Genomic DNA, 57,671 nt, shown 5'->3' with positions numbered 1-57,671 from the left:
CCACTCGGCGATGAACGCCTCGGTGCGCTCGCCGGTCACCGCGGGACCCGTCAGGGTCGCCTCGCAGAGCTTCCTCGCGGTCGGGCTCGCCAACACCCGTGCGAGGAAGTCGAGTTCGGGCACGGGATCGTCCTTCAGGCGGCGTACGACGTCCTGCCGCCACTCGTCCCAGTCCTGGACGCGGACGTTCATGCCGGCGAACTTCATGTCGCGCACCACGTCCGACAGGTCGCTCGGCACGCCCGTCAGGTTGTAGTTGTAGCCCCAGGCGCTCGGCTCGCACACCACGGCCACCGCGATCCGGCTCACCCAGTCCACCGGGGCCGCGTTGATGTAGCGGAAGCCCGGCACCGTACGGAAGCGGCTGAACGCCGACATCATGCCGCTGCTGAGGTCCTGCGGGTTGTTGGCGCCGGTCCTGGTGTGCCCGCCGATGCCGCCGGGGCGCAGCAGGGTGACCACGAGTCCGTGTTCGCGGGCCCTGCGCAGCGCGGCCTCGGCGGCCCACTTCGACTTGTCGTACCCGGCGGCAAGGGCGTCGATGTGCGCGACGGGGTCGTCCTCGCCCATCGACTCGATGCCGACCTCGTTGAAGACCGCGATCGAGGAGATGTGGTGCAGGGGCTTGGGCCGTCCCGTCGCGGCCAGTTCGGCGAGGGTGAGCGGTCCCGCCACATTGCTCTGCCGCAGCGACGCGTAGCCGCGCAGGAAGTCCACGGCGGCGCCCACCCCGACGACGGAGTCCACCTCGTCGGCCAGCGCGCCCCACTGATCGTCCGTCAGCCCGAGCCGCGGCTTGCGCAGATCGCCCGGCAGGACGGTCACGCGCCTGCGGATCTCCGCGGACCACGGCAGCGCGAACCCGGTCAGCGCGGCGCCGAGCCGCTTCAGCCCCGCCTCCTCGTCGGCCGCGCGCACCAGGCACACCACGTGCGCGTCGCTGTGCCGCAGCAGGTCGAGCAGCATGTGCCCGCCGAGGAAACCGGTCGCTCCGGTCAGCAGGATCCGGCGCGGCGCGGCGGGCTCGGGGCGGCGTGCCCAGGGCAGGGCGTCGGCGCGGGCGAGGTCGGCGAGGACGAGGTCGAGGTCTTCGTCGGGAGCGCCGGATCGCGCGGGATCCGCTGCCCGGGTGGCGAGCACCGGCAGGAAGCCGGAGCCCGCTTCCGGAGCGTACGGGAGGGTCCGCTCGGCGAGCCTGCGCGGCCTGGCGTCGGCGAACACGTCGTCCAGGGTGACGTCCAGATCCACCTCGCGGGCGAGCGCGGCGACGAGCTCCACCGCGTCGACGGACGTGCCGCCCGCGTCGAAGAAGTCCGTGTCGGGCCCCATGGGTACGCCCGGCAGGAAGCGGGCGGCGATGGAGGCGATGGCGTGGGCGAGGGCTTCCGCGTCGCGGGGAGGGGCGGGTGGGGAGCCCGGTGCGGTGGCGGCGGAATCCACCGGATCGGTGGCCGCCGTGCCCTCTGTCACCCGGCCCTCGGTCGCCGGGCCCTCGGTCACCCGGTCCCCGGTCACCGGGCCCCTGGTCGCCGCGCCGACCTTGGCCAACAGGTCGGCCACGCCCAGACGCCCGCCGCCCCGCTCGATGGACTCGCCGGTCGTACGCCGCCCGATCGCACGCGGCCCGGGCTCGGCCGGTCGGTGCGCTGCCGGATCCTCGTTGCTCACGTCCCCCATGGGGTGCCTCTCCTCGAAGTGCCTGTGCCTGTGCCTGCGCCTCTCATGGCGTGCGCCTCCAGGACCGGAAGGCGCGCAGAAGCTCCGGGGTCGTCTCGACCTCAAGGTGCGGGGCGTCCGGGTCGTCCGGCGCGTCCGGGGAGCCGCCGAGCGCGGCGACAAGGCGTCGCACCGGTGCGTTGCGCGGGGTGCGCTCCGCCGTCAGCCGTACCGTCGCGCAGCCCAGTTCCTCGGCCCGGCCCGCCAGCCACTGGAGCAGCCGCTCCTCCACTCCTCGGCCGAGGGCCCGGCAACTGAGCGTCCAGGCCAGTACGTCGAGTCGGCCGCCCTCCGCGCGGACCGCGAGCAGACCGATCTGGCCGTAGTCGCCGAAGCGGTCGCGGGCCGACGCCGTCCACACCTCACCCCGCTGCCGCCACCGCTCCAGGTCACCGCCGTCGGCGGATCGCGCGCGCAGCGTGAACTGGTTGGTGCGGCGTACGAGTTGGGCGGCGCGCTCGGAGTCCTCGTCGGTCAGCGGCCGCACCGTGACGTCGAGTTCGAGGCCGTCGAGGAACTCCTCGAACCCTGCCGCTTCGCGGGCCGCGTCACGGTCCTTCTCCTGCCGGTAGAAGTCCGCCCGCAGGGAGTCCTCCGCGGTGGCCGCCACCGGGACCAGCGGCCACAACCGGCGCAGGAACGCGTCGAGTTCGTCGACGGGCGGGCAGGTCACGGAGAGGACATCGGGCAGCGCGGAGCGCACGGCGGCGATCTCGACGGGGTTGTCGTCGAGGAAGAGGAAACTGTCGAGCCCGAGCCCCAACGCCCCTGCCGCCGCCGCGATCCGGTCGGCCTTGCGGCCCCACTCGGCGGAGATCACGCTGAAGTGCTCCGCGCGCAGCACGCTGTCGGGGCGCGCGAGGACCGCGCGTACGGTCTCCTCGTCGTTGTTGCTGACGAGAACGAGCAGAGTGCCCGCCGCCCGCCACTGGAGCAGCCGCCGGGCCAGCAGCTCCCTCGCCCCGCCCACGTCCACGCGGTCCGGGCCGTGTTCACCCGCGATGCCGCCCCACAGCGTCTCGTCGCCGTCGACCGCGATCACCTTCGGCGGTGTGCGTCCCGCCGCGCGCACGACCTCGGCCAGGGTGAGGGCCACGGCCGCCTGGAACTCCGGGGTGAAGGGCAGGTGCGCCAGCTCCTCGGTCCTCTCGTCGAACCACTCACCGACCTCGTGGTGCCGGGTCCAGTCGTCGGCGCGCAGCACGGCGATGCCCGGCACGCCGGTCAGCCGCTCGGCCACGTCCCGCTCCCAGCGCTCGTGCCGTACGTCGTGGCGCGCGGCGGGCAGGAATCCGACGATGACCGGACGACCGGCCCGACCGGGCAACTGGCTGAGGGTTGCGGCGAGTTCCGCGCCGAGTTCGGTGCGCAGCTCGTCCGTCACAGGGCCGAACCGCTCCAGATCGGCCGCCCGGAGCAGGACGACGCCGGGCGCCGTCGAAGGCCGGCCGAAGACACCGGAGGGGTCCTTCAGGGCGGCCAGTACGTGGTGGTAGGGCGCCTCGGCGACGGTCACGCTCGCGGCCGGGCCGTCCGCCACCTCCTCCGCGAGGGCCGCCTCGCACAGCAGCGGGAGGTTGCCGAGCGCGAAGGTGGCGGCGAGTGCGAGCGTGCCGGGTGCGGTGACCGGCGACGGGCCCGGCCGGGCGGGGGCGGTCGGATCGTCCGCTGCCGTCGCGAGCAACTGCAGGAATCCGGCGGCCAGTTCGGCGCAAGCCGTCCCGTCCATGATGTCGGCGTTGTGGTCGAAGCGCACCAGACCGGCGTCCGGCATCATGATGATCATGAGGTCGAGATCGGAGTACCCGGTCCCCGCGGGGAGGACTTCCAGCCGCTCGAACTTCGCGGCGGAGCGTACGTAGTTGAAGTAGACCTCGACCAGTGGCGCGTTCTCCCGGTGCAGCCCCTGGGCGGCGAGCGCCGCGAGGGAGTCGGAGAACATGGCGCCCTTCGCCAGGATCCGCGCGAGCCTCCCGTCGGTGCGGCGCAGCACCTCGTCGACGCGCTCGCCCGGTGCCGCCTGCGCGGGGAACGGCACCGGCACCCCGAAGAAGCCGACCGCGTCGAACGCGTCGACGTGGATACGGGTGTCCACCGGGACCGCAAGCACGAAGCGGTCCCGCTGCCGCAGTCTGGCGAGGTGCACCGTGAGCACACCGAGGCAGAAGGCGGCCGGGGTGATCGCGAGCTGCCGCGCCCGCTCCGCGACGCGCTCCATGAGCCCGTCGGGCAGCTCAAGGGTCAGGCTTCCTGCCCGAAACGACCGTGCGGCAGGCCGTTCTTGAGTCAGTGTCAGATCGAGGCGCCGACTGCCGTCGAACTCCGCGCGCCGGGCGGCAGAGTCGTCACCCGGGCCCTGGCCGCCCGACGGCTTCGCGGGCTGGGCCAGGCCGAGCAGGTCGATGTCTCGGTCGGACACCTCGTCGCCGAGCCACGTGCCGACGAGTTCGGCATCGATCTCGGCCGCCACCAGGAGCAGCGACTGCAGGTCGCTCACGCTGTGGTGGGCGCCGAAGAGCAGGGTCTGCCCCGCGTCTCCCCGGTCGAGCAGCTCGAACCGCCAGAGCGGTGCGGTCGCCAGGTCGAAGGGCGGTTCCAGGAGCGCGGCGAGTCGCGGGCCGGGGGCGTCCTCGCCCTCACCCTCGTGGGCGTCGCCGCCGTCGCGGGTGTCGTCGAGGTCGGACCACCGCAGCAGCGGTGCCTCCGGAGCCCGTTCCGTACTCAACCGGCGCTCGTTGTCGGGGCCGTTGACGACGCCGGTGCGCAACGCGGCATGCCGTCCCGCGAGCCGCGTGAGGATGTCCGTCAGCCGTTCCCGGGTGGTCGGCTCGGTGAGCCGGAGCGCCAGGCCGAGGGAGTGCGCCGCGCTGGGTGTGCCGTGCTGCGCCGCGCGGAGCAGGCGCAGCACGTCGCGGGTGGCGGGGCGCAGTTCGACATCAACATCGGCATCGGCATCGGCATCGGCATCGGCATCGGGCACCACGGTGTCGCCGGAGCCAGTACCCGTACCCGTACCTATACGGGCCGAGACTGGCACCCCTCCCCCGCCCCCACTCTCCAACGTGGTGCGCAGCTCCCGCGCAAGCGCCCCGACGTCGTCCGCCGCGAAGACCGCAGACGCCGACAGTTCGACGCCCAGGTCGCGGCCGAGGAGGTTGCGCAGCCTGACCGTCATCAGGGAGTCGAGCCCGAGTTCCTTCAGCCCGGTCGTCGGCGTGAGGCCGCCCGCCTCACCGCCGGTGACATCGGCGATCCGCCGTCGTACGTGCGCTTCGAGCAGGGCGGTCCGCTCCTCCTCCGTCGCGGCGGCGAGCACCCGGGCGGCGAGGCCGTCGGCGCCGGGCGCGTCCGTCGGGACCGGGACGAGGCCGTGCAGGAGCGGCCGTGACCGCGCCTGGTCCGGGTCGCGCGCGAACGCCTCCCAATCGAGGGCGAGCGGCACGAGCTGACGATGGCCCGCGGCCAGCGCCCGTTCGAAGAGGTCGCCGCCCTCCTCGGGCGAGAGGGCGAGAAGGCCCGAACGGCCGGTCGCGGCGGTCCGCGCCGCGGAGCCCGCGACCAGGCCGACGTCCGCCCACACGCCCCAGTCGAGACTGAGCGCGCGCCGCCCCGTGCGGGCGAGGTGGTGCGCCCACGCGTCCATGAACGCGTTCGCCGCGCCGTACGGACTCTGACCCGCAGAGCCGAGCAGGCCCGCGGCCGAGGAGAAGAGCACCAGCGACTCCGCCTCGGGCACCAACTCGGTGAGCAGGACCGTGCCGAGCACCTTGGGCGCGAGGACCCGCGCGACGCGTTCGGGCGTCAGGTTCGGCAGCGTCGCGTCGTCGAGGACGCCCGCGGCGTGCACGATTCCCGTGATCGGGGGCAGCTCGCCGCGCAGGGCGTCGAGCGCGGCGCGCAGCGCTTCGCGGTCGGTGACGTCGGCCTGTACGACGTGCACGGCGACGCCGCCGTCGCGCAGCCCGGCGATCCAGCGGGCCGCGTCCGCGTCGGGCGCGCGGCGGGCCAGGAGGGCGAGGTGGCGGGCGCCGTTGCGTACGAGGCGTTCGGCGACGACCCTGCCGAGGCCGCCGAGTCCCCCGGTGATCAGGTAGCCGCCGTCGGGACGGACGCGTCCGGGCACCTCCGCACCAGGTCCGCCCCCACCCGTGACTCCCCCTCCGGGAGCGTCGGCCCGCACGAGACGCGGGACGAACCGGCCGGTGGGGCGCAGCGCGACCATTCGTTCGTCGTCCGCCCCGCACAGCTCGGCCCACAGCGCCTCCGCTTCCCCGGCGGGCGGCAGGTCGATGAGGGTGAGGGCGAGTTCCGGGTGTTCCTGGGCCACCGAGGCGCCGAAGCCCCAGGCGAGCGCCTGCTGCGGGTGGGTGACGTCCGTGCTGTCGACGACGGCCTGGCTGCCACGGCCGACCAGGTAGAGCCGGGGCGCGCCGCCGCCAGTCCTGCCGGAGAGTGCCCGCACGAGGTTCAGCGAGCTGACGCAGCACAGCGCGGCGGCCTCCGCGACCGTCTCGGCCCGCGCCGGGGACACGAGCACGGGAGCGTCCAGGCCGAACAGCTGCACCACCCGGTCCGGCGGGCCCGCGGCGAACGCCGACGCCTCGTCGAGCAGGCGTTCCAGGTGAGCCGGATCCCCGTGGTCGATCGTGAAGCGTCCAGGGCCCTCGGCGGCGTACTTCTCGCCCTTGCGTACGACCACGTGGGGTGTCGACCCCAGCCGTCGGGCGATCTCGTCCCCGACACCGGAGTCGTCGGCGAGGATCAGCCAGCTGCCGCCGGTCCCTGCCGCCCGCCGCTCCTCGGCGGGCGGTCGCGGCTGCCAGCACACCTCGAAGAGGGTGCCGCCCTGGGGGGACAGCGCGGCCAGTTCGAGCCCTTCGACGGCGAGGACGAGGCGTTCCTGGTCGTCCAGCAACCGCAGGTCGAGCGAGTATCCGTCCCGGTGCCGGTCCCGGTCCCCGGCAGTGCCGCGCAGTACGCACGTGACGCGGGCCGGGTCGGTGCGCAGGCCCGTGAACCGCAGGCGCCCGATCCCCGCCGGTACGAACGCCCGTCCCGAGGGCGCGTCCTTCGGGAGCGCGGCGGTGTGGAAGGCGGCGTCGAGCAGGGCCGGGTGCAGCAGGTGCCCCGCGCGCGGGGTCTTCCGCAGGCGCCCTGACGACCGCGACGCACCGCGCGACGCCTGCTCCAGGCCGCGGAACGCGGGACCGTAGTCGATGCCGAGTGCGGCGAGGGCGGCGTAGAGCTCGGGGAGGTCGACGGGTTCGGTGCCCTCGGCGTCCGCCGCGTACTCGGCCTCCGTGGTCTCTCCCGTGTGGACTCGCCCCGTGACGTGACGCTGCCACGGCGTGCGCGTCGTCCTCGCGGAGATGCCGAACTCGCGTGTGCCGTCCGCGTCGGGGGGCCGCAGGACCATCTGAAGCCGTACGGAAGCGTCCGCCGCGAGCGGGAGCGGCCGCTCGAACCGGACGTCGGCGAGCTCGATGGGCCCACCATCGTGCCCACCGCGCTGGCCCGCGACCGAAGCGTCACCGGACGCCGCCGCCCGCGCCTCGGCCACCGCTTCGAGCGCCATCTCCACGAAAGCGGCCGCGGGCAGCCACGCCTCCCCCGTGATCCGGTGGTCGGCGAGATAGGAGTACCTGCTGTCGCCGAGGTCGAGGCGCGCCTCGAAGAGGTGCTGGTCCGGTTCGTCGCTGGATTCGATGTGCGTGGCCACGAACGGCGTTCCGCCCCGGCCCGCCGCGTCGGCCGCGTCGGTCCAGTGGCGCCGCGCGTCCCACGCGTAGGTCGGCAGCTCCGCCGCGTCGCCGTCGGGCACGAGGCGTCGCCAGGTGATCTGCCGTCCCACGGTGTGCAGTTCGGCCGCGGCCCGGTCCAGGCAGGTGGGTCCGTCCTCGTCGCGCCGCAGGGAGCCAACGGCCACCAGGTCGTACCCCGCCTCCTCGCCGACAGCGCGGGTCGCCGTCAACAGGGCGGGGTGCGGGCCGAGTTCGACGAAGTACCGGTAGCCGTCGGCCGCCATCCGCTCGACGGTGTCGGCGTAGCGTACGGGCTCGCGCAGGTTCCGGAACCAGTACTCGGACTCCAGCTCCTCGGCGACCGGTTCCCCGGTCACCGTCGAGTACCAGGCGACCGAGGAGGGGTACGCCGTGATCCCCGCCAGATCCGTCAGCATGGTCTCCCGCACCGGCTCGACCTGAGCGCTGTGCGAGGCGTAGTCGATGCCCATCCTGCGTACGAAGACGCGCTCGCGTTCCAGGTCCGCCAGGAGCGCGTCGAGCGGCTCGGGATCGCCCGACACCACGGTGGCCGTACGGCTGTTGAGAGCGGCGACGGAGAGCCGTCCGCCGTGCGCGGCGAGCCGTTCCTCGACCTCTTCGCGCCCCAGCGCCACCATCGCCATCGCACCGCTCCCCGCGACGGCGCGCAGGGCGCGGGCCCGGAACGCGACCACGGCGGCGGCGTCGTTGAGTCCGAGCGCGCCGGAGACGCAGGCGGCCGCGACCTCGCCCTGGCTGTGCCCGACCACGCCCTCCGGACGCACGCCGCGCGAGCGCCACACGGCGGCGAGCGCCACCATGACGGCGAACAGCGCCGGTTGGACGACGTCGACCCGCTCCAGCGGGGGCGCACCGCCTTCACCGCGCAGCACGGCGCCGACGGACCAGCCGGTGTGCGGGCGCAGGGCCGCGTCACAGCGGTCGATCTCGTCCCCGAACAGCGGGGAACGATCCAGCAGGTCCCGCGCCATCCCGGCCCACTGGGTCCCCTGCCCGGGGAACACGAAGGCCAACTTGCCCTGCGGCCGCACCTGTTCGGGCCCGATAACGATCTCGGGGGCGGACCGCCCCGTGGCCAGGGCGTCCAGCCCGTGCAGCAGCTCCGCACGGTCCCTGGCCACGACGACGGCCCGCCGCTCGAAGGGGGTACGCCGATGCGCGAGCGTCCGGGCGACGGCGGCGAGCGACACCCGGGGCTCGGCCTCCAGGGCGCGGCTCAGCCGCCGGGCCTGACCGCGCAGGGCTTCGGGGGTGCGGGCGGAGAGGGGGAAGAGGGTGGAGACACCCGGAACGGCCGAATCACCCGACCCCTCAGAGGACACCTCGGGCCCCTCAGGGAACACCTCCGGCACCTCAGGCGACACCCCCGGCACCTCGGGCGACGCCCCCGCCACCTCAAGGCACACCCCCGCACCCTCAGGCGACACCCCCGCCCCCTCAAGGCACACCTCCGGACCCTCAAGGCACACCTCCGGCGCCTCGGGCGACACCCCCGCCACCTCAAGGCACACCTCCGGCCCCTCAGGCAACGCCCCCGGCGCCTCCTCCACCACCACATGCGCATTCGTCCCGCTGACCCCGAACGCGCTCACCCCCGCGCGGCGCGTGCGCGGGCCGCGTGGCCAGGGGCGGGGCTCGTCGCACAGTTGCAGGCCGCCGCCCGCCCAGTCGATCCGGTCGGTCGGGTGCTCGGCGTGCAGGGACGCGGGCAGGAGTTCGTGGCGCAGGGCGAGGACCGTCTTGATGACGCCGCCGATGCCCGCGGCGGCCTGCGTGTGGCCGATGTTCGACTTCAGCGAGCCCACCGCGAGGGGCCGGTCGACCGGCCGGTCGGGGCCGAACACCCGGGCAAGCGCCCCGCCTTCGACGGGGTCGCCCAGCGTCGTGCCGGTGCCGTGCGCCTCCACGTAGTCGAGGTCGCCGGGGCGCAGGCCCGCCGCGTCGAGGGCCGCCCGCACCACGCGCTCCTGCGCCGGGCCGCTCGGCGCGCTCAGCCCTTGGCTGCGGCCGTCCTGGTTGACGGCGGAACCCTTGACGACCGCGAGCACCCGGTCACCGTCGCGCCGCGCGTCGCTCAGCCGCTTGAGCAGGACGAGACCGCAGCCCTCGCCCCACACCGCGCCGTCCGCCCCCGCGGAGAACGGGCCGCACCGCCCCGACCTCGACATGCCGCGCAGCCTGCTGAACTCCACATGTGTGCGCGGGCTCAGGAGCAGCGTCGCGCCGCCCGCGAGCGCGAGGTCACACGTGCCCTCGCGCACCGCCTGGGCCGCCAGGTGCAGGGCGACCAGCGAGGAGGAACACGCCGTGTCGACGGTCACGGCGGGTCCCCGCAGGTCCAGGGAGTACGCGATCCGCCCGGAGGCCACACTCGCCGACGTGCCCGTGGCGACGTACCCGTCCAACTGGTCCAGCGCGGCGGCGCCCAGGTAGCCGCTGTCGAAGAGGCCGACGTACACCCCGGTGGCACTGCCCCGGAGCGCGTCGGGAAGCATTCCCGCCCGCTCGATCGCCTCCCACGCGGTCTGCAGGAGCAGCCGCTGCTGGGGGTCCATCGCGGCGGCCTCCTGCGGCGAGATCCCGAAGAACGCGGCGTCGAAGCGGTCGATGCCGTCGAGGAATCCACCGCGCAGCGAGTACGCCCTGCCCCTGGCCTCCGGGTCCGCGTCGTACAGCGCCGCCGCGTCCCAGCGGCCCGCGGGGACGTCGGACACCGCGTCCACGCCGTCGGCGAGCAGCCGCCACAGCTCCCCGGGGTCGTCGGCGCCGGGGAAGCGGCAGGCCATCGAGACGATCGCCACGTCGTCGGCGGCGACGGCCGCCCTGACGGCCTCCGGAGCGGGCGCGGGCGCCGTGGCACCGCCCGAGGTCACCGCGTCCGCCAACTCCCCGATCGTCGGGTGGTCGTACGCCAGCGTCGGCGCGAGCGGCCTGCCCAGCAGGTCGGACAGGCGCCCGCCCAGTGCCACCAAGTCACGCGATCCCAGACCGAGTTCGGCGAGCGGGCGGTCGGTCGTGACCTGCTCGGGGTCGATTCCGGCGGTACGGGCGACGGCGTCCACCAGCCACTCCCGGATCGCGGCGGCCGAGGAGTCGCCGGGCTTCTTCAGGTGCTTGCCAGTCATCGGGGCAACGTCTCCGCGGGCTCGGTCACGGGTGTCTGCTGTCTTCCTCGCGCCCTGCCGGGCCTCGTTCCCTACGGGCCGACGGCCGCGAGCGTCCCTCCCAGGTACGCCGCACGCGCGGCCGCCCGCTGGATCTTGCCGCTGGACGTCTTGGGGACGGTGCCCGGCTCGATCAGGACGACCGCCGCGAGCGCCAGGCCGTGGGCGCGGCCGATCGCGCCGCGGATCGCCGCCTCGGCCTCGCCGTGCCACCCCGCCCCGACGGCCGAGGCGTCCGCCGCGGCCACCTCGGCGACGACCACCGGCCGCTCCCCCGCCGTGGCGTCTCCCTCGTCCGCCACCGAGAACGCCGCCACACACCCCGCCCGCACCGCCGGATGCGCACTCTCCACGGTCAGTTCGATGTCCTGCGGGTAGTGGTTCCTTCCGTCGATCACCAGGAGGTCCTTCTGCCGCCCGGTGACATACAGCTCGCCGTCCCGCATGAACCCCAGGTCGCCCGTGCGCAGGAAGCCGCCTCTGCCGTCCGCGAGCGACGCGCCGAAGACCTCGCGGGTCGCCCGCGCGTTGCGCCAGTAGCCCTGGGTGACGCTCGCGCCGGCCACCCAGACCTCGCCCACCTCGCCCTCGGGGCACTCCGCGCGCCGCGCGGCGTCGGCGATCACGACGGTGAGTCCGGCGCCGGGCGGGCCGCAGCTCACCCACTCCCCGTCCGCCGCCGCCCCGTCGCCCGCGGGGGCCGTCCTCGGCTCCTGCCCCACGGGGCCTCCGCTCACCATGAGCGTGGCCTCGGCGAGCCCGTAGCCCGGGTGCAGGGCGCCGGGCCTGAACCCGGCGGGGGCGAAGGTCTCGGCGAACCGGCGCAGCGTGCCCGCCCGCAGTGGCTCGGCCGCGTTGAGCGCCACCCGCCAGCGGCTCAGGTCGAGTCGGCCGAGCAGTTCGGGGGTGGCGTCGCGCAGACAGAGTTCGTACGCGAAGTTGGGTCCTCCGCTGGTGTGCGGCCGGTACCGGGAGAGCGCGGTCAGCCAGCGCTCGGGCTTCTGCAGGAAGTGCAGCGGCGAGAAGAGGGTCGACGTGCCGCCCAGGTAGAGGTTGTTGAGGACCGGGGCGATGAGTCCGAGGTCGTGGTAGAGGGGCAGCCAGCTGACGTAGAGCTCTCCGCCGTACTCCTCGACGATCTCGGGCGTGTGGCCCATCCCCCGGGACAGGACCACCTGATTGTCCATCAGGTTGCCGTGGGTGACCATCACTCCGCGCGGCGCCGAGGTGGACCCCGAGGTGTACTGGAGGAAGGCGATCGAGTCGGCGGTGAGGTCGCTCGCGCGCCAGGATCCCCCGGCCTCGTCGGGGATGTCCTCGGTGGCGACGCAGGTGATCTCGTCCAGTTCGGGGAGGTGCTCGGAGATCGCGTCGAGCGCGGCGATGACCGGCTTGGTCGCGAGGATCACCCGGGCGTCCGCGTCGGCGATCATGCGCCGGATCCGGGAGACCGCGCGGGCCTTGAGGACGCGCCCCTGCGGCGGGAGTCCCGGCACCGCGACGGTCGCGGCCGCGAGGCAGCCCAGATAGGCGGCGATGAATTCGAGCCCCGGCGGATGGAGCAGGATCGCGCGGGCCCCGGCGAGACCGCGCTCGTGCAGCGCCGCACCGATGGCCCGTGACCGGCGGTCGAGAGCCGCGTACGACACGTCCGCCACGCCCGCTCCGGCGTCGTCCACGTCCCCGGTGGCCAGGAACCGGAACGCGGTCCTGGCCGGGTGCGCCGCCGCCTGGGACGCGAGGACATCGACCATCGAGCGGAACATGGGGCCCCCGTCACTGAGATGGACTCACCGTGACCCGCGACAACTCACTGCACGCACGGTCGTTCAGTTACTGCATCCTCACACACTGACCGCACGATCGTCCACATAATCGGTACACTGGTCGTCTATCGGGCACCGCGAGCACCTGGCCCAGGAGATAGGTAGGCACCACCATGGCAGCGACACACATCGACGGACGGGTCGCCCGCGGGAACCAGACACGTCAGCTGGTCCTCAAACGCGCCATGCAGGTCGCATCGGTCGAAGGTCTGGAGGGCCTCTCCCTCGGCCGCCTCGCGGGCGAACTCAAGCTCAGCAAGAGCGGCGTGTTCGCCCTGTTCGGCTCCAAGGAGGACCTCCAGCTCGCCACGGTGCGCGCGGCGATCAAGGTCTATCTGCAGCACGTGGTCCAGCCCGCCCGCGAACTCCCGCCGGGCATCAACCGGTTGTGGTGCGTGTGCACCAGCTGGCTCACCTACTCGCGCGAGCGCGTCTTCCCCGGCGGCTGCTTCTTCTACTCCACGTCGGCCGAGTACGACGCCCGCACCGGCCAGGTGCACGACACCCTCGCCGCGGCCCGCACCAACTGGACCACGCATCTGGAGCAGACCGTCTGGGAGGCGCAGCAGACGGAGGAGATCGTCGCGGACGTCGACATCCCGCAGCTCGTCTTCGAGCTGATCGCGTTCATGGAGATGGCGAACGCCGAGTCCGTCCTGCACTCCGAGTTCACCAGCTACGACAAGGCGGCCACGGCCATCCTGACCCGGCTGCGCGGCGTGGCCACCGACCCGTCGCTGCTGCCCGCGTCCGTCGAGGGACCGGCGGGCGCGTAGGCGCCGTGCGAGGGTCCGCCCGGGGGTGACGGGCCCTCGCACGGCGCGTTCATGGGCGGGGCCGGGGGCCCCGCGGCGCGGGGTCAGGCCCCGATGGCGTGCACACCGCCGTCGACGTGCACGATCTCGCCCGTGGTGCGGGGGAACCAGTCCGAGAGCAGCGCGACCACCGCGCGGGCCGCGGGCTCGGGGTCGGACAGGTCCCAGCCGATGGGGGCGCGGGTGCGCCACACCTCGCGGAACGTCTCGAAGCCGGGGATGGACTTGGCGGCCATCGTCTTGATCGGACCCGCCGCGACGAGGTTGCAGCGGATGCCGCGCGGCCCGAGGTCCCGTGCGACATAGCGCGAGGTGGACTCCAGGGCGGCCTTGGCCACGCCCATCCAGTCGTACGCAGGCCAGGCAGTGCTCGCGTCGAAGTCCAGGCCCACCACGGCGCCGCCCCGCTCCTCCATGAGCGGCAGACAGGCCATGGCCAGGGACTTGAGGGAGTACGCGGAGACCTCGACGGCGGTCGCCACCGAATCCCAGCCGGTCTCCAGGAAGTTGCCGCCGAGCGCGTCCTGCGGCGCGAAGGCGATGGAGTGCACGACGCCGTCCAGGCGCGCGTCGCCGCCGACGCTCTCCCTGACCCGGTCCGCGAGGCTGTCGAGATGCCCCTTGTCCCGCACGTCGAGCTCGATCAGGGGCGCGGGGCGCGGCAGCCGCTTGGCGATGCGTTCGACCAGGCTGAGCCTGCCGTAGCCGGTGAGGACCACTTCGGCGCCCTGCTCCTGGGCGAGCCGTGCCGCGTGGAAGGCGATCGAGGACTCCATGAGCACCCCGGTCACCAGCACGCGCTTGCCCGCGAGTATCCCGCTCATCCCGCCACCACCTCGGTCTTCCTGCCGGGCTCGGTGGCGCCGGCCGTGACGAACTCCGTTATTTCCTCGACGACCTGGGGGGCGCCCAGAATGCGCAGGTGCCCGAATCGCCGCGTGGTGACCAGGCGCGCCCCGAAGAACTCGGCCAGACGCACCCCCTGGCCGGGGTCGACCGAACCGTCGTTCTCGTCGTGGATGACCAGGAGCGGTATGTGCGCTCCCGCGGTGCCGTGGAAGACGGAGAAGCGCGTCCACATGTCCGCCTCGCCCGGGTACACCTCCCGCTCGATGCGCCCGCGCAGCTCCTCGTTGACCTCCGCGGAGAGCCGCGCCGCCGTGCAGAAGCTGTCGACGAGGTAGGCGAAGTCGGGGACCGGGCTGATCGCCACGATGCGGCCCGTGCGCACCCCGTGCTGGAGGGCGAAGTAGGTCGCGGTCACCCCGAAGGAGTGGCCCACGACGGCCTCGAAGTCCCCGTGTGCGCGGTGGAGTTCGACGATGATGTCGCGGTACTCGATCATGGTCGTGCTGTCGCCGGTGGCCTCGCCGTGCCCCGGCGCGTCGAACGCGACCGGGCTGTAGCCGAGTTCGGTGAGCCGGGCGATGGTCTTGGCGTAGCGCGAGGCGCGCGATTCCCAGCCGTGCACCAGGAGCACCGGCCGTTCGCCGTCGCCCCAGCGGTAGACGACGGCCGACTTGCCGTTGACCGTCAGCTCCGAGGTCCGCGCGCTGTCGATGACCGCCCGCTCGTCGGGCCTGGCCCTGCTGCGGCCCTGAGGGCGGCGGAAGAGGTCGAACATCTCCTCGCCCTGGTCGCTCGGGGCAGCGTGTGCGGCTGCTGTAGCGGGATTCATCCCACGCCCTCCATCCAGATGATCAGGAATGCCGAGATGTTAGCACGACCGTTCGCTCATATTGATTCCCCGCATCGACCAGAAAAGTGAACGGACGGTCGTGCTAACGTTCCCGACGTCAGCTCTCCCCTGCTTGGAGGACGCCATGACGCACCCGCACTTCGCGACGCAGCACTCCGCGACCCAGCGCTCCGCCGACGCGGATCCGGGCGCGACGGCAGACCGTCCCCCGGGCCCGAACCAGTCGTTCAAGGACGACCTGGACGGCCTGATCGACGCCACTCTCCTGTCCGGCCGCACCGAGCAGTTCGCCGACACCACCGACCAGCCAGGGAAGGGACGCAATGACTGACGCAGGCGCCACGGAGCGCATAGGCATCGCCGTCGCGTCGGGGATGCTCAAAGGGGTCTACGGGCACGGCGTCCTGTCCGCGTTCGAGGAACGCGGGCTGCGCGCCGACGTCTACGGCACCGCCTCGTCCTCCGTCCTGTCCGGCGGCCTCGCCGCGGTCGGCAGGGCCCGGCGCACCGGCGTGGACTACTGGCTGAAGGCCACCGCGGCCGCCGCGGAGAAGGGCATGAGCACCGTCGTCCTGGACAGCATCCAGGAGTACGGACCCGTCCTGCGCGAGGGGCTCTTCACGGCGGACGCCCCCGAGTTCCTGCTGGCCACCGGCAAGGTCACCAATCCGGCCGCCGCCGAGATCACCCAGGGCTCCGGCGCGAAGGCGCTGGGCAGGGACCTGCTGCGCAACGTCTTCACCGGGGACCGGAGTTGGGTCGAGGAGAACCTCGCCACCGTCGTTTTCTCCTCGCGCGCCGAGCCCGGGAGCGCCGAGCCGCGGCTGACCCCGGAGAACTACGACGCCGTCTCCTACGCCTCGACGCGCATGCTGCACGCCTGGGCGGTGCCCGCCGAGATCGACGGCGAGGCGTACGTCGACGCCTCCTACACCTGCTCGTGTCCGGCCCGCGAGGTCGCCGCCAAGGGCGTGGACGTGCTCATCGCGATCGGCTCCGACCCCTTCCCGCTCTTCCGCGACCTGTACGCGTCCGAGGAGATCGTGGACGGCTCCGTCGTCGGGCAGGCCCGCGTCCTGGTGATCAAGCCGGAGGACGACCTCAAGAACCTCGGCGTCGACTACGCGTCGGCGACGGCGGACGGGCTCGTCAAGGCGTACGAGCTCGGCCTCGAGGCGGGCCACCGGTTCGTGGACGCGCACGGCGAGCTCCTCGCCGCGGCGGACTCGGCACCAGGTCGTGCAGGAACCGGAGTTCAGGAGGAGAGCGCGTGACACACGTGGTCACCGAGCAGTGCGTCCACTGCAAGTTCGCGGAGTGCATCACCTACTGCCCCGTCGCCTGTTTCCGGGAGGCGGGCACGTTCCTGGTGATCGACCCCGAGGAGTGCATCGACTGCGGCAACTGCGTCGAGGCGTGCCCGACCGACGCGATCTACCCCGAGGACGAGCTGCCGCCCGAACTCGCGCCCGCGCTCGAGTGGAACGCCCGGCTCGCCACCGAACTCCCCCTGGCCACCACCCGCGTCGAGCCGCTGCCCGACGGCGACCAGTGGCAGGGCAGGCCGGGCAAGTGGGACACCCTCCCCGTGGAACAGGCTCCCCGTGTCAGCTGTCCGTGATCCCGACGGTCTCGAAGGGCTCGGCTTCGCGCGGCTGTTGCACGAGCGGGCGCGCCACGCCCCCGACGTCGTCGCCCACCGGTTCGTCCACGAGGACGAGTCCACCGAGGAACTCACCCACGCCGCGCTCGACGCCCGGGCGCGCGCCGTCGCGGCGGGGGTCCTCGCGGCCACCGACGGGCGCCCCGACCCCGTGCTGCTCCTGTTCGCGCCGGGACCCGACTACCTCGCCGCCCTGTTCGGCTGCTTCTACGCGGGCGTCCCCGCGGTGCCCGCGTTCCCGCCGGACCCCACCCGGCTCGCGCGCACCCTGCCCCGGCTCGCCGCCATCATCGAGGACGCCGGGTCGAGCACCGTCCTGACCACGTCGGACATCGCGCCGCTCATGGCGGACTGGCTCGCCGGGACCTTCGGCGGCCGGGCCCCGCGCCTGATCGCCACCGACACGCTCGACGCTCCGGAGACGGGCACCGGCACGGAGCCACCGCCCGCGCCCCGGCCCGGTGTGCCCGCGCTGCTCCAGTACACCTCGGGTTCGACGGCGCTGCCGCGCGGCGTCGTGCTCGACCAGGCCAGGCTGCGGGCCAACTGCGAGGAGATCGCGCGCGGCTTCGGGATCCACCCCGGCAGTTCGGGCGGCCTGTGGCTGCCGCCGTACCACGACATGGGCCTGGTCGGCGGCATCCTCACGCCGCTCGCGACCGGCATCCCGGTGACCCTCATGTCACCGGTGACGTTCCTGCGCCGCCCGCTGTCCTGGCTCCGCATGGTCTCCCGGTACCGCGCGACGATCATCGGCGCGCCGAACTTCGCGTACGACCTGTGCGTGCGCCGCGCGACGGACGCCGAGGTCGACGCCCTCGACCTGTCCGGGGTCGAACTCGCCTTCACCGGCGCGGAGCCCGTGCGGGCCGAGACGATGGAGCGGTTCGCGGCGCGCTTCGGGCCCGCCGGGTTCCGCGCCGCCTCGTTCCTGCCCTGTTACGGCCTTGCCGAGGCGACGCTGTACGTGACGGGCGGCAAGCCGCTGGGCGGCTGGCAGACGATCACCGTGGACCGCGAGGCTCTCGAGGCACACGGCACGGCGCGGCCCGCTCGGCCGGGGCAGCCGTCGAGGTCGCTGGTGAGCTGCGGCAGGCCGGGGCCCGACACCCGCCTCCTGATCGCCGATCCGGCCACCCGCGAGCCCCTCGCCGACGGGGCCGTCGGCGAGATCTGGGTCGACTCGCCGAGCGTCACCGACGGGTACTGGCGGCGCCCCGAGGAGACCGCGGAGACGTTCGGCGCGCGCACCGCGACCGGCGAAGGTGCCTACCTGCGCACCGGCGACCTCGGATTCGTCCTGGACGACGAACTCTTCGTCGCGGGACGGCTCAAGGACCTCGTCGTCATCAACGGCCGCAATCTCCATCCGGTCGACGTCGAGCGGGTCTGCGAGGCCACGGTCCCCGGCATCCGGCGCAACTGCGGCGCCGTGTTCGCGGTCGAGGGCGCGGCGGGCGGCGGCGAGCGGCTCGTCGTGGTGTACGAGGCCGACGTCGCCGACGAGGAGCGGTACGCCGAGGCCATCGACGGCATCCGCAGGGCCGTGTCGAGGGAGCTGAACATCCGGCCGGGCGCCGTCGTCCTGGTGCGGCCGAGGACCATCCCCAAGACCTCCAGCGGAAAGGTCCAGCGCTGGCTGGCCCGTCGGCACTACCTCACCGGCGAGCTGGCGGAACTCGCAAGCACCGACGAAAGGGCCAGGCGATGATCGTCAAGGTCAGGGGCGTCCTGCTCCGCTTCACCGACTACGAGAACGAGATCGAGATCGGCGGCGGCACCGTGCGCGCGGGTCTCACCGGCCTCACCGAGCGCTACCCGCGGCTGCGCGAGGTGCTGCTCGACCGGGACGGCACCGTACGCCCCACCCACCTCATCGCCCTCAACGGCGAGCGGCTCACCCAGGGCGAGCTCGACCGCGAGGCCACCGAGGACGACCGGGTCGACATCGTCACCGCGATCTCCGGGGGCTAGCAGATGCCCCGCACCTCGACCTACGAGACCGTGCTCGACGCGGGCCAGTTCACCCCGACGCAGCTCCAGACCACCGCCGTCGGCAGGCTCGCCTTCCAGGCGGGCGCCCGCTGGCTGCGCGACCACGTGTGCAGCCACCGCGCCCTGCTGACCGAGCACCAGGTCGGATTCGTGCTCTGGTCGTGGCAGGTGGAGTACGACGCGCCGCTCGGCTTCCTCGACGCCGACGCGGCACTGGTGGACGTACGGGCCAGGCTGCGCGGCCCCGCCTCCTCGCAACTGGAGGTGGAGATGACGCTCTCCGGTCCCGCCGGTGTCGCGGTGCGCACCCGAGGCGCGTCGGTGCCGCTGCGGCTCGGCGGCGACCAGGCGCTCTCCGGGGCGCCCGCGACGCTGCCCGACGCGCTGGTGACCGCCTTCAAGGACGACGAGGTCGAGCGCTCGCCGCACCGCTCGGCCGTGCGGGCGCTGCGCGGCCGGTTCGAGCGGGACGGGGAGCCGCTCGCCTCGGGCACCACGTCCCAGCGCGTGCACCGCCACCACTGCGAGGTCGCCGACCAGTGGTACTGGGCCGAGACCCTGGGGTTCGCCGCGGGCGCCAGGGAGGAACTCGTGCTGCGGCACGGCCGTTCCGTGCCCGAGCTGCGCCGCGCCCTCGCCGACGGCGTCCGACGGGTCGATGTGACCTGGCTGCGCACGGGCCAGCTGTGGGACCTGCTCGACGTCCACAGCACGGCGTACCGGCACGGCGACGAGCTCGCCTTCGTCCACGAGATCCGGCTCGCCGACGACGACGGCGGTCCCTGCGCACTCGTGGTGGAGCGGATATGACCGCCGTCGGAACCGAAGAGGCCGTCGGGACGCCGCCCGCCTTCGAGGGCGCGGCGCGTCTTGAGCGCGCGCTCGGCTGCCCGTTCGACCCAGGGACCGGCATGTCGCTGGCCGGGGGCGTGCGCGCGGACGAGAGCGAGAGCGAACCCACCGCCGCCTACGAGGCGGCCTGGGCGGCCGGTCTGCACCGGCATCTGGTGCCCGTCTCCGAGGGCGGTGGCCTCGCCTCGTTCGAGTCCTTCGCGGCCGTGGCACGCGTCGTGTCGCGCCGTGACCTCGCGGTCTCCGTGGGGCTCGGCTCGACGCTGCTGGCCGCGACACCGGTGTGGATCTGGGGCGACGACGAACAGCGGGCCCGCGTCGCGGAGTTGGTGCTCAGCAGGGCCTGGGGCACGGCGGGCATCAGCGAGGAGGCGGCGGGCAGCGATCTGCTCGCCACCGCCACGCGAGCGGTCCCCGACGGCGACGGCCATGTGCTCAACGGCCGGAAGTGGCTGGTCGGCAACGGCGGCAGGTCCGCCTTCGCCACCGTGCTCGCCGCGTCGGACCCGTCGTACGGCCTGTTCCTGCTCGACTTCGAGGCCATCGGCGGCAACGGCGTGCGGCGGCTGCCGAAGGTCCCCACGCACGGTCTGCGCGGGCACGACCTGAGCGGCTTCGTCCTCGACGGCTGCCGGGTCGGCGCCGACGCCGTGCTCGGGCGTCCCGGACGCGGCATCGAAATGGTCTCCGGCATGCTCCAGTTCACCAGGACCCTGGTCGGCGCGAGCAGCCTCGGCGCGGCCGACACGGCGCTGCGCATCGCGCTGCGGCACGCCCGCGAGCGCGTCCTGTACGGGCAGCCCGCGCTGGCGCTGCCCCCGGTGCGCTCGCTCCTCGCGGGCGGCTTCGCCGATCTGCTGATCGCCGAGTGCGTACAGCTCGCCGCGGCGCGCGGACTGGACGTGGCGCGGCAGCGGATGGCGCTGTGGTCGGCCGTCGCCAAGTACGTGGTGCCCGGTCTCTGCGTGGACACCGTGCGCGCCTGCGGCGACGTGCTCAGCGCGCGGGCCCACCTGCGCGAGGGCGTGGCGGGCGGGGCCTTCCAGAAGCTGCTGCGCGACGTGTCCATCACACCGGTCTTCGAGGGCACCGAACTGGTGCAACTCGACACGGTGCGCGCCCAGTTGGCGGCGGCCGCGCGACGGCGCGGGCAGGCCGCACCGCTCCCGCTCGACCTGCTCTTCGGGTTCGGCCAGCCGGTGGCGTCACCGGCGCCGCGCGCGCTGCGGCCCGCGCTGACCTTCGGCGGCGCGGACGAGGTGGTCGACGGGCTCGACGAGGCCGCCGACACGCTCACCGACGACGCCGAACTCGGCCCTCTCGTACGCATGTTGGTGAAGGTCCGCGACGAGAACCGGGCGGCGTTCCGCGCGCTCGGCACGCGGCGCACCACCGACGCGTACGACGCGGCCCGTACGCACTGCCTGGTGCACGCGGCCGCCTGCTGTCTGCACACCTGGCTGCGGCGCGGCGGCGCCCTCGGCACGCCGGCGAGCGAGCGGACCTGGCTCTCGGTCGCGCTGCGCCGCCTCCTGGCGCGCCTCGGCCTTCCGGTCGCGCCCGACCCCGAAGCCGATGACCTGCTGGTGCGCGCGCTCGCCCGACTGGACGACGAGGACCGGGCGTTCTCGCTCGTGCCCCTGCGGCTCGCGCCGCAGCACCGCGGCTGATCCGACCGACCTCAGGGAGTACGCCATCACCACCACCGACCACGCGCACGGCACCGCCGAGTCCGCGGGAGCCTGGCTCTCGCGGCTGATCGGCGAGCTGCTCGGCATCGACGAAGCGCTCCCGACCGACCGGCCGCTCGGCGAACTCGGCATCGACTCGCTCACCGCGGCCCAGCTCTCCGTGGAGGTCGAGGAGCGCACCGGGGCCACCGTCGCCCTCGACAGGTTCCTCGGCGACGAGACGCTCGACGACCTGGTGCGCGCCCTGGGCGCCGACGCGGATCCGGCCGCCGCGCCCGGGGCCGCGGCATGACGCCCCGGGCGCACGCCGTCGACGTCATGAACCGCGGGGACCTGGCCCACGCCACGCTCGACGACGAGGTGGAGCGGATCAGGCTGGAGGCGCGGCACCGGTTCGGGGGCTTCGTCCTGGACCACGTCAATCCGGGCTCGTACTTCCTGAACCACGAGCGCAGGGCACTCGACAAGCGACTCTTCGAGCAGGCGGGCGACCTCGGTCTGCTGCGCTTCTCGCTGCCCGTCGAGGCGGGCGGCGACGGCCGCGACAAGCTCGCCTGGGGCGTGGTGGTCGAGGAGATCGCCCGCCTCTCGCGCGATCCGGGGTTCGCCGTCCTGCTCGACATCACCGTCGAGATCACCGAGCTGATCCTCTCCAGCGGGAGTCCCGAACTCGTCGACGCCTACGTCCCGGACCTGCTGTCCGGGCGGCGCTTCGGGGTGCAGGGCGCCTATGAGAACCGGGATCCGTACGACTACCGGTCCACGGCGCGCCTGGAGGGCGACACCTGGGTGGTCAACGGCGCCAAGCGGTTCCTCGCCGGGGCCCGGTTCGCCGACCTGTTCGTCCTGTTCCTGCGCGACGAGGCGTCCAACGACATGCTCGCCTTCGCCGTGGAGAAGGACGATCCGGGGGTGAGCGCCGTGCACATGGACACCATGGGGCTGCACACCATGGGGCTCGGCCAGGTCGTCCTGCACGACGTGCGGCTGCCCGCGTGGCGCCTGGTGTGGCGCGCCGACGCGCTCAGCGAGCTCAACACCTACGCCCGCATCCGCCGCACCATGAGCGCCTGCGGGGTGCTCGGCGCCCTGGACGGGGTCGTCGACGCCTGCGTGCGGTCGCTCACCTCGCGCAGGCGCGGCGGGCGTCCCGTGCTCGACTACACCAACGTGGAGCGCACGGTCGGCGAGATGCGCATGCTCCTCCAGAGCGCACGCGCGGGCATCCACCGGGCCCTCGACGGCACCCGGTCCCCCTGCCGCGACCCGCACTTCGACGAGTTCGCGACCGTCGCCAAGCACCAGGCGGCGGAGTGCGCGCTGCGCGTGGGCAGGCTCGTGATGGGGCTCCAGGGCGGCGAGGCGTACATGTCCGCGTTCCCCTGGGAGCGGTTCATGCGCGACATCCTCGGTCTCGTCTCCGGGCAGGGCTCCCAGGAGACGCTCCTCATCCAGCTCGGGCAGCGGGCGATCGTCGGCCTGGAGGGCGGCCAGGCCCGCGAGGACGCCGCCGAGCGGTCGGTCGCCCGGTGCGCGGACGCCTGGTGGGCGCTGCACGCCGTCGAGCGGCGGCACGCCGCGCCCGGCGCCTTCGCCGACGCGGTGGGGCGGCTGACCACGGCCTCGGGCCTGGACGGCGACATCGCTCCCGCCCGGCTCGACGCGGTGACGGAGCTGCTCGACCGCGCCCACGCGCTGCTCGCCGCCGTGCGGTCCGGGCAGGCACCGCAGGCACTGCCGCCGGGGCCCGCGGGCCTGTTCGAGGGGCGGCTCGCGGAGCTGGCGGACCGGGCGTGGGCGCTCGTGGCGTGCGCGGTCGCGCAGGAGAGCGGGCTCCTGAACCGTCTCGTACGGCCCTCGACGGCCAAGGAGGCGGCCGACGGCCTCTCCGAGGAGCTGACCGACGGACTCCTGCGCGTCCTGACCGACGCCTCGCTGGTGCACGGGGACGACGCCGGGCGCCACCGCGTCGAACCCGGCCTCGAACGCGTCCTCATCGGCGGTCCGCGCGCGGCGGCGTTCGCGGCGCGGTTGCGTCGCACCGTGATCGCGGGTGCCCGACTGCGCGCCGGGACGCGGGGGTTGGGGCGCACGATGGTGCCGGGCTGCGGCGGGGAGGCGGCGGTCCTCGCGGACGCGCTCGTCGACGGTCTCCTCGGGCAACTCGAAGGACTGCCCTGGACGTTGGACGCGCCCGACACGCGGGTGGGTTGCGCGGCCGCCGACGGCGGCCGCACGGCCGCGCGACTCGCCCGGCACATCCCGTCCGTGCCGGTGCTCGCGCTGGAGCCGGAGCAGGTGGTGGTGCCCCCGGTGGGCCGTACCGGCGACCTGGCCCAGGAGCGGGAGCTCTCCGACCGGATCGAGGTGCGATCCGGGGACCGCGCACGCTTCACGCCGGACGACCGCTTGGCCCTGGCCTGGCTCCCCGCAGGCGGCCTCACGCCCGAAGGACTGCGCGCGGCGGTGACGGACGCCGTGGCGGCGCTGCTGCCTGGCGGCTGGCTCGTGGCCCCCTGCCCCCTCCTGCCCAAGCGCCCGCAGGGCGCAGCGGCGGCACGCCTCGAACTCGCCCTCGTGGGCGGCGCGTTGGCGTCCGACACGGCGGCGGAGAAGTCGCTACGGGAGGCCGGGCTCGGTCAGGTGCGCACGGCGTGGGAGGACGCGGCGCTGGGGTTGCGGCTGGTGGTGGGGCGCAAGCCGTAGGGACGTACGCGCCCACGCCGCGGAGCCGCACACGTCACAGTCCCACGCCCCTTACGGGGCTGCCTCGACGCAGGCCACCCCTGCGTCGAGGCCCCCGCCTCTCAGTGCTCCGCGCTTCTGCCCTTGCGCAGCAAGCACGTCAGACGCGCCGTGCACACCAGCTGATCCCGGTCGTTCGTGATCGTCACCTGGTACGTGCCGATCTGTGCGCCCTCGTGCAGCGGCTCGCAGACGCCCGTGACCAGGCCGTCGCGGGCCGCTCGGTGGTGGGTGCAGTTCAGTTCCAGGCCCACCAGCATGCCGTCGGGGGCCACGTAGGCCGCGGCGGCCAGGGAGCCGAGGGTTTCGGCCAGGGCCGCGCTCGCGCCGCCGTGCAGCAGGCCGAACGGCTGGCGGTTGCCCGCCACCGGCATGGTGCCGACCACCCGTTCGCGGGACCATTCAGTGATCTTGATGCCCAGGCGGTTCACCAGTTGTTCCGCGGCGAGTTCCTCGGGCAGGTCGGCCATGATCCGGTCCATCGGCTGCTTCATCGGGTCGCTCCCAGTGCGTTTTGTGCGTGGTCGGTCTGCGCGACGAGGGCGGAGAAGTGGCCCGCGTCGCCCTGCGGGCAGGGAGGCTCGGCGGGCGAGGTGGTCGTCTTCTCGGCATCCGCCTCGCGCAGGAGCAGGGCCACCGCCAGGTCTCCCCCGTGCGGCGCCCCCGTGCCGCCCGACGCCGCCACGTGGGCGAACGCCGCTCCCGTGCGCGGATTCGCCGCGAGTTCCACCGCGATCAGCAGGACCTGGTCGATGTCGTCGTCCAGGAGCAGCAGTTCCGCCGCGTCGAGCGCCTCCGTCCCGATGCCGCTGTCGGCGGCCAGGCAGGAGACGGGTCCGGTCAGGCCGTACTCGATGGTGAGGTGGCCCAGGATCGAGGTGGTGACCGACTGGAGGAAGAGGAGCGGGTTGTGCACCCGGCCGCTCACCAGTTTCTGGCTCGCCAGGTCGGACGTCGTGGCGTCCCCGGCGACGGTGGCCAGCACGATGGCCGTCGTGTCGAGGTGCGGACCGACGAGGGGATGGTCCGCGCCGGGATCGCCGAGGCAGCGCCGGACGGTCTCGCGGACCAGCGGGTTGAAGGCGGAGGCGACGAAGCCGGGCACGGCGGGCAGTTCGGCGCCGGAAGCTCCGGGTCCGACGCGTGCGGCGGCGGCCACGGCCAGCGTCGGCCGTCCGGCGAGAAGGGGAACGGTCACGGCTGCTCCAGGATGATCGCGGTGTTCATGCCCCCGAAGGCCGCGTTCAACGAGAGCACCCGGCGCAGGTCGGCCCGGCGCGGCTCGTTCGGTACCCAGTCGAGGTCGCACCGGGGGTCGGGCGCGTCGAAGCCCGCGGTGGGCGGCACCGCGCCGGACTCCAGCGCCATGACGGAGACGACGAGTTCGACCGCGCCGGTGGCCTCCAGCATGTGCCCCGTCACGCTCTTGGTGGAGCTGACCATGAGCCGCCCCGCGTGGGTACCGAACGCGGTGTGCAGCGCGGCCGTCTCCGCCAGGTCGTTGAGCTCGGTGCCGGTGCCGTGGGCGTTGACGTAGTCGATCGCGGTGGGTCCGAGCCGCGCCCTGTCGAGCGCGCGGACGACGGCCCGCGCCATGCCGAGCCCTTCGGGGTGGGGCTTGACGACGTGGTGGGCGTCGGCCGACGCGCCGTATCCGCCGACCCTGGCCAGCGGACGGCCGCCGCGCCCGAGCAGGTGCGCGCCGGACTCCAGGACGAGGGCCGCCACGCCGTCGCCGAGCAGCATGCCGCTGCGGCCCTTGGCGAAGGGGCGCAGTCGCCCGTCCCTGGCGAAGGTGCGCCCCGAGTCGAACTTGGCGAACTGCTCCTCCTCCACGAGATAGCCGCCGCCGACCACGGCGACGTCCACCCGCCCCGCCTCGATGAGCCGACAGGCGTGGGCGACCGCGCTGGGCGAGGCCACGCACGCGTTGATGAACGCGAGCCGGGGCCCGGCGAACCCGAGGTCGTCGGCGACCGCGGCGGGCACTCCGCCCGCGAAGCTGCGGTGCGCGTCGCGCTGATCCGTCGCCCGGCCCGCCGCGGTGTCCTGCCAGAAGCGGTGGATGCCGGTGAAGTCGCCCTGGGTGCCCAGGAGTACGGCGGCGCGGTGCGCGTCGACCGTCGCGGGATCGAGCTTCGCCGCGGCCAGGGCCCCGCGCGCGCAGTCGATGGCGGTCTCGGTCAGCGCGGGTGCGGGGTCCGTGCCGTGGGCGGCGGCGTACCGGTTGCGGAAGGGCCGGGTGTCGAAGCGCTCGACCGGGGCGAAGGCGTGCCGCCCGGCGAACACGTGCTCGCGCAGCGCGTCCGCGCCGTGCCCGAAGGCGGTGAAGGTGTCGTACCCGGTGATCCAGACGTCCGTGCCCCCGCCCGGTGTGCGCGCCGCGCTCCTCTCAGCGGGCATCGGTGCCCGCCCCGAGGGCCGCGAGGTAGGTGTGGATCCCGCGTACCGAGGTGAAGAGTTCGAGGTCGGCGCCGTAGGGGTCGACGCTGATCCCGTGCTCCTCGTCCATGGCGTGCTGGAACCAGACCAGGGCCAGCGAGTCGAGGGTGAGCGGGGTGTCCTCGTCGAGTTCCTCCAGGGTGAGCGGGACGATGGAGTACTGGGTGAGCAGCCTGCGGATCTCATAGGTCGTGATCACGTGGCCGCCTCGTGCTCGTGCCGCACGGCGGTTCTCCTGGCTCTGTCGGGCGCCGGCGGCGCCACGTGGATCGGGTCGCCGAGGTCGCGGACGGGGTCCGTCGGGGCCGCGTAGTCGACGCCGGGCAGGCCGAAGCCGTTGAGGGCCAGGCACTGCGCGTGGTACCCGTCGGGGTCGCCGAGCCGTCCGATGTTCCCGGTGTCGACCTCCGCGAGCCTGCGGTCGACCTCGGCCTGTACGTCGGGGCGCAGCTCCCTGTCGTCGAGGCGCAGCCGCCCGCGCTCGTCCGCGCCGGGGAACGACCTGTTCGCCGGGGAGCCCGGGTAGAGGTGCTCGCCGAGCAGCCGGTGGGCCTGGGCGACGGGGCCCTCCTCCAGGCCCCGTTCGCGCATCACCCGGCTGAGGATCACGGTGTAGAGCGTCTGGGCGGGGATGACGCGGCTCGCCTGGGTGACCATCGCCCGCATCACGGCGGTGACGGCACGGCCGCCGGTAGGGGCGAGCCGGTCGTGCAGCGCGTGGGCCGTGGCCTCCAGGTGTTCCTTGGCGCGGCCGAGGGTGCCCGCCCGGTAGGTGGGGGCGAGCGCGGCATTGCCCTGATAGCTGAAGGCGAGCGTGGTGACGTCGGGCGCCAGCACACCGGCGTCGCCGAGCACGTCCATCCAGCGCCGCCAGTCGTCGCCGCCCATGACGGCGACCGTGTCCCCGATCTCCTCGTCGGACGCGGGTTCCAGGGTCGCCGCGGCGACCTCGCGGGTGGCGCTGTCGTAGGTCTTCGCCGTGAACGGGGCGCCGAGCGGCTTGATCGCCGAGCGGTGCGTGCGGCCGGTCTCCGGGTGGGTGCGGCGCGGCGCGGCCAGGCTGTGGAGGACCAGGTCCACCTGCCCGAGGTCGTCGCGGACGGCGCGCGCCGTGCGGTGTTTGACCTCGTCGCTGAACGCGTCGCCGACGACCGTGCGGCCGTAGCGCCCGATGCGGGCCAACTCCCCTTCGAGGGCGGCCGTGTTGTACCAGCCGGGGGTGCCGGTGCGCCCGGGCAGGCCAGGGCTCTCGCGGCACACGTTCAGCGTGGCGGCGCCCAGGCCGACGGCGGCGACGAGCCGGGTGGCGAGGCCCAGGCCCGCGGAGCCCCCGATGACGAGGACCGCGCGGGGCCGGGCCGCGCCGGGTGGCAGCGGCCGCTCCCGTACGTACGCGATGTCGTCGCGCACGCGCCGGGCGCAGCCGTCCGGATGGGCGTTGACGCAGAGGGAGCCGTGCGTCATCGGCTGGATGATCATGCCGTGGCCCCGCTCGGGACGGCCGCGCCCATGCGGGCGACGAGCGCGTCGCGGTCGCGCAGGAGCTTTCCGTTGCTCGTGCGCGGGATCGCGGGGGCGACCTCGAACCGGCGCGGGACCTTGTAGAGGCTGAGCCGCTCGCGGCACCAGTCCTGGAGGTCGCGGGCCGCCGTGCCGCCCCGCACGCCCACGAACGCCTCGATGGCGTTCTCGAAGAGCACCACCACCTCGGTGACGTCGGGGTGCGCGGCCAGGGCCAGTTCGACCTCCCTGAGGTCGACCTTGAGCCCGCCGACCACCACCAGGGCGTCGGTCCTGCCGTGCAGCGAGAGCACGCCGTTCGCGTCGATGCGGCAGCGGTCGTGCGTGCGCAGCCAGCCGTCGGCGTACCGATCCGCCGCGCCGCCCTCCGCGTACGCGTACGGGGAGGCGTCCGTGCGGATGTACAACTCGCCCGCCCGTACGTCGAGTTCCATGCCCGGGGCCGGGAGGCCCACCACCGGGGGCCGGTGCGCCCCCGCCAGGTCGACGGCGGCGATGCCGGTCTCGGTCATGCCGTACGCCTGGCCGATCCGGACCCCGTACCGCTCCTCGAACCGTTCGTACACCTCGACGCGCAGCGCCTCGCCGCCGGAGACGGCGAGGCGCAGGTCGGGCAGGGGGACCGGGGCGGACACGCGGGTGAGCAGCTCGAAGTGGAAGGGCACGCCGAACAGGACGTGCGCCCGCTGTTCCGCGAGGGTGGTCAGGAGCGTGCGGGGCCTGGCGTCCGGTGCGAACAGCAGGGTGGCGCTCGCGCGGAGCGCGTGCAGCACGCCGCCGAGCAGACCGAAGGAGTGCGTCAGCGAGTTGCCGAGCAGCACCCGTTCACCGGCGCGGGGCATCTCGGGCAGGGCGGCGAACCGGTCGAGTTCGGCGAGCAGGGACGCCGCCGTGCGGCCGATCGCCTTCGGGTGTCCCGTGGAGCCCGAGGTGAACTGGATCAGCGCGTGCGCGGTGCGGGCCGCGCGCCCCTCGGGACGCGCGGTGATCCGTGATGCGCAGGTGTCGCGGAACTCGACGCGGACCGCCCCCGCGTCGCCCGAGTCGATCAGGTGGCCCGGCGCGCACAGGGCGAGCATCCTGTCCACCTCGGCCCGGGTCGAGCGCGGGTCGACGAGGACGACCTGTGCGCCGCGCGACCAGAGCGCCAGGACGGTCCACAGATAGCTGAAGCTCGGTGTCATCCGCACGGCCACGGCCGATCCGGGGCCGATGCCGCGCGCCGCGAAGTCCTCTTCCAGCGCGGCGACTTCAGCGCGAAGGCGGTCCCAGGTCACCTCGGTCCCGGCCCGCGCCCAGACCGTTTCGGCGGCCGGGGCGGCCAGCGCCCGCGCGAGTTCCTCGGCGAGGGGTTCGTTGTCGGTTTCGCTCTCCACGGGGCCCGCTCACTTCTCGATGCAGAACTCGGCGACGGGCCAGCCGACGTGCCGCTTGTCGGTCGGCGTGTAGCCCAACAGCTGGTCACCCGCCTTGAGTTCGGTGACGTTGAGGACGGCGGCGCCGGGGCCGAGGACCCGCACGTGCCAGTCGTCCTGGACGGTCAGGCTGACCTCGACGCCCTCGGGGGACTTCGCCTTGATGGTCAGGAGCGGACGGGACTCCAGCTTGACGCGGCCCACCGCGATGCGGCGCGTACGGCCGTCGGCGCCCACGCCGAGCACCGTGGCGCCCGCCTGGAGTTCGCTCAGGTAGTTGGTGCGGTTGTCGGCGCCGTAGGTGTAGGAGTGCAGGGCACCGGCGTTGACGCGGAACGGGCGGGTCGGCATGTACGGCAGCGGGTGCGTCTCACTGACGCAGAGCACGAACCCGTGGGCGTACGAGCCCACCAGGATGCCCTCGTCCTTCTCGAAGTGCGTGCAGGTGTCGACGCACACGCGGTCGCCCATGCCCGAGTGCTCGATCGACTCGACGGTCAGCGAGGTGAGGTCGAGCGGTTCGGTCTTGGTGGCGAGGAGTTCGGCGAGCTTGAAGACGTCGTCGACGCCGGAGGGTGCCATCAGCAGGCCCTCGGAGCCCTTCTCCAGGACGCCGACGACGATCTCGGCCTCCTCGACCGAGCCGACCTCGCAGATCAGCCTGCCGTCGGAGCGGTCCGCGGCCGCGATGACGATCTCCAGCGGGATCTTGGTCGGGTCGCGGAAGCGCACCACGGTGTACGGCAGGTCGGCGGCGGCTCCGCAGGCGAGGTCGAGGGTGCGCTGGTCGGTCACCTCGACGTACGCGGTCGCCGACTTCTCGCCCGCGAGGAACCGCAGGCGCAGCGCGTTGAGTTCCTGCTCGTCGGTGACGGTCACGGCGACGAGGTCGGGGCCCTCGCCCTCCGCCGCGTCCTCGGGCGCGGCGCCCTGGGGCAGGAGCACCTTGCGCACCGTGGGCGGCAGCGTGGAGAGCACCTCGGAGTGGGAGTCCACGATGCCGTCGAGCCGGGCGTGCACGGCCGCGTCGACGACGGCGGCGACCTGCTCGGGGGCGACGGAACGGATGTCGATCCAGGCGAATTTCACGTGAGTCCCTCGGGATGGAAGAGGCAGGGAAGAGTCATGGGCGAGGTGCGGCGGGGCGCCCCGCGTGCGTCAGAGCGTGGCGACCGTGTCGTACAGCCCGGCGACGGGCGACGGCAGGTCCGTGAGGTCGCGCGGCGCGTGCACGGTCTCGGCGAGGTCGCGGACCAGACGTTCGGGGTCCGCGCTGGTGAACACCCGCCGCCCGACGGCCAGTCCGGCGCATCCGGCGTCGAGCACGGCTCGCGCGTAGCCGCTCAGGTCCGCGCCGTTCTCGGGCCCGCCCGCCACCAGGACAGGGACCGGGCAGCTCGCCACGACCTCCGCCATCCGGTGCAGCGGCGCGGCGGCCGAGGTCTTGACCAGGTCGGCGCCCAGGTCGACGGCGATGTTCACCACGTGCGAGAGCAGGCCGGGGTCGCAGGCGTCGGCGATCCTGGGGCCCCTGGGGTAGATCATCGCGAGCAGTGGCAGGTTCCAGTGCTGGCACTCGGTGGCGATGCGGCCGAGGTCGGCGAGCTGCGCCGCCTCGGTCTCCGATCCCACGTTGACGTGCACGCTGACCGCGTCGGCGCCGAGCCGCACCGCGTCCTCCACGCCGCCGACGAGCACCTTGGCGTTCTCGTCGGCGGCGTGCACCGTGCCCGCGCTGAGGTGCACGATCAGCGCGCAGGAGCGCAGATGGCGCGGGTCGATCCTGGGGGCACGGCCCTTGTGCACGATCACGGCGTCCGCGCCGCCCGCCACGATCCGGCCGAGCAGCCGGTCGAACTCGACGGCGTCGGCGACCGGCCCGTCGGAGACGGAGTGGTCAAGCGGAATGAACAGATAGCGTTCGTCGGCCCTTCGCGAGAGCCTGCTCATACGGAGCTCTTTCCCGCCGAAGCGGGTGCGGGCGGCGGTCACCCGTCAGCCCTGGCCGAAGAGCGTACGGGCGAAGTACTGGGTGTCGAAGTACTCCCGCATGCTGGTGATCCGCCCGTCCTCGACGGTGAACTGGGCGCTGATGTCCAGCTCGTAGGGCGCGCCGTCCCGGGTCGTGGCCCGGGTGACGCACTCGACCGACACCTCGGGGCCCTCGGCGATGACGTGCAGGACCTCGACCGCGTAGTCGGCCGTCGGGTCGAAGCGCTCCCCCATGGGCAGCAGGAAGTTCTCGGCGATCTCCGCGAGCCCCTTCCAGGTGCCCGCCACCGGGTGGTCGCCGGGTATGCGGTAGACGGCGTCGGCGGCGATGAGCTGCGGGATGGCCGCGGCATCGCGTTCGCGCAGGGCCTTGAGGTAACGGTGCACGACGCTTTTGGCCTCGGCGCCGGAATCGGGGTGGTTCATGGCTGCTCCCGTAGGTCGATGGGTCATTCGTCGAGCAGTTGGGGCGTCAGGGCCCGCTGGAACGGCTTGAAGAGCACGGACTGGGGGGCGTGGCGCAGATAGACGTCGCGCACGGCGCGCAGCACGGGGTTCTCCAGCTGCTCGAAGCCGCCGAACTTGCGGGAGACCTCCACCATTTCCCTGGTGCGCGCGCGCCGCAGCTTCTCGTATGCGCGCAGGGCCGCCACGGGGTCCTTGCGCGACGCCAGGCACTGCGCGAGCACCACGGCGTCCTCGATGGCGGTGCTGCCGCCCTGGCCGAGGCTGGGCAGCATGGGGTGGGCGGCGTCGCCGAGGAGGGTGACGGGTCCGTCGCCCCAGTTCTCCAGGAACGGCCTGTCCTGCGCCGGTACGGCGACGATGTCCTCGACCGGCGTGGTCCTGATCGCCTCGCGCACCTCGTCCGCCCAGCCCGCGTAGGCGCGCACGATCTGGTCCTTGTCGCCGTCCCAGTCGCGGGCGGCGTCGGCGGGCATGTTCACGGTGCCCCACCAGTAGGCGCGGCCCTTGCCCACGTCGTGCAGGCCGAACCGGCTGCCGAGGCCCCAGTAGTGCGCGTTGAACCCCTTGGTGATCTTCGGGTGGGTGAAGGGGGTGACGGAGAGCCAGCACAGGAAGCCGCCGTAGCGCGGGCCCCTCGTGTCGCCGGTGACGGCCCGCCGGATCGCGGAGTTGATGCCGTCGGCGCCGATCAGGATGTCGCCGGTGGCCTCCCTGCCGTCCTCGAACGTGACGCGGACGCCGTCGCCCGTGGTGTCGTAGCCGGTGGCGACGGCGCCCAGCGAGACGGGCAGTCCGCCGAGCGCGTCGAGCAGCGCCGCCTGGAGGTCGCCCCGGTACATCGCGACGCTGGGGGCGCCGAGCCGGTCGCCCGCGCTCTCCAGGGGCAGCGAGCGCAGGGTGCGGCCCTTGTCGGTCATGATCTCGGTGTGCAGGATCGTCTGGCCGCGCTTCTCCAGACCGAGGTCGATGTCCAGGGCGCGCAGGGCGGCCACCGCGTTGCTCATCACGGAGATGCCGAAGCCCGCGGGGCGCAGGTCGGGTGCCCGCTCGTAGATCTCCACCTCCACGCCCACGCGGCGCAGGGCCACGGCGGTCGCCAGACCTCCGATGCCGGCTCCGATCACGATGGCTCGGGGGTTGGTGCGCTCAGGCACGTCGCTGTCCCTTCTCGGCGGTGCTCTCGGCAGTGCTCTCTGCGGTGCTCGACTCGGCCAGTTCGGCGACCGCGGCGGCGACGTCGGCCACGTGCGGCTCCTCCATGATCGAAAGGTGGTCGCCGGGTACGTGGACGACCTTCACGTGGCCGGTGGTCATGGTGTGCCACCCGTTGGCCGGGTCGGTGTGCTGGGTGCCGCCGGCGCCGTGCATCGCCCGCAGGACACCGGGCAGCGGCTCGGACGCGCGGATCAGGGTGATGTCGTCGGCGCCGGGTTCGGGCTGATAGTGCTGCGTGGCACGCCAGTTGGCCTCGTACACCCCGAAGAGCCTGCCGACGAGCGAGCCGTCGCTGTCCGCGGGCAGGATGCCCTCCTCGGCGGCGGTCCTCGCGATGAAGGCGAACTTCTCGTCCAGCGTGGTGAGTTCGGCGGGGATGGCCTCAAGGGGCGAGTCGCCGCCCCGGCCGAGCAGGAGCAGCTCCCAGAAGAACCAGCCGAGCAGCGCCTCGTCGGTGTAGCCCTGACGTTCCTCCGCCGGGCCGAGGGCGACCGTGTCCAGGAGGATCACCTCGGCCACCTCGTGTCCCCCGGCGCGCAGTTGGCGTGCCATCTCGAAGGCCACGAAGCCGCCGAAGGACCAGCCGCCGACGACGTACGGGCCCTGGGGCCGCACCCCGCGCATCGCTTCGATGTAGCTCGCGGCGATGTCGGGGACGGTGCGCAGCGGCTCGGTGCCGAGGTCGCCGCCGGACGCCTGGAAGGCGAACAGCGGCTGCCCGTCGGGGAGATGGCGGGCCAGCGGCACGTAGCAGAGCACGTTGCCGCCCATCGGGTGGGCGAGGAACAGCGGCACCCTGTCGCCCTCGGCGCGGATCGGCACCAGCGGGTCGAAGGAGAGCGTGGCGCCGCCGGAGCGGAGGAGTTCCGCGAGCGCGGCGACCGTCGGCGCCGCGATGAACCCGGAGATGGGGATGGTGACGCCGTACCGCTGCTCGATCAGGACGACGAGCCGCATGGTGGTGAGCGAGGTGGCGCCGAGCGCGAAGATGTCGTCGTGGACGCCGACGCCGTCGACGCCGAGGAGCCCGCCGAGCAGCTCCACCAGCGTCCGCTCGTACGCGTCCCTGGGGGCCTGCCCCCGCGCCGCCTCCGTCCCGCCGATCGGCAGGGTCCGCAGTGCCGCGTCGTCCCTCTTCCCGCTGGGTGTCAGCGGCAGCTCGGGCAGCCACGCGAAGCGGCCCGGCACCATGAACTCCGGCAGATGCGTGCGCAGTTCACCGAGGAGCGCCGCCAGGTCGGTGGAGTCGGGATCACCGACCAGGAAGGCGACGAGTCCGGTGGACCCGTCCGCCGCCGCGCGGGCGACCACGGCCGCCTCCTTGATGCCGCCGCCCGCGGGGCCCGACGCGAGGCGCACGAGGGCGACCTCGGCCTCGGCCGGTTCGACGCGGTAGCCGCGGACCTTCACCTGGGTGTCGGCCCGGCCCGCGTAGACGAGGGCGCCGTCGGGCAGGACCCGGCCCAGATCCCCCGTCCGGTAGGCGGTGCGGGTTCCGCCGGGCAGCGCGAGGCGTACGAAGCGCTCCTCGGTCAGCGCCGGGTCGCCGAGGTAGCCGTCGGCGAGCGCGGCGCCGGTGAGGAACAGCTCGCCCTGCACGCCGGTGGGCACGGGGCGGCCCTTCGGGTCGAGCACGAGGACGCCCGTGCCGGTGAGGGGGGTGCCGATCGGGACGATGGCGGGGAAGGCCGCCGGGTCCCCTGTCAGGGTGTGGGCGGCCACCACGTGGGACTCGGTCGGGCCGTACTGGTTCTCCAGGATCGCTCCGGGCAGCGCGGCGAGCAGCGCCCTGATCTCGTCGGTGACCCGCAGTTGCTCCCCCGAGGAGCAGATCACCCGCAGCGCGCGCGGCACGACGCCGAGGGCGGCCGACGCCTCCGCGAGCTGTTGCAGGGCGACGTAGGGCAGGAAGATCCGTGCCACGCCCTCGCGGTCGAGCATCCTCAGGAGCGCGGGCATGTCCCGCCGTTCGGCCTCGGCGACCAGGCGCAGGGTGCCGCCCGAGCAGAGCGTGGAGTAGATCTCCTGGAAGGAGACGTCGAAGCTGAGCGGCGCGTACTGCGCGGTGGGCGCGCCCCCGGCCGCGCTCGCGGCACCGATCTGCCAGCCGATCAGGTTGGCGAGCGAGCGGTGCGGCATCACGACGCCCTTGGGGCGTCCGGTGGAGCCGGAGGTGAAGAGGATGTAGGCGGTGCTCTCCAAAGAGATCGGGGCCGCGGGCACGGGCGGCCGCGGCGTCTCGTCGGCGAACAGCGACTCCGCCGTGAGCAGCGGCGCCCCCTCCCCGAGCGAACCGGCGAGCGCACCGGCGTCCGCCGCGCGGGCGATGATCCGGAAGGGCTCGGCATCGGCCACCATCGCGGCGATCCTGGCCGCCGGATAGCCGGTGTCCAACGGCACGCACGCGGCACCGGCCATGGCGGTGCCGAGGATCGCGGCGATCGTCTCCGGCGAGCGGTCCATGGCGATGCCGACGCGGGCGCCGGGCTCGGCACCGAGGGCGATCAGCCGCCCCGCCGCCCGCTCGGCGCGGTCCGCCAACTCCCGGTAGGTCCACGCGTGTTCGCTGCTGGACACGGCGATCGCGTCGGGGGTGCGGTCGGCCTGGCGCCGGAAGAGGCTCACCACGTCCTCGTCGAAGGGGGCGCCCGCGCCCGACCTCTCCCCCTCGGCCTCGGCCAGGAAGGCGAAGTCGGGTGCCTCGTCCGGCTCCTCGACGATGCGGCGCAGCACGTCGGTGTAGGTGGCCCCGAAGAGCTCGGCCTGGGCCGGGGTGATGCTGCGGCCCTCGCCGTCGATGCGCAGCGTCACTCCGCCGTCGACGGGGTGCGTGAACGCGTTGACCAGGAGCTGGAAGTCGGTCTCCTCCCAGGTCGTGAACTCCTCCAGGCGTACGTCGGGCAGGCGCAGCACCTCGGAGAGCACGTGGAAGTGCACGTAGTTGAAGGCGGTGTGCAGCACCGGGGCGCCATGGTCCTCCTGGATCGCGCTCAGCGGGTAGCGCTGGTGGGGGCGGCCCGCGCGCTCCTGCCGGAACAGCTCCCGTACGACGTCGAGCCAACTGCCTTCGGTACCGGTGACGCGCACGGGCACGGTGTTGAGGAAGAGCCCCACCATCCGCTCCGCGCCCTCGCGTTCGGGTCTGCCGTGAGTGATGAGCCCGGTGGTGACGTCAGGGGCCTCGGCACCGCCCGAGCCCCCGCAGAACAGACGCAGCGTCAGGGCGTACGCGGCGAACAGCAGGGACTTGACCGGCAGCGCCTGCTCCCTGGCCAGTTCGCGGGCGCCGCGCACGAGGTCGTCGGGCAGCTCGACGAGCCGCACCACCAGGTCGTCGCCGCGCGGGGGTCCGGCGGCCGCGAAGCCGTCGAGCCGCAGCGCCTCGGCTCCGGCCGTCACCGTCTTCCAGTGCTCGCGCGCCGCCGGGTCGGCAAGGGCCACGCGCTCGCCCCCCACGTGGTGGGCGGCGGCGGGCGGCGCGTCGTCCGTGACGGGGCCGATGTCCGCGCCCAGGGCGTGCAGGTAGTCCTGGAGGAGTTCGGTGAGGAGGTTGGCGACGCTGCCGCCGTCGAGCAGCGCGTGGTGGAAGCCGAGCACCAGGTCGACGCCGTCGTCGCGGACGTGGGCCCGGAACAGGTACAGCGGTGCCTGCTCGAACCGGTAGCGGTGGTAGCGGCGTTGCTCGATGTGCGCGTGGATCTCGTCCTCGGCGTCCCGCGCCGGGCGGCCGCGCAGATCGACCACGTCGAGGCCGCCCACCGCGTCCGCGTGCACGAGTTGCAGCGGCTCGGTGAAGCCGCCGAGGTCGAAGGAGGAGCGCAGCGCGGGGTGCCGGTCGGCGAGCCGGGCGAAGGCGGCACGGAAGTGCTTCTCGTCCCAGGCCATCGCGAGCCGGTAGCGGAACACGTCGTGGTAGACGGCGGAACGCTCGCTCTGGAGGCTGTGGTAGACGAGGCCGAGCTGGAGGCGGGTCAGCGGGAAGGCGTCGACGGCGTCCGTGATGCGGGCCCGGTCCACGCGGGAGACGAGGGCGAAGGGCGCGAGGTCGGCGGTGGGGTCCGCCACCCCGGTGGTGGCGTGCGCGGCGAGCTCGGCGACCGTCGGGTGCCACACGAGGTCGTTCAGCGAGAAGTGGATGCCCTGCCGCTCCGCGAGGGCGCGCAGGCGCAGCATCAGGAGCGAGTCGCCGCCGAGCGCGTAGTAGTCGTCGTGGATGCCGACCCGTGCCGCGCCGAGCACGTCCGCCCAGATGCCGGCGAGCACCCGTTCGGTCTCGGTGCGGGGCGGGGCGCCCGGCTCGCCGCGGCTCGTGTCCGGGTCGGGCAGCGCGCGCCGGTCCAGCTTGCCGTTGGGGGTCAGAGGTATCGCGTCGATGCGCGGGAGGTGGGCGGGGATCATGAACTCGGGTAGTTCGGCGGCGAGTTGCTCGCGCAGCCATCGCGGGTCGAGGTCGCGCTCGCCCGTCCAGTAGCCGACGAGGTGGGTGCCGCGCGCCGGTGACGTGCGGTCCACGACGGCGGCGTCGCGTACGCCGGGTATGCGGGTCAGGGCGTCCCTCACCTCGCCGGGTTCGACGCGGTTGCCGCGGATCTTCACCTGGCCGTCGATGCGGCCGAGGTACTCCAGGGTGCCGTCCGCGAGCCAGCGGGCGAGGTCGCCCGTGCGGTAGAGCCTGCCGCCCTCGACGAAGGGCGCGGGCACGAACTTCTCCCGGGTCAGCCCGGGTCTTTTGAGGTAGCCGCGGGCGAGCGCGACACCGCCGACGCACAGCTCACCGGGTACGCCGATGGGCTGGGGCGTGCCGTCGGGACCCACGACGTACAGCTCGGTGTTGTCGATGGGACGTCCGATGGGGACCCGGGTGACGGGCCGCTCGGGGTCGGCTGAGCAGGTGTGGGCGCAGACGTCCACGGTCGCCTCGGTCGGCCCGTACAGATTGGTCAGCGCCGGTGCCCCCGCGACACCGGCGAAGACGCGGTTGAACTGGTCGACGCGGCCCGGGGGCAGCGCCTCGCCGCTGCACACCACGTGGCGCAGCGAGCCCGCCAGCGCGCGGTGGCGCGGCGATTCCTCCAGGAGGTCGAGGAAGGGACCGAGCATGGAGGGCACGAAGTGGACGACGCTGACGCGGTGTTGGGCGACGGCGTCCAGGAGGCGGCGCGGGTCCTTCTCGGCGCCGGTCGGCGGCAGCGCCACGGACGCGCCCTCGATCGCCCACCAGAACAGCTCCCACACGGAGACGTCGAAGGAGATGGGGGTCTTCTGCAGGAGTACGTCGTCCTCGCCGATCGGCAGGGCGCGCTGCATCCAGGCGAGGCGGTTGACGACCGAGCGGTGCTCGACCATCACGCCCTTGGGGCGGCCCGTCGACCCGGAGGTGTAGATGACGTAGGCCAGGTCGCGGGGGCCCGCCACGGGTTCCGGCGTGGCCGCCGAGCCCTGCATCAGGTCGTCGACGGGGCAGACCGGTGTCCCGTCGGGTACGGGCAGGTCGGGGGCCTCCGTGTCGGTGACGACGACCTTGGCCCCGCTGTCCTGGAGGATGTGGCCGATGCGCGCCGCCGGGTAGCCGGGGTCGACGGGGACGTACGCTCCACCGGACTTGAGCACGCCGAGCACGGCCGCGAGCATCCTCGGGCCGCGCTCCATCAGGACGGCGACGCGGTCGTCACGGCCCACCCGGAGCGAGCGCAGGGACCGGGCCACCTGGTTGGCGAGGGCGTCGAGTTCGGCGTAGCTGATGTGCTCCTGCTCGTCGTCGCCGAGCACGGCGGTCCGGTCGGGGAAGCGGGCCACCCGCTCCTCGAACAGGGCGTGCAGGGTCGTGTCGTCGGCGAACGGGACGCGGGGGCCCCGGGCGAAGCGCTGGAGGTCCTCCTGTTCCCGCGCGGAGAGCATGTACAGCTCGCCCGCGGGCAGTTCGGGTTTGTCGAGCCCGTGCGCGATCAGCGACGTCAGGTGCTCCACGAGCGAGGTGACGGTCAGGTCGCCGTCGAACACGTCGGTGGCGTAGCGCACTTCGACGCGCAGGTCCGAGCTGCCCCTGGCGCCGACGACGGCGACCGCGAGGGCCTCCTGCTCGTGCGGCGGCGCCGTGAACGACACTCCCCCGCGCTCCACGCCGTCCAGTGGCAGCGGGGTGCGCAGGGTCAGATAGGAGAGGGTGACGTCGAAGAGCCTGCGCTCCTTGGACCCGTCGGCGGGCAGGTCCCGCAGCAGGTCCCCGATGGGCAGCCGCTGGTGCTGCTGGAGGTCGCCCACCGCGTCCTGGACGTCGGCGGCGATGCCCGCGAGCGGCTTGCCCTCGGGCACCTCGACGCGCAGGGGAAGGGTGTTGGCGTACTGCGCGACGGCGGTCAGCTCGGCCCGGGTGCGCCGGTTGAGCAGGGGGACGCCGATCACGGCCTGGTTGGAGCGGTGCACGCGGGCGAGCCAGGTGCCGAGCGCTGCCGCGATGTACGCGAAGGGGGTGGTGCCGCTCTCCTTGATGCTCTCGACCACGGCGCCGGGCAGCGTGAAGGCGTGCAGGCCGAAGGCGGAGCCGGAGGCCGGTGGGCGCCGGGGGAAGAAGTTCGGCTCCATCAGGGCGAGTTCACGGCGGTGGTGGGCGCGGTCGTCCGCGTACTCCTGGGCGGCGAAGTAGTCGTCGCGGCCGGTGACGGCGGCCAGCACGGACGGCGCGGGGCCCCGGTCGCGGGGCTCCTGCCCCCGGGCGCGGCGCGCGTAGTCCTCCATCAACTCGGTGTGCAGGACCTCGGCGCCCCGCCCGTCGAGCAGGAGGTGGTGCCCCTTCAGGAAGAGCTGGACCGCGTCGTCGCCCTCGCGCAGCAGCGTCGCCCGGAAGAGCCGCCGGTCGCGCAGCGCGAAGGGGGTGGCCATGGCCCTCTCGCGCCAGGCCCGGCAGGCCGCCTCCGGGTCGGGTTCCGCGGAGAGGTCGACGAGGTCGACGACGGGTTCGCCGTCGTCCCTGAGGGTGTCGGCAAGCCACTGGCACGGCATGCCGTCGGCGTCGTCGAACCGGAGCCGGAAGGTGTCGTGCCGTTCGAGGGCGCGGGTGAAGCACGCGCGCAGGAGCTCCGCGTCGACGGCTCCGGTGAACCGCTCGTAGACGGCACCGTTGAACTGCGGGCTGCCGGGCGCCCGGGATTCCGCGAACCAGATGTCTCGCTGGTACGGCGACAGCTGAACTTTGTCGGTACTGATGAGCTTGTCCTGTTCTCTGGTAGGTGCCGTTACGGAGCGGGCCGGGCCGGACGGGCCCGGGGTCGTCAAGAAGCCATGGCGGCCGCTCGCTTGGCACGGGACGCCCTGATGCCCTCACGCCGGTCGGTGAACGAGGTCGCCTGGGAGTCCAGCTTCGACAGGAAGCCCGCGAGCTCCTCGCGAGCCGCCTCGCCCGCGGGACCGAGCCCCTCGCGCTCGAAGACGCGCAGCTTGCGCAGGATCGGCATGACGACGCTGTCGTGGTGCAGCCGCAGGTCGTAGATGCCCGCGAGGGCGATCTCCGCGGACTTGCGCCCGAAGTCCTTGATCGTCGAACCGGGCATCTCGAACCCGGTCACGACGTCCCTGACCACCTCCATGGCGGTGTCGGGCGCCAGCTCGAAGGCGGCCTCGACGAGGTTGCGGTAGAAGACCATGTGGAGGTTCTCGTCGGCCGCGATCCGCGCGAGCAGGGCGTCGCAGACCGGGTCGGTGCTCGCCAGTCCCGTGTTGCGGTGCGAGATGCGGGTGGCGAGCTCCTGGAAGGCCGCGTACGCGATCGCGTGCACGGCGCTGAAGCCGTCGGGGCGGTCGTAGCCGCCTTCCATGTGCGCCATCCTGGCCCGCTCCAGGGCGCGCGGGTCGACGGCCCGGGTGACCAGGAGGTAGTCGCGCAGCGCGGTGCCGTGCCTGGCCTCCTCGGCCGTCCAGCGGTTGACCCAGTTGCCCCAGGCCCCGTCCCTGCCGAACTCGGCCACCGCGAAGTGGTAGCCGGGCAGGTTGTCCTCGGTCAGCAGGTTCACCACGAGCGAGGTGCGGGCGACCTCGGGGAGCGTCGCCTCCGCGGGTTCCCAGGCCGCGCCGTCGAGCGGACCCTCGAAGTCCCGGCCCTGGCTCCAGGGGATGTACTCGTGCGGGAACCACTCCTTGGCGACCTCGTGATGGCGGTGGAGGTTCTCCTCCACGACCGGCTGCAGCTCGGCCAGGAGGGAGTGCTCCGCGCGCGCGGCGTCTCGGTCGGAACGGTCGATGGGTGGCATTGCGCTCTCTCTTCGCTGTGTGGTCGGGCTCTTCGCCGTGTGGTCGGGGTGGGGGCGGGTGACCGGTCCCGGCGGACCGGTCACCCGTACCTCCGGTGCTACTGCGTACGTGCGCGGATCCACGGAGTCGCCGCGGCGGCCGCGACGGAGCCGATGGCGCAGGCCAGGAACACCTGCAAGTAGCCGGTGTCGTCGAGGACGTTGTGGCGTTCGAGGATCGCGGCGAGCGCCGCGATGCCGAGCGCGCCACCGATCTGACGTGTCGTCATGAGCAGGCCGGTGCCGGACGCGAAGCGCTGGGGCGCGAGCGCGGCGGTGGCGGCGTTGGAGATGGCGGTCAGCGCGGCGCCGATGCCGAGTCCGCCCAGGATGCCGATGGGCAGCCAGACGGCGACGTACTGCCGCTCGGTGCCAAGGAGCAGGAACATCGCGGCGCAGGACGCGCCGAAGAGCACGGATCCCGCGGCCACCGCGGCCCACTGCTTGCTCGGGCCGACCCTGCGGCCGACCACGATCGCGCCGAGCGCGGCACTGAAGGCGCCCGGCGTGACCGCGAGGCCCGCCTTCAGCTCGGAGTAGCCCCAGATGGCGTTGAGGAAGAGCAGCGAGCTGAGCAGGTAGGAGTACATGGCCGCGCCGAAGAGCAGCGAGGAGACGTTGGTGGCGGCGAAGGTGCGGTTGCGCCACAGGTCGAGCTCGATGGCGGGCGCGGTCCGCCGCGTGGAGAGCAGCAGCGCCACGACGACGAGCACGAGACCGCCGCCGAGCAGCGCGAGCACCGAGCCGCTGCCCCAGCCCCAGTCCGTGCCCTGCGTCACGCCGAACACGACACCGCCGATGCCCAGGGCGAGGGCGAGGGTGCCGACCGGGTCGGGCAGCTTGCGTCCGCTCGGCGTGTCACCGACCAGGCGGGCGGAGATCGCCACGATGGCGAGGCCGATCGGCAGGTTGATCAGGAAGACGCTGCGCCAGCCCCAGACGTCGACGAGCAGTCCGCCGAGGCTCGGCCCGACGGCCGCGGCCATGGAGCCGACCGCGCCCCAGACGCCGACGGCGACCTGGCGGCGGGCGGGCGGGGTGTGCTGGAGGACGAGGCCGAGCGCCGAGGGGATCATCCCGGCCGCGCCGACGCCCTGGAGCGCGCGGGCCCCGACCAGCATCGGCACTCCGGTGGCGAAGCCGCTGAGCACCGAGGCGACGGTGAACAGGACCGTCGACCAGAGGAACAGCCGCTTGCGCCCGATCACGTCGGCGACGCGGCCCGCGACCGCGAGCAGCGCGGCGAACACGACGGTGTACGCCGTGACGACCCAGGTCAGCTGGGACAGCGAGGCGTCGGTGAAGTCGCTGCGCAGGTCGGAGAAGGCGATGTTGACGACCGTGGTGTCGAGCACGGCGAGGAAGGTGGCCCCCGACGCGACGAACAGCGCGAGCTTGGAGGCCGCCGACGAGCCCGCCGGGGGGCTCTGGTGCGCCTGCTCTCCATCTACACCTGCGACGTCCCTCGGGCCCGCTCCGGGTGAGGGAGGTGAACTGGTGGTCATGGGTGGTGGTCCCTTCGTGGTCGGTACCGCAGCCGGCATCGGATGCCAGATAAAACTAAACGACCGGTCGTTCTTTTAAAAGGGAGGACCGGCTCGGGCGGCGGTCGACCGTACTAACGAGCGATGAACTCCATGGCCGATGCGACGATCTCCGGCTCGCCGAGGATCTTCCGGCGTCCGAGCCCCGCGGTGATCACCAGCTCCGCCTGTTCCCCGTAGGCATCCTTCAGCGCGTGCGCCTGTGCCACCGGCACCATGTCGTCGTCCGTGTCGTGGATGATCCGCATCGGTACGTCGATCTCCTCCGGTCCGCGCGTGGCGTCGAACAGCGCCCAGGGGTCGGCGACTTCGGCGAAGAGCCGGTGCTCGATGCGGTCGCGCAGGTCCTCGCGCAGGCCGTTGCGGAGACCCAGGATCCGGGCGAACTCGTCGGGGAAGTGCCCGAAGTCCTTCACGGCCGCGACGGTGACCAGGCGTCCGGCCCGGACGTCGCCGCGGAGCGCGAGGAGCATGCTGGTGGCGCCGAGGGAGTGGGCGACGACCGAGTGGAAGGCGCCGTACCGCCGCTGGAGCCCGCCGATGATCTCGCGGTACTCGAGGATCGTCGTGGACCGGCCGCCCGAACTCCCGTGCCCCGGGGCGTCGAAGGAGACCGGGGAGAGGCCGAGCGCCTCCAGGTGCGGCACGAAGGCGGCGTACCGCGAGGCCCTCGACTGCCAGCCGTGCAGCATCAGGACGGGGCGCTCGCCGGTGCCCCAGCGGTACACGCGCACCAGCTTGCCGTTGACGGAGAGCTCCTCGGTGACGGCGCGCTCGTGGGCGGCGCGCTCAGCGGGCAGCACCTTGCCGCGCCGCACCGGATGACAGAAGAGCCCGAAGGCGAGGCGCCCCGCGAGAACGGGAGCGGGTCGCGCCACGGCGTTCAACAGCCCACCGACGACCAACTCCGCGCGACTCACGCGCCGACCCCCGCCCGCACGACCGCGACCGCCACCCGCGCCGCACCACGCCGCACCACGCCACACCCCGACTCGCCACCCACGCAGACACACCCGGCCGCCCCCGAGAACCCCCACCACACCCGGGACCGGAACAGCTCCACGCGACTCATCCCTCCCCCTCCGCCCGCACCAGACGCTGCCGCACGACGCCATACCTCAACTCGCCACCCGCGCACGCACCCCCGACCGCCCCCGAAAACCCCCACAGCGCCCCGGACCCGACCAGCTCCACGCCCCTCATGCCTCCCCCTCCGAGCGCACGACCCCCGCCGGATGCCTCCGCAGCGCTCCGGCCGTCAACTCCGCCGCCGCGCCCGTGTATCCGGCCGGGTCCAGGAGTTCCGCGAGAGCTTCGGGAGTGAAGCGGTCGGCTAGCTGTGGCTCGTCCGCCAGTACCGTTGCCAGCGGGCGGCCCGAGGTCGCGGACTCGTGGGCCGCCCGGCTCATGACCTCCTTCGCCGCCGCCTTGCCGAGGGCGGGCGCGAGGACCGCCGCGAGGCGTTCCGAGACGATCAGGCCGCCGGTGAGGCCCAGGTTCTCCCGCATCCGCGCGGGCCGCACCTCCAGGCCCGCCACCAGCTCGCGCGCGGTGTGCGCGGCGCCTCCCGCCAGGCGCAGGCACTCGCGCAACGGCTGCCACTCGGCGTGCCAGGCACCGGCCGAGCGCTCGTCCTCCGACAGCATCGTCTGCGTCAGCACACTGGCGTAGGCCGGCACTTGGAGGGCTGCCGAGCGGATCAGCGTGGCCAGCGCGGGGTTCCGCTTCTGCGGCATCGCCGACGAGACGCCCCGGCCCACCGCGGCGGGCTCGGCCACCTCGGCGACCTCCGTACGGGCCAGGGACTGCACGTCCACCGCGATCTTCCCGAGCACCCCGGTCACCAGGGCGAGTTCGGCGGCGAGGGCCGCGATCGGCAGCCGGTTGCTGTGCCACGGCAGCGTCGGCGCGCTCAGGCCCGTCTCCGCCGCGAACCGTTCGGTCAACCGCCGCGCGTAGCCGCCCGTCGACGCCCCGCCGCCGTGCAGCTTCTCGTACTCGACGTATCCCGCCAACGTGCCTGCCGCACCGCCTAGTTGGACGACGAGGCCGCCCTCCCGCAGCACCCGCAACCGGTCCGCCGCCTCGGTCACCGCGGTCAGCCAGCCCGCCGCCTTGAGACCGAACGTCGTCGGCACCGCGTGCAGCGCGAGCGTACGACCCGCCATCAGCGCATCTGTGTGCTCCTCGGCAAGGACCCGCAGCGAGCCCGCGATGTGCTCCAGGTCCGCCGCCAGGAGGGCGAGGGCGCGCCCGGCGACCAGCATCAGCGCGGTGTCGAAGATGTCCTGGCTGGTGGAGCCGCGGTGCACGTAGTCGGCGGCCGCCGGGTCCTTGTCGGCCACGAGCCGGGTGAACGCCTGCACCAGGGAGACCACCGGGTTGGCCGCGCCCCTGCTGAGCAGGGCGAGTTCGCGCAGGTCGAGGAGGTCGGCGCGGGCCAGCTCGGTGATGGTCGCGGCGGCCCCAGCGGGGACGTTGCCGAGTGCGGCCTGGGCCCGGACGAGGGCCGCCTCGGCGTCGAGCATGGCCTGCAGCCAGGCGCCGTCGGACGTCGCGGCCTCGGCGGGCGTGCCCGCGCGGACGGGGCTGAGCAGCCCGGCGTCGAGGGAGGGAAGGGTGCCGGTCACCTTGTCAGCTCTCCGATCATCTCGCTGTCCTGGCGGACGCCCACGCCCAGGCCGAGTACGGCGAGGGAGATGGCGTCGGAGTCCTGCAGCGTCACGGAGTTCACGCCGGGCCTGATGCCCGCCGCGGTCGCCCAGTGCACGGACTCGGTGGGCACGCCGAAGGCGAAGCGCCGCGGATGCGGCCTGCCCGACGCGTCGATCAGGTGGAACGGCGCGCCGGTGACGGCGAGTCCACCCGTCTCGTACACGGAGCCGTCGGGGTCGCTCACCTCGTACGAGCGGCACTGCCGGTCCTGGAGGAGCCGCAGCAGCAGCGGGTCGGCGGTGACGCGCAGGTCGATCTCCGGCAGGCGGGCCTCGATCAGGGTGGTCGCCCAGGTCAGCGATCCCGGCACCGCTGCGGACTCGATGGTGAATGCCCGCGCGGACTCGTCCGTCGCCGCCCGCACGTCGGGGCCGAGCACCCGCAGCACACCGGCCTCGATCAGCGCGATGGCCTCCTCGATGCGCCGGGCGGGCGGGCCGATGGAGAGGAAGGCGTTCAGCGGCGTGTACCAGGCGTCCAGGTCCGCGCGGTGCGAACCGCCCGTCAGGCCGCCGTGGTCGATGACCATCCGGAGTTCGTTGCGCAGATCGCGCAGGACGTCGAGCGCCGACTTGACCGGCCCCGCCACGTTGCCCGCGCGCGCCGCCCTGAGGTCGTCGTGCAGATGGCCGAGGAGCCAGTCGGTGAACTCGTCCGGAGCGGCGAACTCCCGTCCCGCGTAAGGGCGGGCGACCCGGTCCCAGTCCCAGCGGTCCGCCGCCGCGATGCCGTACTCGTCGAGGATCTCCTGCTCCCGCGCGCCGCCCGGCGCGGCCGCCAGATAGCGGGCGCGCAGCAGCTCGGCGTGGACGGGGCGGCCCGCGCCGGTGAGCAGCGCGGTGTAGTAGACCGTCTCGACCTCCTTGGAGACCAGCGGCCACAGGGTGCCGCGGAAGTCGATGCCGCCCTGGCGCAGGGACCGCTCGCACAGGTCCTTGATCACCTCGGGGGTCAGCACGGCGGGCTCGTGACGGCCGTGCGCGCCCTTCTGGTTCTCGCCGCGCGAGTGGAAGGGAAGGCCCCGCCGGGACCCGGCGACCAGGCGCGGCTCGCGGCCCGACGCCCGGTAGACGAGGCCGCCCCTGCCCCCTTCGCCGCGCCGCTCGAACCTGCCGCCCCTGCCGAGCGTCAGGAGCGCCATGTAGTCGAAGAAGTTCAGGCCGAGCCCGAGCAGCGCGACCGTCTCGCCCGGCTGTACGGGCGAGAGGTCCACGTCGGCGGGGTTGGCGGGCACCACATAGCCGAGGCCGTGCGCGTGCGCGAAGCCGCCGAGTTCGCGCTGGCGCGGCGAGCGGCGCACCGGCAGGTGCCCCTGGGCGAGGACGACGGCGTCGAGCCCCTCGATCAGCGTGCCGTCGTCGAGCAGGACGCTCTGGGAGGCGCCGCCGTCGGCTGCTCCGGCCGTGCCGGGCTCGTCGTCCAGGGCCACCGCACGGGCCTTGTGGACGACGGTGGTCAGCCGGTTCGGTGCCGTCTTCACGACCCGCTGGAAGACCCACTCCAGGTAGCAGCCGTAGAAGGCGCGCGAGGGGTAGGAGTCGGGGCCCAGCGCGCGGGCCTCGGCGAGCACGCGCTCGTCGTAGTGCCGGTCGTCCATCGGCCCCATCAGGACCAGGAAGCGCGCCCATTCGTACAGGCTCGGCCCCGGCGCGAGCTCACCGCGGACCTCCACGCTCTCGTCGGTGAACATCGTGACCTGGGAGGCCACCGTGTTCATCAGGAGGTGTTCGGACTGGTCGCTACGCCACACCTGGCCGGCCCCCGGCGGGAACGGGTCGACCACGTGCACGGTGATCGCCGCGGGTGCCGGTGCCGACGCGGCGTTCGCACACAGCCGTTCAAGGACCGAGAGCCCGCGGGGCCCGGCACCGATGAGGCAGACGTCGAGCCGTCGGCTGGTCATAGTCAGTCTCTCCACTGAATCGGAAGTCGTTGTCCGTCGCGTACGGCCCGGGGTGGCGCCGCACCGGGCTCAGGTACCGGCCGCCACACCGGTCAGGCGCAGTCCGCCGGGTGCGAGCCCGGGGATCCTGCCGCGCCCCCGCACCCCGCGCACCAGGGCCGATGTGAGGTGCGCCCTGCTGCTGCCGTACCGCTCGGGCGGCACGGCGGGCGAGGCCGCGCCCATGTCCCGCAGCGCGTCCACGAGCGTGCCGAGCTCGGCGGCGACCTCGGCGAGGACCTCGGCCACCGCCGTGGCGTTCGAGCCGAGGATGTCGGTCCACAGCTCCGCGTCGCCCCCGGCGATCCGCGTGACGTCGCGCAACCCCTGCCCGGCGAGCTGGAGTTGGGCGTCCTCCCCCTCCAGGAGCCGGGCCGCCACCAGGCTCGCCACCACGTGCGGGGCGTGCGAGGTGAGGGCCACCGCCCTGTCGTGCGCGGCGTGCGCCATCACCAGCGGCTTCGCCCCGCAGAGCGCGGCGAGTTCCCGCACCCGCCGCACGGTCGCCGCGCCGGTCTCCGCCGCCGGGGTGAGCACCCAGGGCCTGCCGCGGAACAGGTCGCCCCGCGCCGCGAGCGGCCCCGACTGCTCCCGGCCCGCCATGGGATGGCCGCCCAGATAGCGGGTCAGGTCGCAGCCGAGCTCGGCCGCCTCCTCCTGCGGCCGCACCTTGACACTGGCCACATCGGTGAAGTCCTCGGCCAGTTCCCGCAGTTGGTATTCGTGCAGCGTCGCCGCCACGTGCTGCGGGGGTACGGCGATGACGGCGACGTCCACCGGCGTGCGCGGGAATCCGGCCACACCGGCCCCGAGGTCGGCCGCGGTCCGCGCCACCTCGGGGTCGCGGTCGATGAGGTGGACGGGCACGCCCCGGCCCCGCAGGGCCAGGGCGATGGAGGTACCGATCAGGCCGGTCCCGACCACCGCGGCACTGCGCATCAGCGGCTGCTCCACAGCAGGGGCAGGTACTCGGGGTCGCTGTAGTCGGGCGTGCCCGCGGCGGTCTTGCGCACCAGAACGTCGTGGTTGTAGGCGACCCGGGTGCCGTCCGAGCGGCGGAACTCGCGGTAGCGGTTCTCGCCGTCCTGGAGGTGGAAGGAGATGGCGCGGCGCGGGCGGTCACTGACGTTCGCACCGCTGCCGTGGTAGGTGCGGCAGTGGTGGAAGTTGACGTGGCCCTTGGGGATGTGGACGGGGATCTTGACGACCTCGACGCCGTTGTAACTGGCGTTCTCCTCCAGCATCTCGTCGAGTTCGCTGCGGTCGCGCTCGGCGAAGTGCAGCGACGTGGTGTCCTTCTCCGCGATCTCCTTCCACAGGTGGCTGCCGTCCACCATGGTGATCGTGCCCATCTCCTCGCCGCAGTCGTGGAAGGGGATGAACGCGGTCAGCATCCGCTCGGAGGTGGAGGTGGCCCAGTAGTGGCGGTCGAAGTGCCAGGGCACGATGTTCGACTGCTCCTCGGCGACCGGCGGCTTGAAGATCAGGGTGGACTGGAACACCCGTATCCGCTCGGCCTCGGCGATCCTGGCGGCCACCGCGCCGAGCAGCGGCTTGCGCAGGATGCGGCCGATCGTGTCGTCCTCGTAGTGGATGTAGTCGTTGTGGCGCTGGACCGGGCCGTGCTCGGGCTCCCAGTAGGCGAGCTTGGGCGGGCGGACCGGCAGGGTGCGGTCGCGGTGCCCCGCGTAGAAGTTCTCGCTCGCCGACTCCAGGAGGTCGATCTCCTCGTCCGTGAAGAGCTTCTTGGACAGGTACCAGCCGTGCTGGGCGTAGAAGAGGACGTCCTCGTCGGTGGGGAGGAGTTCGCGCTCGTCCTCCGTCAGTTCGAACAGCGTGGCATCGTGAACGGTCACGGGTCTTCCTTCGGTGCGAGTGCTGCGATGCGGAAAGTGCGGGTCAGGCGGGTGTCAGGCGGTCGCCTTCTCGCGCGCCACGGCCTCGTAGAGGGCCTTGATGTTGCCGCTGCCGAACGTCCTGGCGCCGTGGCGGTCGATGACCTCCCAGAAGAAGGTCTTCCTGACGTGCAGGGACTGGGTGAAGATCTGGAAGACCTGGCCCCAGTGGTCCTGGTCGACCAGCACGTTGGTGCGTCGCAGGTCCTCGATCTTCAGGTCCGGGCGGCCGAGGCGCTCCTCCAGCTCCTCGTAGTACGCGTCGGGGGTCTCCAGGAATCGCACGCCGCGCGACTCCAGGGCGGGCACCGCGGCGACGATGTCGTCCGCGAGGAGCGCCAGGTGCTGCACGCCCGCGCCGCCGTGCCGCGCGAGGAAGCCGTCGATCTGGCCCGGCTTGCGGTCCGTCACCGGCTCGATGAGGGTGAACGTCACCTTGCCGGAGGGGCTCTGCACCACCTTGGAGTCCATGGCCTGCTCGCCGACCTCGATGAACTCCTCGAAGATCTGCGTGAACCCGAAGACCTTCTCGTAGAAGGCGACCGTGGGGCGCAGCTGGCCCGCGGGCAGGCAGATCGCCGCGTGGTCCACGGTGTTCAGGAGGTGCGGGCCCTCGTCGGGGTCGTCGGCGAAGATGTCCATCACGCCGGGCAGGAACTCGTCCCGGTCGCCGGTGCGCTGCACGAAGCGGTGGGCGACGTCGCCGAAGCCGAGCACGGAGGCGGTGACCACCTCGGTGCCGTCCTTGGTGTGCGTCCGGGGCTCCTCCACGGCGGTGGCGCCGCGCTCGACGGCGAGGGCGAACGCCTTGGCCGCGTCGGTGACCTCGAAGGCGATGTTGGCCACGCCGTCGCCGTGCTGGGTCACGTAGGCGGCCGCGGGGTGCTCGGGGGTCAGCGCGGAGGTGAGCACGACCTCGATGCCGCCCTGGCGCAGGAGCAGCGAGCGCCGGTCGGCCTGCCCGGTCTCGGGGCCCGCCTGACCGCACACGCGGAACCCGAACGCCGTGCACAGGAAGAACGCCGACTGCTGGGCGTCCCCGACGTAGAACTCGATGTGGTCTACAGCTCCGATGTTCACGATTGCCTTTCCTCTGGTTCCGCTAGCGCTTCTTGCGGCTGCTGGCCGTGCCGAGCAGCAGGCTGACGTTGTGGCCGCCGAAGGCGAACGAGTTGGAGATGGCGGCCTGGACGCGCTGCTGCCGTGCCTCGCCCCGCACGTGGTCGAGGTCGCAGTGGGGGTCCACCTCGTCGAGGTTGTGGGTCGGCGGCAGGACGCCCCGGGAGATCGCCAGGGCGCTGAAGGCCGCCTCCACCGCGCCTGATCCGCCCAGGAGGTGTCCCGTCATCGACTTCGTGCTGCTGATGGCGGGGGCGTTCTCGCCGAACACGGCCCTGACGGCCTTCGTCTCCGCGACGTCGCCGAGCTTGGTGGCCGTGCCGTGCGCGTTGATGTAGCCGACGTCCTCGGGCGCGAGCCCGGCCGTGGCGAGCGCGCCGCGCATGCTGTGCGCGGCTCCGTCGCCGTCGGGGCGCGGCGCGGTGGGCCGGTGGGCGTCGGTGGTGGCGCCCCAGCCGAGCAGGTCGGCGTAGCCCGCGGCGCCCCTGGCGTCCGCGTGCTCCACGCGCTCGACGACGAGCACGCCCGAACCCTCGGCGAGCACGAAGCCGTTGCGGCGCCGGTCGAAGGGGCGGCTGGCCGCCTCCGGGTCCTCGCCCCAGCCGTGGGCCAGGGCCCTGGCGTGCGCGAAGGCGAGGGCGGACGTCGGGTTGAGCGGGGCCTCCGCGCCGCCGCAGACCACCACGTCGGCCTCGCCGTAGCGGATGAGGCGGGCGGCCTCGGCGACGGCGTGGGCACCGGCGGCGCAGGCGGTGGCGATCGCCGAACTCCAGCCGCGTATCCCGTGCTTGATGGCGATGCGGGCGGCCGCCATGTTCGGCAGCATGCCGGGCAGCAGGTAGGGGCTGACCGCGGTCGGGCCGCGCTCGGCCCTGGCCTGCGCCTGTGCCTCGTAGGTCGAGAGTCCGCCCGCGCCGCTGGAGACGATCACGGCGACCCGGTGCGGGTCGACGTCGCGGCCCACGACCAGGCCCGCGTCGGCGAGCGCGTCGTCGGCGGCGGCGAGCGCCATCAGGGCGTAGCGGTCGACGAGGCGGCCCTCGCTGGGCGGCAGCACCTCGCGCGCCTCGATCTCGGGGGCGATGCCCGCGACGTCGACGCTGCCCGCGAGGAGGTGGTCCTCGGGCGGCCTGCGAAGCCCCGACTTGCCGTGGCACAGCGCGTCGAAGTTCGCCGCGGCGCCCCGGCCGAGCGGGGTGAACGTGCCGAGTCCCGTGACGACGGCGCCGGATCCCGCGGTGGGGTACGTCATGCCGCCACCCCCGCGGTGCCCTTGGCGGAGAGCAGTTCGCCGTCCAGGAAGCGCTGGCGCAGCAGGATCTTGCGGACCTTGCCGGTCGCGCCGAGCGGGATGCTGTCGGGGCTGACGACGACCACGCGGTCGACGGTGGCGGCCACGTGGGGCTCCAGGGCGGCGAGCACCTCCGCGGTGCGGTCGGCCTCCTGGTCGGCCTTGGGGTCGAGGAAGAGCAGGACGGAGGTCACGACCTGGTCGTCCTTCTTGACGGCGACGACGGTGCACTCCAGGACGTCGGCGCAGTCCGCGAGCACCTGCTCCTCGCACAGCATCGTGAAGAGCCGCTTGCCGTCGGCGAGTTCGACCGAGTCGACCATGCGGTCGACGTGGTAGTAGTACCCGGCCTCGTCACGGAAGACGAGGTCGCCGGTGAGGAAGTAGCCGTCCCTGCGCGTGCGGTAGGTGGTCACCGAGTCGTTCCAGTAACCGAGCGACAGCGTGGGCGCGTTGATGGCGAGCTGCCCCACCTGCCCGCTGTCGAGCTTCTCGCCGTCGTCGTCGACGACGGCCACGTCGGAGAAGGCGTGCGGCTTGCCGATGCAGCGGCCGTAGCGCGAGGTCTCGGGCGTGTGGGTGATGTGGAACTGGGAGTGCCCCATCTCCGACGAGCCCAGGCCGTCGACGAAGAACGAACCCCGCGTACGCACCCGGCCCTCGGCGGTGACGGACTCCCGCATGCCGACGGCGATCAGCTTGCGGATGTGCGCCTCGTGCGCGCAGTCCCCGGTGTTCCACCAGGTGCGCACGGATTCCAGGTCGCGCGCGCCGAGGTCCTCGCCCGCGAGCTCGGACCAGGTGGTGGCGAAGCCGAGGACGGCGTGCGGCCGCCAGGACTCGATGGCGTCGAGCACCGGGCCGCCGGACTGCTGGGAGAGCACGGCGAGTTGCGTACGGTTGGTCAGCGCGAGGTTGACCGCGATGACGGTGGCCGCGTGGGCCGAGGGCAGCGCGCCCAGCATCCGTTCGATGCCCTGGCCCTTGGGCAGCGAGAGCCGGTGGCGGATGGCCGCGAAGAGGCTGTGGTGCGAGTGCGTCACGGCCTTGGGCAGGCCCGTGGTGCCCGAGGAGTGGGTGATGACCGCGGGCTCGTTGCCGTGGTGGCGGTAGGGCTTGGGGGCGGCCGCCGGGTCGCCCTTGCCGAGGTCCGCCGGGTCCGCGAGGAGCGGCGTCTCGATGGCCCGGTCCTTGAGGGAGTCCCAGTGCGCGGTGTCGGCGATGACGCCGACGGCGCGCAGCCGCTTGATGTACTCGCCCGCCTGCTCGGCCGGGACCCGCCCGTTGACCAGGGCGGGGATCGCGCCGACGCGCGTCAGGGAGAGGTAGCTGAGCACCTGGTCGGCACCCGCGGTCACGTAGACGGCGACCACGTCGCGGGGCCGGACGCCGAGGGCGTGCAGCGCCGCGGCCCGCGCCGCGACCCGCTCGCCGAGCTGGGCGAGGGTGTGGGCCTGCCAGGCGGGGTGCCCGTCGACCTCGGTGTCGAAGGTGATGCTCGGCGCGTCGAGGCCGGTGCCCCGCTCGAGCAGCGTGGTCAGCACGTTGCCGACGCCGAGACCTTGGTCGCCGGCGAGCTCTGCGCGCTCGTTCTTGGGATTCATTCCCCGGTGTCTCCACTCATCTGGATCGTGCTCTTGGCGTACGGACGCTGGGTGAGCGAGGTGGGCGAGGCGAGCGAGGCGCGGGCGCGTCGGCCCGCCTCGCTCACCGGGCGCGGGACACTCCCTCCCGCCCGCTGCCGTGGGCACCGGGGCGGGAAGGGATCGCCCGGCGTGCCAGGACGGTGCGTGGGCTCACCCGGCCGTCGCCGCGGAGGCGGACGCGCGCTCGACGATCTCCTTGACCAGGCCGGAGACGGTCAGGAGCGCGACGGTCTCCATCTCGTCCTCCTCGAACTTCACGCCGTACGTGTCCTCGACCTGGATGGCTATCTCCGCGACGGAGAGGGACTCGAGGTCGAGACCCGCCGGGCCGAGCGGGGTCTCGCCGGTTACGTCGGAAACGTCGTAGTTCATGTTCTGGAGGGCCTCGATGATGAACTTCTCAACCTCAGCGGACATTTGATTGACTCCCTCTTCATGGACAGGCATCCGGGCGGTTCCCCGGACACGGTGACGGTGCTGTGGTGCACCACGGACGGCGACGAGCGGCGCAAGGCGCACACCTTGGTGGTGCGGGCCGCGGCCGGCCTGATGGGTGTCGCGCCGTCCGAGATCTGGTTGGAGCACGAGGCCGGGGGCCGCCCGGTACTGGGCGGTGCCGGCAAGTCGCTGCACGTCAGCGTCACTCACGCTCGCGGGGCGCTGGCCGTCGCGGTGACCGGCCTTGCCCCCGTGGGTGTGGATGTGGAAGTGGTGCGGCGACTGCGCGCCGCGGCGATGTCCCGCGCGTGGCTGGACCCCGCCGAGGCGGCGTGGGTCACGGCACTGCCCGAGGACGATCAGTCAGTGGCGTTCTTGTGGCTGTGGACGCAGAAGGAGTCGGTCGGCAAGGCGCTCGGCCAGGGCCTGCGGCGGGGCGGCATGAGCCGCCGGGTGCCGTTGCCCGGGCAGTGGCCGCCTCGGGACGGCACTCTGTCGGCGCCGCGGCGGCTGCCCGGTGATCCGGGTGTCGTGTCCGCGGCTGTCGTGGTGGGCGGCGGGCGGCACGTCATCGGTGTCGCGCTGCACGGGGGCACCGGGGGTGCCTCGTGCGCCGACGACGTGCGTCCGGATGTCCGTCTCGGTGTACGTCGCGATGTCCGTCTCGACGTACGCGAGGTGTCCCCGACGGAGCTCGGCTGAGCCGGTCACACACCGGCGGCCGACCGCGCGGCGGCGCGGAGGACGTCGGCGTTGCGCACGGGCTTGCCGGTCGCGGTGCGGGGGAGTTCGGGCAGCACGTGCAGGGTGCGCGGCCGCTTGTAGGGGGCGAGGCGCGCGGCGAGACAGTCGGCGAGGCCGTCGAAGACGGCACGCTCCTCGACCATCACGAAGGCTTCGATGCCGGTGCCCTGGACGACCACGGCGCCGGTGATGCCGGGCAGGGCGCTGATGGACGCCTCGACTTCCGAGAGGTCCACCTTGAGCCCGCCGACGGACACCTGCGAGTCGAGCCGGCCGAGCACCGTGAGCAGTCCGGTGGCGTCGTCGAAGCTGCCCGCGTCCTTGGTGCGCAGCCAGCCGTCGACGAACCGGGTGGGGTCGGAGGGGCCCACGTACGGGGATTCGGGCAGCCCGAGCAGGATCTCGCCCTCCTCGACGCGGACCCGCATGCCGGGGGCGGGGGTCAGGCCGGGGCGGGTGGCTCCGGTGAGGTCCGCGGCGATGACACCGGCCTCGGTCATGCCGTACATGACGCCGAGCTCCGCGTCGTAGCCGTGGGTGAACCGCTCCCAGACGTCGGGCCTGACGAGCTCGCCGCCGGTGATCATGCGGCGCAACTGGGGCAGCCGGGGCGGGTTCTGTGCGGCGGCGAGGACCGCCGCCTGCGAGGGGACGCCGAGGACGGTCGTCGGCTCGTCGCCCGCGGCGACGGCCTTGAGGATGCCGTCGACCGTCTGGCGCGCGGGCAGGACCACCTGGGTCCCGCTCGCCAGGCCGTAGAGGAGGCCGCCGACCAGGCCGAGCACGTGGACGATCGAGGCGAGCACGACGGTGCGTTCGCCCCGGTGCGGGAAGCCGTCGAGCTGGCCGTACCGGTCGATCTCCGCGAGGAGGCTGCCCACGGTCCTGCCGATGACCTTGGAGGGGCCCGTGGAGCCCGAGCTGAGCTGGAGCAGGATGTGCTGCGAGGCGGCCGGGCGGCCGGTGCGCAGGGGGGTGACGCGGGTGGTGACGTCGAAGAAGCCGCGGAGCGTCCCGCTCACGTCGGCGACCGGCTCGACGACCAGCTGCGGTGTCAGCCGCGCGACGGCCTTGCCCACCTCGTGGGTGGTCAACCGGTAGTCGAGCAGGGCCACTTGGGCCCCCGCGCGCCATCCGGCGAGCATCGCGACGATACAGCCGAGCGAGGGCGGCAGCCGCACCGCGACCACGCCTCCCGCGACGAGTCCCGCCGCTTGGTAGCGGGCCTGTTCGGCGGCGACGAGCTCGCGGAGTTCCGCGCGGCTCACGGCCTCGCCCAGGTGCAGGGCGACATCCCTCCCGTCGCCCTGGAGCAATATGTCATCGACCCAGGCGCCCTCGGTGCACCTTTTCGGTGCCGTTTCCCCCATTGGAATCCCACCCATCTAAATCCCCAACGAACAACCCGAACGCTTTGCTGACAACACTGTCCAAAGACAGGTCGGGTAGGTAGTCGCCCCAGCCCCTCGGTGTCAGATCCACCGTTATTCCCTCGGCGACGCCTCCATCGTTACTTACTACCATCGAGTAATCAAGAGATGATTTCTGTTAAATTACTACTTGCAAGTAGGGCTGCCAAAACGGTTCATCATTCCGTTTTTCGGCATGCCGATGTTCCCATTCACCTCGATGAATCCGGTGAATGGGAATCGATTGAATCGTTCAAATCGTCAGTTCAATGATGAACAATTCCTGAATTCCCGAAGTCCCCCACTCGCGGCGCCCCCATGAGCGCCATCACTTCTTCGAACTCATCCAGCAGCACCCGGAGCACGTCGGCGACGCCGGCGCTTCCGGAGTGCGCGAGTCCCCATAGCGCGGGGCGCCCCACGAATACCGCGTCGGCGCCCAGACAGAGCGCCTTCGCGATATCCGCGCCGTACCGGATGGACCCGTCGAGGATCAGACGGCACCGTCCGCCCACCGCATCGACGATCTCCGGAAGCGCATCGGCCGCCGGGATCGCGAAATCGAGCTGACGGCCCCCGTGATTGGAGACGACAAGCGCGTCGACGCCGTATTCGACGGCCAGCTCGGCATCCTCGGGCGCGAGGACGCCCTTCAATACGAGCGGCAGCGAAGTGCGCTCGCGGAGCCAGGCAAGGTCCCTCCAGGTAATGGAGGCGTCAAATTGCTCCTTGGAATGCCGCGCAATGGCCGACTCGCCCGCCGCTCCCCCGTGGGACGCGGACATGACGGCGGCGTCGACATTCACCGCGCGGATGCCCCCGGGGACGGCGAAACCGTTGCGCGCGTCCCTCGGCCGGTACGCCACACGCGGCGCGTCGACGGTCAGGACCAGCGCCTGGTAACCGGCGTCCTCCGCCCGCCGCACCAGCTCGACGAGCGTCTCCCGCCGTCTGAGCCAGTACAGCTGGAGCCACAGGGGACCGCTCGCCGCAGCGGCGATGTCCTCCAGGGTGCGGCTCGCGAAGATGCTGACCGTGAGCAGCGCACCCGCCGCACCGGCCGCCCGCGCGGTCGCCACCTCGCCCTCGGGGTGCGCCAGTTGGTGGTACGCCATGGGCGCGATGCCCAGCGGCGCGGCGAGGCGCGAGCCGAGCAGGGTGACGCCGGGGTCGCACACGGAGACGTCCACGAGACAGCGGGGGCGGAGCCTGATCCGGTCGAGCGCGGCCCGTCCCGCCGAGAGCATCGACTCGGTGCCGCTGCCCCCTTCGAGGAAGTCCCACACGGGAGCGGGAAGCCGCCCCTCGGCCTCGGCCCGGTACTCGCGCAACGTCAGCGCCGCCACTCTTCGTCTCCCCCGTACTCACTCAACCCGCGCACCAAACTAAACGCACGGCCGTACAGTAACTGTACTCTTGCACAATGTCCGCACGGTCGTCCACTTAGTAGGGTGTGCATCTCGGCCGCTGGGACACCGACCCCCCGAGCAGGGAGATTGAGGAGGTGGTGCGTGACCACGACCCGCACCGATGGGCGGATCGCACGCGGAAACCAGACCCGGCAGTTGATTCTGCGGCGCGCCGTGGAGATCGCATCGGTGGAAGGCCTCGAAGGGCTGTCACTGGGGCGTCTGGCAGGTGAAC

The 57,671-nt window shown here is 73.2% G+C and carries 41 protein-coding genes (2 of these 41 only partly in view); 12 read left to right on the top strand and 29 right to left on the bottom strand.

What is annotated here, in order from left to right:
- The 3 genes from KY5_RS34240 to KY5_RS34230 all read right to left on the bottom strand — a co-directional run.
- On the bottom strand, positions 1-1,677 hold the 5' portion of the coding sequence (locus KY5_RS34240; protein ID WP_098245835.1) for a thioester reductase domain-containing protein. The gene continues 729 nt to the left of window position 1, outside the view; the window shows 1,677 of its 2,406 coding nt (coding positions 1-1,677); it begins with the start codon at positions 1,675-1,677; the stop codon falls past the left edge of the window.
- A gap of 43 nt (positions 1,678-1,720) precedes the next feature.
- Complete coding sequence (locus KY5_RS34235) at positions 1,721-10,624, bottom strand: type I polyketide synthase (RefSeq protein WP_098245834.1); 8,904 nt, start codon at positions 10,622-10,624, stop codon at positions 1,721-1,723.
- Positions 10,625-10,695: 71 nt separating this feature from the next.
- Positions 10,696-12,429, bottom strand: a complete 1,734-nt coding sequence (locus KY5_RS34230; protein ID WP_098245833.1) for a fatty acyl-AMP ligase — start codon at positions 12,427-12,429, stop codon at positions 10,696-10,698.
- A gap of 173 nt (positions 12,430-12,602) precedes the next feature.
- Between KY5_RS34230 and KY5_RS34225 the strand changes: the two genes are divergently transcribed.
- Positions 12,603-13,265: a TetR/AcrR family transcriptional regulator gene (locus tag KY5_RS34225; protein WP_098245832.1), complete on the top strand. Its 663-nt coding sequence runs from the start codon at positions 12,603-12,605 to the stop codon at positions 13,263-13,265.
- A gap of 83 nt (positions 13,266-13,348) precedes the next feature.
- Here KY5_RS34225 and fabI read toward each other — a convergent pair whose 3' ends face one another.
- Complete coding sequence (gene fabI / locus KY5_RS34220) at positions 13,349-14,128, bottom strand: enoyl-ACP reductase FabI (protein WP_098245831.1); 780 nt, start codon at positions 14,126-14,128, stop codon at positions 13,349-13,351.
- Positions 14,125-14,982: an alpha/beta fold hydrolase gene (locus KY5_RS34215; RefSeq protein WP_098245830.1), complete on the bottom strand. Its 858-nt coding sequence runs from the start codon at positions 14,980-14,982 to the stop codon at positions 14,125-14,127. Before KY5_RS34215 ends, fabI begins: the two co-directional genes overlap by 4 nt.
- Before the next feature lie 145 nt (positions 14,983-15,127).
- On the opposite strand from KY5_RS34215, the gene KY5_RS34210 reads away from it, so the two are divergent.
- Genes KY5_RS34210 through KY5_RS34170 form a run of 9 tightly spaced genes read left to right on the top strand, consistent with a single transcriptional unit; the run spans position 15,128 to position 23,910 of the window.
- A complete protein-coding gene (locus KY5_RS34210; protein ID WP_098245829.1) occupies positions 15,128-15,334 on the top strand; it encodes a hypothetical protein in 207 nt (68 codons plus the stop codon).
- Positions 15,327-16,277 carry a hypothetical protein gene (locus KY5_RS34205; RefSeq protein WP_098245828.1) on the top strand — a complete coding sequence of 317 codons (951 nt, stop codon included), beginning with the start codon at positions 15,327-15,329 and terminating at the stop codon, positions 16,275-16,277. Before KY5_RS34210 ends, KY5_RS34205 begins: the two co-directional genes overlap by 8 nt.
- Positions 16,274-16,624: a 4Fe-4S dicluster domain-containing protein gene (locus KY5_RS34200; protein WP_098245827.1), complete on the top strand. Its 351-nt coding sequence runs from the start codon at positions 16,274-16,276 to the stop codon at positions 16,622-16,624. The genes KY5_RS34205 and KY5_RS34200 overlap by 4 nt, the downstream gene beginning before the upstream one ends.
- Positions 16,608-18,377, top strand: coding sequence for a fatty acyl-AMP ligase (locus tag KY5_RS34195; protein WP_098245826.1), 1,770 nt, complete (start codon positions 16,608-16,610; stop codon positions 18,375-18,377). Before KY5_RS34200 ends, KY5_RS34195 begins: the two co-directional genes overlap by 17 nt.
- The gene (locus KY5_RS34190) at positions 18,374-18,640 is read left to right on the top strand and encodes a MoaD/ThiS family protein (protein ID WP_055544209.1); all 267 of its coding nucleotides are present in this window, start codon (positions 18,374-18,376) and stop codon (positions 18,638-18,640) included. Before KY5_RS34195 ends, KY5_RS34190 begins: the two co-directional genes overlap by 4 nt.
- A 3-nt stretch (positions 18,641-18,643) precedes the next feature.
- Positions 18,644-19,471: an acyl-CoA thioesterase gene (locus KY5_RS34185; RefSeq protein ID WP_098245825.1), complete on the top strand. Its 828-nt coding sequence runs from the start codon at positions 18,644-18,646 to the stop codon at positions 19,469-19,471.
- A complete protein-coding gene (locus tag KY5_RS34180) occupies positions 19,468-21,183 on the top strand; it encodes an acyl-CoA dehydrogenase (protein ID WP_098245824.1) in 1,716 nt (571 codons plus the stop codon). The genes KY5_RS34185 and KY5_RS34180 overlap by 4 nt, the downstream gene beginning before the upstream one ends.
- Complete coding sequence (locus tag KY5_RS34175) at positions 21,089-21,496, top strand: acyl carrier protein (RefSeq protein WP_098245823.1); 408 nt, start codon at positions 21,089-21,091, stop codon at positions 21,494-21,496. The genes KY5_RS34180 and KY5_RS34175 overlap by 95 nt, the downstream gene beginning before the upstream one ends.
- Positions 21,493-23,910, top strand: a complete 2,418-nt coding sequence (locus KY5_RS34170; RefSeq protein WP_098245822.1) for an acyl-CoA dehydrogenase family protein — start codon at positions 21,493-21,495, stop codon at positions 23,908-23,910. The genes KY5_RS34175 and KY5_RS34170 overlap by 4 nt, the downstream gene beginning before the upstream one ends.
- Before the next feature lie 101 nt (positions 23,911-24,011).
- Here the strand turns inward: KY5_RS34170 and KY5_RS34165 are convergent, their stop codons facing one another.
- The 22 genes from KY5_RS34165 to KY5_RS34060 all read right to left on the bottom strand — a co-directional run bounded on the left by KY5_RS34165 (position 24,012) and on the right by KY5_RS34060 (position 53,853).
- Entirely contained in the window at positions 24,012-24,443 is a 432-nt protein-coding gene (locus KY5_RS34165) for a PaaI family thioesterase (RefSeq protein ID WP_098245821.1), read from the bottom strand.
- Positions 24,440-25,147 carry a ketosynthase gene (locus tag KY5_RS34160; RefSeq protein WP_098245820.1) on the bottom strand — a complete coding sequence of 236 codons (708 nt, stop codon included), beginning with the start codon at positions 25,145-25,147 and terminating at the stop codon, positions 24,440-24,442. The genes KY5_RS34165 and KY5_RS34160 overlap by 4 nt, the downstream gene beginning before the upstream one ends.
- Positions 25,144-26,352: a beta-ketoacyl-[acyl-carrier-protein] synthase family protein gene (locus tag KY5_RS34155; RefSeq protein WP_098245819.1), complete on the bottom strand. Its 1,209-nt coding sequence runs from the start codon at positions 26,350-26,352 to the stop codon at positions 25,144-25,146. The genes KY5_RS34160 and KY5_RS34155 overlap by 4 nt, the downstream gene beginning before the upstream one ends.
- Positions 26,342-26,590 carry a hypothetical protein gene (locus KY5_RS34150; RefSeq protein WP_098245818.1) on the bottom strand — a complete coding sequence of 83 codons (249 nt, stop codon included), beginning with the start codon at positions 26,588-26,590 and terminating at the stop codon, positions 26,342-26,344. Before KY5_RS34150 ends, KY5_RS34155 begins: the two co-directional genes overlap by 11 nt.
- Complete coding sequence (fabV, locus tag KY5_RS34145) at positions 26,587-27,855, bottom strand: enoyl-ACP reductase FabV (RefSeq protein ID WP_234363000.1); 1,269 nt, start codon at positions 27,853-27,855, stop codon at positions 26,587-26,589. Before fabV ends, KY5_RS34150 begins: the two co-directional genes overlap by 4 nt.
- Positions 27,856-27,866: 11 nt before the next feature.
- Positions 27,867-29,288, bottom strand: a complete 1,422-nt coding sequence (locus KY5_RS34140; RefSeq protein ID WP_098245816.1) for a class I adenylate-forming enzyme family protein — start codon at positions 29,286-29,288, stop codon at positions 27,867-27,869.
- A 9-nt stretch (positions 29,289-29,297) separates the two neighbouring features.
- A complete protein-coding gene (locus KY5_RS34135; protein ID WP_098245815.1) occupies positions 29,298-30,416 on the bottom strand; it encodes a 3-dehydroquinate synthase II family protein in 1,119 nt (372 codons plus the stop codon).
- A 69-nt stretch (positions 30,417-30,485) separates the two neighbouring features.
- The gene (locus tag KY5_RS34130; protein ID WP_267894305.1) at positions 30,486-31,319 is read right to left on the bottom strand and encodes a 2-amino-3,7-dideoxy-D-threo-hept-6-ulosonate synthase; all 834 of its coding nucleotides are present in this window, start codon (positions 31,317-31,319) and stop codon (positions 30,486-30,488) included.
- A gap of 3 nt (positions 31,320-31,322) precedes the next feature.
- A complete protein-coding gene (locus KY5_RS34125; RefSeq protein ID WP_159072668.1) occupies positions 31,323-31,745 on the bottom strand; it encodes a nuclear transport factor 2 family protein in 423 nt (140 codons plus the stop codon).
- A 23-nt stretch (positions 31,746-31,768) separates the two neighbouring features.
- Entirely contained in the window at positions 31,769-32,941 is a 1,173-nt protein-coding gene (locus KY5_RS34120) for an FAD-dependent monooxygenase (protein WP_098245812.1), read from the bottom strand.
- The gene (locus KY5_RS34115; protein WP_418952838.1) at positions 32,934-40,274 is read right to left on the bottom strand and encodes an amino acid adenylation domain-containing protein; all 7,341 of its coding nucleotides are present in this window, start codon (positions 40,272-40,274) and stop codon (positions 32,934-32,936) included. Before KY5_RS34115 ends, KY5_RS34120 begins: the two co-directional genes overlap by 8 nt.
- Positions 40,271-41,245: an acyl-ACP desaturase gene (locus KY5_RS34110; protein WP_098245811.1), complete on the bottom strand. Its 975-nt coding sequence runs from the start codon at positions 41,243-41,245 to the stop codon at positions 40,271-40,273. Before KY5_RS34110 ends, KY5_RS34115 begins: the two co-directional genes overlap by 4 nt.
- A 98-nt stretch (positions 41,246-41,343) precedes the next feature.
- Positions 41,344-42,789, bottom strand: a complete 1,446-nt coding sequence (locus KY5_RS34105; protein ID WP_159072667.1) for a DHA2 family efflux MFS transporter permease subunit — start codon at positions 42,787-42,789, stop codon at positions 41,344-41,346.
- A gap of 113 nt (positions 42,790-42,902) precedes the next feature.
- Positions 42,903-43,748 (bottom strand): alpha/beta fold hydrolase, encoded by an 846-nt coding sequence (locus tag KY5_RS34100; RefSeq protein WP_234362999.1) that lies wholly within the window; start codon positions 43,746-43,748, stop codon positions 42,903-42,905.
- A 279-nt stretch (positions 43,749-44,027) separates the two neighbouring features.
- Positions 44,028-45,458, bottom strand: a complete 1,431-nt coding sequence (locus tag KY5_RS34095; protein WP_234362998.1) for a class-II fumarase/aspartase family protein — start codon at positions 45,456-45,458, stop codon at positions 44,028-44,030.
- The gene (locus tag KY5_RS34090) at positions 45,455-47,446 is read right to left on the bottom strand and encodes an FAD/NAD(P)-binding protein (protein ID WP_098245808.1); all 1,992 of its coding nucleotides are present in this window, start codon (positions 47,444-47,446) and stop codon (positions 45,455-45,457) included. Before KY5_RS34090 ends, KY5_RS34095 begins: the two co-directional genes overlap by 4 nt.
- Before the next feature lie 69 nt (positions 47,447-47,515).
- The gene (locus KY5_RS34085; protein WP_098247658.1) at positions 47,516-48,424 is read right to left on the bottom strand and encodes a prephenate dehydrogenase; all 909 of its coding nucleotides are present in this window, start codon (positions 48,422-48,424) and stop codon (positions 47,516-47,518) included.
- Positions 48,424-49,341 (bottom strand): phytanoyl-CoA dioxygenase family protein, encoded by a 918-nt coding sequence (locus KY5_RS34080; RefSeq protein ID WP_098245807.1) that lies wholly within the window; start codon positions 49,339-49,341, stop codon positions 48,424-48,426. Before KY5_RS34080 ends, KY5_RS34085 begins: the two co-directional genes overlap by 1 nt.
- Before the next feature lie 54 nt (positions 49,342-49,395).
- Complete coding sequence (gene hppD / locus KY5_RS34075) at positions 49,396-50,460, bottom strand: 4-hydroxyphenylpyruvate dioxygenase (RefSeq protein ID WP_098245806.1); 1,065 nt, start codon at positions 50,458-50,460, stop codon at positions 49,396-49,398.
- A 22-nt stretch (positions 50,461-50,482) separates the two neighbouring features.
- Positions 50,483-51,751 (bottom strand): beta-ketoacyl-[acyl-carrier-protein] synthase family protein, encoded by a 1,269-nt coding sequence (locus tag KY5_RS34070; protein WP_098245805.1) that lies wholly within the window; start codon positions 51,749-51,751, stop codon positions 50,483-50,485.
- On the bottom strand, positions 51,748-53,394 hold the full coding sequence (locus tag KY5_RS34065; RefSeq protein ID WP_098245804.1) for a class I adenylate-forming enzyme family protein: 1,647 nt from the start codon (positions 53,392-53,394) through the stop codon (positions 51,748-51,750). The genes KY5_RS34070 and KY5_RS34065 overlap by 4 nt, the downstream gene beginning before the upstream one ends.
- Before the next feature lie 192 nt (positions 53,395-53,586).
- Entirely contained in the window at positions 53,587-53,853 is a 267-nt protein-coding gene (locus KY5_RS34060) for an acyl carrier protein (RefSeq protein WP_098245803.1), read from the bottom strand.
- A gap of 18 nt (positions 53,854-53,871) precedes the next feature.
- Here KY5_RS34060 and KY5_RS34055 point away from each other — a divergent pair, with 18 nt between their 5' ends.
- The gene (locus tag KY5_RS34055; protein ID WP_159072666.1) at positions 53,872-54,576 is read left to right on the top strand and encodes a 4'-phosphopantetheinyl transferase family protein; all 705 of its coding nucleotides are present in this window, start codon (positions 53,872-53,874) and stop codon (positions 54,574-54,576) included.
- Between the two features lie 5 nt (positions 54,577-54,581).
- Here the strand turns inward: KY5_RS34055 and KY5_RS34050 are convergent, their stop codons facing one another.
- Together KY5_RS34050 and KY5_RS34045 are read right to left on the bottom strand one after the other, a co-directional pair.
- Positions 54,582-55,934 carry a class I adenylate-forming enzyme family protein gene (locus KY5_RS34050; RefSeq protein WP_199843365.1) on the bottom strand — a complete coding sequence of 451 codons (1,353 nt, stop codon included), beginning with the start codon at positions 55,932-55,934 and terminating at the stop codon, positions 54,582-54,584.
- Positions 55,935-56,293: 359 nt separating this feature from the next.
- Positions 56,294-57,373 carry an alpha-hydroxy acid oxidase gene (locus tag KY5_RS34045; protein WP_098245800.1) on the bottom strand — a complete coding sequence of 360 codons (1,080 nt, stop codon included), beginning with the start codon at positions 57,371-57,373 and terminating at the stop codon, positions 56,294-56,296.
- 165 nt (positions 57,374-57,538) lie between these two features.
- Between KY5_RS34045 and KY5_RS34040 the strand changes: the two genes are divergently transcribed.
- Positions 57,539-57,671, top strand: the 5' portion of a protein-coding gene (locus tag KY5_RS34040) for a TetR/AcrR family transcriptional regulator (protein ID WP_098245799.1). Its footprint extends 512 nt past the window's final position; the window shows 133 of its 645 coding nt (coding positions 1-133); the start codon lies at positions 57,539-57,541; its stop codon lies beyond the right edge, outside the window.

Origin of the sequence: Streptomyces formicae (assembly GCF_002556545.1) — a bacterium.
GTDB classification, from domain to species: Bacteria; Actinomycetota; Actinomycetes; order Streptomycetales; family Streptomycetaceae; genus Streptomyces; species Streptomyces formicae_A.
The sequence above is the reverse complement of the archived record's forward strand: the minus strand, read 5'-3'. Positions and strand labels throughout refer to the sequence as shown.

Excerpts from the sequence above, each read along its gene's own strand:
- KY5_RS34105 (WP_159072667.1), bottom strand. The coding sequence starts at position 42,789 with ATGACCACCAGTTCACCTCCCTCACCCGGAGCGGGCCCGAGGGACGTC.
- KY5_RS34190 (WP_055544209.1), top strand. The coding sequence starts at position 18,374 with ATGATCGTCAAGGTCAGGGGCGTCCTGCTCCGCTTCACCGACTACGAG.
- KY5_RS34165 (WP_098245821.1), bottom strand. The coding sequence starts at position 24,443 with ATGAAGCAGCCGATGGACCGGATCATGGCCGACCTGCCCGAGGAACTC.
- KY5_RS34125 (WP_159072668.1), bottom strand. The coding sequence starts at position 31,745 with ATGAACCACCCCGATTCCGGCGCCGAGGCCAAAAGCGTCGTGCACCGT.
- KY5_RS34175 (WP_098245823.1), top strand. The coding sequence starts at position 21,089 with ATGACCTGCTGGTGCGCGCGCTCGCCCGACTGGACGACGAGGACCGGG.
- KY5_RS34090 (WP_098245808.1), bottom strand. The coding sequence starts at position 47,446 with ATGACCAGCCGACGGCTCGACGTCTGCCTCATCGGTGCCGGGCCCCGC.
- KY5_RS34085 (WP_098247658.1), bottom strand. The coding sequence starts at position 48,424 with ATGCGCAGTGCCGCGGTGGTCGGGACCGGCCTGATCGGTACCTCCATC.
- KY5_RS34170 (WP_098245822.1), top strand. The coding sequence starts at position 21,493 with ATGACGCCCCGGGCGCACGCCGTCGACGTCATGAACCGCGGGGACCTG.
- KY5_RS34205 (WP_098245828.1), top strand. The coding sequence starts at position 15,327 with ATGACTGACGCAGGCGCCACGGAGCGCATAGGCATCGCCGTCGCGTCG.
- KY5_RS34225 (WP_098245832.1), top strand. The coding sequence starts at position 12,603 with ATGGCAGCGACACACATCGACGGACGGGTCGCCCGCGGGAACCAGACA.
- KY5_RS34055 (WP_159072666.1), top strand. The coding sequence starts at position 53,872 with ATGGACAGGCATCCGGGCGGTTCCCCGGACACGGTGACGGTGCTGTGG.
- KY5_RS34060 (WP_098245803.1), bottom strand. The coding sequence starts at position 53,853 with ATGTCCGCTGAGGTTGAGAAGTTCATCATCGAGGCCCTCCAGAACATG.
- KY5_RS34065 (WP_098245804.1), bottom strand. The coding sequence starts at position 53,394 with ATGAATCCCAAGAACGAGCGCGCAGAGCTCGCCGGCGACCAAGGTCTC.
- KY5_RS34155 (WP_098245819.1), bottom strand. The coding sequence starts at position 26,352 with ATGCCCGCTGAGAGGAGCGCGGCGCGCACACCGGGCGGGGGCACGGAC.
- KY5_RS34235 (WP_098245834.1), bottom strand. The coding sequence starts at position 10,624 with ATGACTGGCAAGCACCTGAAGAAGCCCGGCGACTCCTCGGCCGCCGCG.
- KY5_RS34230 (WP_098245833.1), bottom strand. The coding sequence starts at position 12,429 with ATGTTCCGCTCGATGGTCGATGTCCTCGCGTCCCAGGCGGCGGCGCAC.
- KY5_RS34180 (WP_098245824.1), top strand. The coding sequence starts at position 19,468 with ATGACCGCCGTCGGAACCGAAGAGGCCGTCGGGACGCCGCCCGCCTTC.
- KY5_RS34210 (WP_098245829.1), top strand. The coding sequence starts at position 15,128 with ATGACGCACCCGCACTTCGCGACGCAGCACTCCGCGACCCAGCGCTCC.
- fabI (WP_098245831.1), bottom strand. The coding sequence starts at position 14,128 with ATGAGCGGGATACTCGCGGGCAAGCGCGTGCTGGTGACCGGGGTGCTC.
- KY5_RS34215 (WP_098245830.1), bottom strand. The coding sequence starts at position 14,982 with ATGAATCCCGCTACAGCAGCCGCACACGCTGCCCCGAGCGACCAGGGC.
- KY5_RS34185 (WP_098245825.1), top strand. The coding sequence starts at position 18,644 with ATGCCCCGCACCTCGACCTACGAGACCGTGCTCGACGCGGGCCAGTTC.
- KY5_RS34070 (WP_098245805.1), bottom strand. The coding sequence starts at position 51,751 with ATGACGTACCCCACCGCGGGATCCGGCGCCGTCGTCACGGGACTCGGC.
- fabV (WP_234363000.1), bottom strand. The coding sequence starts at position 27,855 with ATGACGCACGGCTCCCTCTGCGTCAACGCCCATCCGGACGGCTGCGCC.
- KY5_RS34110 (WP_098245811.1), bottom strand. The coding sequence starts at position 41,245 with ATGCCACCCATCGACCGTTCCGACCGAGACGCCGCGCGCGCGGAGCAC.